We start from the raw sequence: 45757 nt of genomic DNA on the forward strand, positions 1-45757 counted from the left end.
GCCGCCCGAAGCACCCGGCCCTCGCCGTCGGCGGCCGCGACGTCCGAGGGGCCCAACGGCATGTGCACGAGGATGACGAGTCGGTGCCGCGGCGCCGATCGCACAAGGACCCCGTCGGCGCAGGACGCGACGAGCCCATCGACGAGCAGGACCGCACCCGCGGGGACGGTCGCGACGACGTCCTCGAGCGCGGCGAGCGCCGAGCTGTCCGGCCACGGCCAGGGTCCCGGCACCGGGTGCACCCGGAGCTGCCAGCCGGAGGCGCGCAGCCCGCCGAGGACGCGCCGGTCGTAGGTGTTGCCGCCGCTGGGCCGCTCGGGGTCGTCGATCCCGGCCGGGACGACCGCATGGACCTCCCTCAGAGGTCGCACTCGTAGCTCGCCCAGGCGACGTGGGACTCGTGCAGCGTGACCGTCAGCCCGGTCACCGGGCCGGCCGCGCCGCCGAGCCCTCCTGCCCGTATGCGGTCGACGACCCGGTCCGCGACGGTGCGGGCCAGCACCTCGGTCGTGGTGTTGACCCCGAGGAAGGCCGGCTCGTCGTCGAGGTTGCGGTAGCCGAGGGCGCCGACCACCTCCTGCACGTGCCGGGTCGCGAGTCCGATGTCGACGAGGATGTCGTCGTCGTCGAGGTCCGGGCCGCGGAAGGTGACGTCGACGACGAAGGTCGCCCCGTGCAGCCGCTGGGCCGGGCCGAACACCTCGCCACGGAAGCTGTGGGCGATCATCATGTGGTCCCGGACGGTCACGCTGAACATCGGCTCCCGCTTCCTGGTGAGGTCGGTAGGTGGTCAGTAGGTGATGGTGTGGCAGATGGCCGGCAGGGAGCCGTCCGCGAGGCGCGGCAGGACGTCCGGCAGGTCCTCGAACGGCGAGTCCCCCGTGAGCAGGGCGTCGAAGGTGTCGTCGCGCAGCAGGTCAAGAGCAAGGGCCAGCCGTTCGGCGTGCGTGTAGCGAGAGCGTCGTGCCGCCGCAATCGAACCCACCTGGCTGGCCCGGATCCGCAGCCGGGAGGAGTGGAACGAGCCCCCGAGGGAGAGCTCGACGCGTGAGTCGCCGTACCAGCTGAGGTCGAGCACCGTCGCCTCAGGAGCCAGCAGGTCGAGCGAGAGCTGGAGTCCGGCGCCGGTGGCGCTCGTGTGGACGACGAGGTCGTGGTCCCCGCGCGAGGACGCGAGGTCGTCCGGGTGCGCGTACGCCACACCGAGCCGGGCGGCCACCGCGGCCCGTGTCCGGTCCACGTCCACGAGCGTCACCCGGCAGCCGGGGATCCCGGCGAGCAGCCGGGCGACGCAGCAGCCGACCATCCCTGCTCCCACGACGGCGACCTGGTCACCGAGCCGAGGGGCTGCGTCCCAGAGCGCGTTGACCGCCGTCTCGACCGTGCCCGCCAGCACGGCCCGCCGCGCCGGCACGTCGTCGGGCACGACGACGACCGCCGCCACCGGGACGACGAACGCGGTCTGGTGCGGGTGCAGGCAGAAGACAGTCCGCCCCAGCAGCTCCGACGGGCCCTGCTCGACGAGGCCGACCGCGAGGTAGCCGTACTTCACCGGCCCCGGGAAGTCGCCCTCCTGGAACGGAGCCCGCATGGCGGCGTACTGGTCTCGCGGCACCGCTCCGCGGAAGACGATCGTCTCGGTGCCGCGGCTGACGGCCGAGTGCCGGGCGCGCACGAACACCTCGCCGGCCCTGGGCTCGGGCAGCGCGGCCGGTCGGATCTCACCCAGACCGGGCTCGACCACCCAGAACGCCTGTGCATCGGTGGACACGCGCCCAGACTAGGGCGGCTGGTGAACTCCGGGGCGGACGTCGGCGTCCTTGGGGTCAAAGCCATCGGCGACGTGGAGGCGTGGTGCGTCAGAACGTTCCCCCCGGCCCTCTCGTCGGGCTCGCCGGCGTGCTGGCGCTGCTCACCGCGCTGGACGCCGCCGACAGCGCCGGACCGGGCCCGGGCGTCCCTGGCTGGACCGTCGGGCTCGCCTGCGGGACGGTGCTCTGCGTGTCGCTGGCGGCGGGTCTCGCCCGAGCCTCGCGCCGCGCGCTCCTGCCCGCCGACCGAGTGACCCTCGCCCGGGCGGTGCTCGTCTGCGGCGTCGCCGCCCTCGCGGTCGGCACCGTGGCGTCGCCTGCGACGAGCGCGCCCCTCGGGACATCCACGGCGGCCCTGGTGGCGCTGTCGTCGGTCGCGCTCGCTCTCGACGCCGTCGACGGCAAGGTGGCGCGCCGCACCCGGACCGTGCACCCCCTCGGCGCCCGGTTCGACATGGAGACCGACGCCTTCCTCATCCTCGTCCTCAGCGCGTATGCCGCACGTCACCTCGGGTGGTGGGTGCTCGGCATCGGCGCCGCCCGCTACCTCCTGCTCCTCGTCGCGGCGCTCGGCCGGTGGGCGCCGTGGCTGAGGGGGCAGGTGCCGGCTCGACGGTGGCGCAAGGTCGTCGCGGCCTACCAGGGCATCGCCCTGACGGTGGCTGTGGCGGGGGTGCTGCCCGGCCCCGCGGTGTCCGGCGCCGTCGCCCTGGGCCTCGGACTGCTGCTGGTGTCGTTCGGCACCGAGCTCGTGACGCTGCGCCGTCTCGGCCGGGAGCCGGCAGCCGTCGGTGAGCCGGGAGCTGCCCGCGCCCACCTTGCCCTCCCGCGCACCGCCGCCGACGTGGAGGTGCTCTCATGACGTCTGCGGCCGGCGGCTCGCCAGGGCGCCGAGCCATCGGCCACCTCCTCACCGCGCTCGCCGCCCTGCTCGTGTGGGTCGCCCTCGCAGCCCCGACACCCGCCGTCGGCTGGTCGCCGACACCGCTCGACCTGCTCCGCATCCCGATCGAGGGCATCGTGATCGTCGCCGGCCTCCTCGCCCTCCGTGGCCGGGCGGCGTGGTGGTTCGCGGGTGTCGTCGGGGTGGTTCTCGGCCTACTGCTCGTCCTTCGCGTGCTGAACGCGGCGTTCCTCGACACCCTGTACCGCCCCTTCTACCCGGTCACCGACTGGCGCTACGCCGGGTCGTTCAAGGACCTCATCAGTGACTCGACCGGACCGCTGGCCGCCGCGCTGGCCGCCACCGGCGCCGCCGCGCTCCTGCTCGGGCTGCTCGTCCTGACCCCCTTGGCGCTGCACCGGCTCGGACGGCTGGTCGGACGCCATCGCACGGGCGCGTTGCGTGCCGTCGTCGCTGCGACCGTGCTGTGGGTCGTCAGCGCCGCCCTCGGTGTCCACGTCTCGCCCGACCTGCCCGTCGCATCGTCCAGCGCCGCAGCCCTCGGCAGTGACACGGCCACGGCCGTCCGTGACGGCCTGCACGACCGCGACGTCTTCGGTGGCGAGATCCCGGTCGACGCCTTCGGCGGCGCACGGCACGGCAGCCTGCTGTCCGCGCTGTCCGGCAAGGATGTCGTCGTGCTCTTCGTCGAGAGCTACGGCAAGGTCGCCGTCGACCAGAGCCAGGACGTCGCGGGCGCGCTCACCGCGGGCACGAGCCGGTTGCACGACGCCGGCTACTCGACCCGCAGCGGCTGGCTCACCTCGCCGACCTTCGGCGGGGTCAGCTGGCTCGCCCACTCGACCCTGCAGTCCGGGCTCTGGGTGAGCAGCCAGCAGCGCTACGACCAGCTGCTCGACACGGCGGGGTCCGGCTCCCCCCGCCTCACCCTGGCCCGGGCCTTTCACGGCGCCGGGTGGCGCACCGTCGACGTCATCCCGGCCAACCGCCGCGACTGGCCCGAGGGCAAGGCCTTCTACGGCTACGACCAGGTCTACGACGCCCGCACTCTCGGCTATGCCGGTCCCGGCTTCGGCTACGCGCCGATGCCCGACCAGTACACGCTGTCCGCCCTCGACCGTCTCGAGCTGGGCCCCGGCCCGGCGACAGGCCGGCCTCCGGTGCTGGCCGAGGTCGATCTCGTGACCAGCCACGTCCCGTGGGCGCCGCTGCCCCGGCTCGTCGACTGGGCCACGATCGGCGACGGCTCGACCTTCTCGGCCCAGGTGGGGCACGCGACCTCACGGGAGACCGTCTGGAGCAGCCCTGACAGGGTGCGGACGGCATACGGCCAGACGGTCGCCTACTCCCTCGACAGCGTCGTCTCCTTCCTCACCTCCACTCACGACGACGACCTCGTGGTCCTCGTGCTCGGCGACCACCAACCGGTCAGCGTCGTCTCCGGCGACCACGCGAGCCACGACGTTCCCGTCAGCATCGTCGCGCGCGACCCGGCGGTGCTCCGCCAGGTCGCCGGGTGGGGCTGGCAGGACGGTCTGCGCCCCGACCACGCCGCGCCGGTCTGGCGGATGGACCAGTTCCGCGACCGCTTCCTCACCGCCTTCAGCCCCTCCGGCGGCGGGTGAACGTGGCGCCCCCACGGATCGTCTTGGAGGAGAGGACGTCCAACACCGCGCCGTCGACCGGACGCCGCGGCGCGACCCAGTCAAGAAGGAGAGTTCCCATGAGACTTCGAGCCGTGGGTGCGGCGGCGTTGCTCGTCTCCGCCGGCGTGCACCTCTACCTGTGGTTCGACGGGGTGCGGAAGCAGAGCGTGGGGCCGATGTTCCTCGTCAACGTCGTGGCCGGGATCGTCATCGCGATCCTGCTGCTGCGCTGGGAGCACTGGGTGCCCGCGTTCCTGACCGCCGGGTTCGGGGCGGCGACGCTGGGGGCGTTCGTCATCGCCTCCACCGTCGGGCTGCTGGGCGTGCACACCGAGTGGGCCGGCGGATCGGTCTGGCTCGCAGCGGCGTCCGAGGTCGTGTGCATCGCCGTCGGTGTCGCCCTCCTGCTCCCGAGGTTGGCGGCGACGCCGGCAGCGGCGCGTGCGCACGGGGGGCACGCCTCATGACGCCGGCAACGGCCCGTCCTCGATGACGCCGAGCCGGCGCAGCAGGAAGATGACCGCCACGGCGAAGTCGTTGTCGGCCGTCTCCGCCTCGACCCGGGCCCAGTCGACCTGCTCACGCAGCGCCCGCACGACCGGAAGCACCTTGCCCAGGTCGCACGAGTGCTCCTCCAGGGCGTTGAGCTTGTAGACGACCAGCTCGGTGGCGTCGAGCACGGGCATCTGCACCGACAGGACCTCCATCATCGAGGCCCGCTCGACGTCGGCCCGGCTGACGGGACCGCCGACGGGGCTGTGGATGACATCGACCATGGCCCCGTCGGCGAAGACCTTGAAGAGCCAGTCCTCGGGAGGCTGCACGACGTCGTGGTCCTGCTCGGCGAGGTACTCCGCCACGCGGTCGGCGTCCTCGTGGGCGACCAGGAAGTCGACGTCGTGGTCCGGTTCAGGACCGCCGCGCGCCCACGCGGCGTAGCCGCCCATCAGCGCGAACGGTACGCCGGACTGCTTCAGCGCCACGGCCACCGTCTTGAGGGCCTCGCGCAGGTCGGTCGAGTCGTCAGCTCCCATGACTTCCGCCTACCCCGCCGCGCCTCACCGCTTCACCGCGCGGTGACCTCCGGCGCGGTCGGGGTAGGTGGCACCTCATGAGAGTCGCGACGTTCAACATCCTCAACGGACGCGTGCCGACCGACCAGCACGTCGACCTCGCCGGGTTCCGCGAGGCGGTCAAGCGGCTGGACTGCGACGTGCTCGCCATGCAGGAGGTGGACCGGAACCAGACCCGGTCGGACCATGCGGACCTCACGGCCATCGCGGCTGAGGTGATGGGCGCCCCCGACCACCGATTCGTCGCCGCCCTCTCGGGCAGCCCGGGTGCGACGTGGGTCGCGGCCACCGGTCTCGAGCAGCCCGATGCGGCGGCATACGGCATCGCGCTGCTCTCCCGCTTCCCCGTGCGTGGCTGGCGAGTCGTCCGGCTGGCGCCCGTGCCCGTCAGGGTGCCGATGTTCTTCTCCGGGCGCCGGCCGGAGCTGGTGCGCGATGAGCCGCGGGTGGCCGTGGTCGCCGACCTCGACACCCCCGAGGGCCCGGTCACGGTGGTCAACACCCACCTGTCCTTCATCGAGTGGTGGAACGGCCGGCAGCTGCGCCACCTCGTCTCGAACATCGCCGACGAGGACGGACCGGTGGTGCTGATGGGTGACCTCAACATGACCCCACCCCGCGCGACCCGGATCACCGGTATGCAACCGGCCGTCTCGGAGGTCACCTTCCCGACGAGCGCGCCCCGGCAGCAGATCGACCACGTGCTGCTGCGCGGGGCCGTGACGGGCGGGCCGGGCGAGGCGCTCAGCCTGCCCGTCTCCGACCACCTGGCCCTGCGCGTGGAACTGTCCCTGGGCTCACCGGCACACGGCACCGCCTGAGCCGACTGCGCCCGCCTCACCCGCGACGGGCGATGCGGTCCCGACCGTGGGGAGGGACAGTCGACGAGCGGCCGCACGGCCGCCGACGCCGCAGACCGGACGGAGACGCCATGTCACCGCGATTGCGCTCGACCCTGGCAGCCGTGCTGCTCGTCCTTGGGGTGGTGCTGGTGCCCCTGGCCGTCACGGCGACCTGGCTGCGGACCACGGTCACCGACACGGACTCCTACGTGGCGACGGTGACCCCGCTCGCGACCGACCCGGCCGTGACCGCGCTCGTCGTGAACCGCGCCACCGATCGCACCATGGCGGCGATCACCGACCAGAAGCTCGCTCAGCGCGCGATCGAGGGGCTCGAGGCCAACGGCCTCCCGCCGGCCGCCGGCCGGGCCCTGGGACTGCTCGTCGCGCCGCTCACCGACCAGGTGGAGCAGGTCGTGCGCCGCGCCGTGACCAAGGTGGTCACCAGCGACCGGTTCCCCACCGCCTGGGCCACGGCCAACCGCGTCGCCCACACCCAGCTCATCAACCTGCTCTCCGGATCCTCGACGGGCGCGCTCGTCGACAACGGCACCGACGTCAGCATCGACATCGGCAACCTCGTCACGCCGATCGAGCAGCGGCTCACAGCCGCGGGAGTGCCGCTCGTCGACAAGCTGCCACCCATCACCGCCTCGGTGCCCATCCTCGCGAGCGACGACGTGCGCACGGCACGGACCGCCTACTCGGGGCTCCGCGTGGGCGGGGTGGCCCTGCCGATCCTGGCGCTCGTGCTCCTCGTCGGTGGGCTCGCTCTGGCGCGCAACCGACGACGAGCGTTGGTACGCGTGGGGCTGGGTGTCGCGGTCGGGTGCGTCCTGCTGCTGCTCGGGCTGGCCCTCGCCCGGTCCCGTGTCGCCAGCGGAGTGCCCCCGGACAGCTCCGCCGCAGCCGTGGCCATCACCGACACCGTCATCGCCGACCTGCGCGGGCTCGTGCGCGTTGTGGTGGCGGTCGCCCTTGCCGTCGTGCTGGTGGCCGTCCTGGCCGGACCCTCGCGTGGCGCCCGCCAGGTCCGGTCCCTGGCCGACGGTGGGTGGAGCGGTGCCCGTAGTGGCGTCGACCGCGCCGCGGCCGCGCCCCTGGCCCTACCGGTGGCCGCGGGGGTCGGTGTGGTGTGCATCCTCGTCGTCGTCTTCGCCGGCGACCTCGGTCGGGGGTGGACCGTCACGCTGGTCGCCGTCGGCGTGGTGGCCCTGCTCGTGGCCGTGCTCGCCGGCCGGGGCGTGTCAACGGAAGAGGACGGCGAGGACGTGGACTCGTCGTCCGAAAGGGGGCCGGAAAGCGTGCCGGGGGGCGCCCAGACCGTCGGCACCGCAGTCGGCACCCCACCCAGCAGGCCGGCCGACACCACGGCCGACGGCACGGACACCGCAGAGATCCCCGTCACCCCCGGCGTCGCGGGTGCGGCCGTCGGCCCTGACGTCACACCGCGGGCAGCAGGAACCTGACGCTCGTCCCGCGCCCAAGCTCTGAGTCGACGTCGATGCGCCCGCCGTGCCGGGTTGCGACGCGGTGCGCGATGCTGAGGCCGAGTCCCGTGCCGGGCACCTTCAGGCTCGCGGGGTTGGTGCCGCGGAAGAACTCGGTGAACAGGCCTCCCTGGTCCTCCGGCGAGATGCCCACGCCGTCGTCCACGCACTCCAGGACCACCCGGTCGCGTCGCCTGCCGACCGACACGGCGACGGTCCCGCCTGCCGGGGTGAACTTCACCGCGTTGCTGACGAGGTTCTGCACGACGCGCTCGAGGTCGCCGGCGCTGCCCCGCACGAGGGGCAGGTCCTCCTGCAGGTCGAAGGTGAGACTGACCTGCTGCGTGTCCGCCCGGGGCCGGAACATGTCGACGACCTCCCGCGACACCTCGCCGAGGTCGACATCGACCTCCGGCACCGCCCGGTCGGGGTCGCTGACCCGGGAGAGGGTCAGCAGGTCGTCCACGAGGTCCTGCAGCCGCTGGGTGTTGCGCTCGATGACGCCGAGCGACCAGTCGCGGTTGTCCTCGGGCTCCTGACGCAGCAGCTCGACGTGACCGACGATCGAGGCGAGGGGGTTCTTCAGCTCGTGCGAGACCGTGGAGAAGAGCTGCGTCTTGCCGCGGTCGGCCTCGCGCAGCTCGGATGCGACCCGTCGCTCGACGGCATACAGGCGGGCGTTGCGGATGGCCCGCCCGAGGTCACGGCCCATCTCGAGCGCGGCCTGGGCCTCGGCGTCGGTCCACTCGGGGTCGGCCGGGCCGCGCGTGCACGCGATGTACCCGAAGCACGTCGTCCCGCTGCCCATGGGGGCGAGCAGGAGGGAGCGTGCCCCGGCGTCGTGCAGGAAGGACTCCACCTGGGCGACGTCCTCGGCGGCACCCATCGCAGCCGGCGTCGCGCGCCCGTCCCCGAGGACGGCGACAACACCATCGCGCCAACAGCTGGTGGCCAGGCGCCGGGCGATCGCCACGAGGGTGACGGGCGTGTGCACCGGAGCGCCGCTGCGGGCCGAGACGCTCTCCCGCTCGTCGTCGTCCTCACCCGCGAACGCGCGCAGCCACAGGCCTGCCGCAGCGAGCCCCGACGTGATCGGCACCGCGGCCACGTCGACGACCCTGGCCGGGTCGAGGTCCTCCTGGGCGATGCGGGCGACGGCCTGCACCGCTCACCCAACCGGACCTGCTCCGACAGGGCATGGCGATGCCGGGCGGCGGAGATCGCGATCCCGGTCTGGTTGGCGAACAGCTCGAGGACGGCCCGTTGGGTGACGTCCGGGCGCCTCCCGCTGAGCGGCAGGTCGACCGACAGGATGCCGAGCAGGCCGCCGACCACGTCGAAGAAGGGCGCGATGAGGGTGTCCTCCGGGCTCCAGGCGTCGGGGTCGCCGACCGGTGTCGGCGCCGTCCAGTCCGCGGAGACCCACCCGTCCGCGGAGCCGTCAGGCAGCTGCCCGGCGGGCACGAAGCGCAGGCTGCCCCAGTGCTCGGCGACCGCGAACTCGGCCTCGAGGTTCTCGCGCGGCGTCCGGCGGCCGAGCAGCTCTGCCCGGGCGTCGTCGTCGCCGGCGACGGCGACCACCTCCACATCACCCGAGGGCACGACAAGGCTGATGGCCGCGACCTTGAAGCCCACCACGTCCGCGGCGCCGTCCACGACCATGTCGAAGAGCGTCGAGAGGTCGTCCTGAGCGCTGACCCGGTTCATCAGCTCGGTGAGCCGGCGGAGCGCCAGCACCTCCCACATCACGCCGTCGCGCACCCTGTCCCCTATCCTGCGCCGACCCCGGAACGCGGCGACCGCCACTAGGAATCGTCCTGATGGTCACGATATGTCCGACTCGCCATGGCCGGGGCCGCTCGGGCAGATCCCGAGACGGGCAGGCACACGGTGAACGTCGCCCCCTCTTCGGGGACCGACCGGACCGACACCGAGCCTCCGTGACCCTCGGCGATGGCCCGGACGATCGACAGTCCGAGGCCGGGGCCCTGGATGGCGCGCTCGTTGGCCGCGTCGGAGCGGAAGAAGCGGTCGAAGACCCGGTCGTGGTCGCGCTCGGGGATGCCGATGCCCGAGTCGCTCACGACGAGGCGCACCATGTCGGTCCGGAGTTCGTCGACGTGCACGTCCAGCCGGACCCGTCCGCCGTCAGGGGTGAACTTCACGGCGTTGGAAAGCAGGTTGGTGAGCATCCGCTCGAGCGCGGCGGGGTCGCCCTCGACCCAGAGCGGTCGTGGGCAGATCTCCAGCTCACGGGTCAGGTCACGCTGGCACGTCACGGCCCCGACCCTCTCCCAGGCGGCGACGACGACGTCGGCCAGGTCGCAGCGGCGCAGGTGCAGCTCGAGGCGACCTGCCTCGATGCGCGAGTGGGTCAGGAGGTCCTCGATGAGCGAGAGGAGGCGGCGACCGTTGCGGTCGACCCGCGCGACGAGCTCGAGCTGGCCGGTGGTGAGTGCCCCGGCCGCGCCGTCCTCGAGCATCTCGGTGTAGCCGAGCACGCTGGCGAGCGGGGTGCGCAGCTCGTGGCTGATGGTGGAGACGAAGTCGGACTTCGTCCGGTCGAGCCGGGTCAGCTCCTCGACGGCCTGGCGCTCGCGGTCGAGCGCCACCTGGAGGGCGGCCTCCGCCTGCCTGCGCTGCGTCACGTCGTCGGCCACCGCGAGATAGCCGCTGAGCCGCTCGGCCTCGTCACGGATGCCGCTGATCGTCAGGGACACCGTGCGGCGAGCGCCGTCCTCGCGCACGTAGGTCCAGTCGCGGGTCTCCGTAGACGCTCCCGCCCGGACCCCGTGCACGAGGACGTCGAACCCGGGCTGACCGGGCTCCTCGATGCCCAGCTCCACGGCGCGCCGGCCGATCTCCTCGGGCTCGTGCACCAGGGACGCGTACGACCGGCCCACCGCCTCTGCCGCGTGCCAGCCCAGCAGGTTCTCGGCGCCACGGTTGAAGAGGGTGATGCCTCCGTCGAGGTCGGTGCCGACGATGGCCGTCGCGGTGGCGGCCTCGAGCACCGCCTCGACGAAGGTACGCGCCGCCCGCTCCTCGGTGACGTCGACGCCGGTCTTGACCAGGTGCGTGCGCTCCCCGTCGTCGTCGGTGAGGTAGGCGTTCGACCACACGATCCGGCGCAGGCCCAAGCCGGGCACTCGCCAGTCGTGCTCCTCGCGGAGGGGCACCTCACCAGCCGCGATCCCCGCCAGTCGCCGCGCCACGGCCTCGCGGTCGTCGACCGGGTAGACGTCTGCCGCCGCGCGCCCGACCAGCTCGTGCTCCGGCGCCCCGAGCAGCCGCACGGCCGTCGCGTTGAGCCGCACGATGACGCCGGCCCGGTCGATGACGAGGATGGCGCTGGCTGCCGTGTCGAGCACGGCCCCGCTCAGCTCGACCTCGCTGCGCAGGTCCATCAGGGCGGTCCGGCGCTGGGTGACCGCGACGGCGAGCGACAGCGTCGTGACGGCTGCGGTGGCCATGAAGGCCTGGGTGAGCGCGCCGACGGTCTCGGGACGGATGCCACCTGTCCGGGCGGCGGCGGCGAAGGGCCCGGCGTTCAGACTGGTCAGCGTCACGACGAGGACGGCGACGAGCAAGAGCTGCACGGCGACGCTGCGCAGTCCCAGGCGCAGCGCGCCCCAGACGAGGAACGGGATCACGAGGAAGGCCAGTGGCAGGATCTGGTCGCCGTGGAAGACCCATGCGGTGAGGCCGACGACGGCCACCCACTGGACGAGGTCCTCGAGCCCGGGGCGGCGGGTCCGGCGCGTGCCCGCGGCGATGCCGAGCGGCGCGACCACGAGCACGGCTGCCGCATGCGACGCGGTGACCGCGGACGCGGTGGCGACGAACGGCGCGTCCAGGCCGATGCCGACGGTGAGGCCGGCCAGCACTCCGAAGACGACGGCCCCGGCCAGCGTCGCGGCAAGCAGTCGCCAGAGGTCCTCGATGGAGGCGAGGGTGGGTCGCCGACCTCGCCGGGTCAGCAGCCCGTAGACGACCGCGACCTCGGCGGCGTTGGCGATGCCCAGGCAGGCCGCGACGACCGGTGGCCGGCCACCGTAGGCGTTGGCGGCGCCGCTCGAGACCAGGACGCCCACGACGAAGAGCCAAGCCCGTGGACGTCCGGCTGCCGTCGTCGCGAGCAGGAAGGCCACGGCCAGGCCGGTCGCCGGCCACCAGACGGCCACGCTGGACCCGGGTGGGGCGAAGCGGACTGCCGTGGCCCCGAGCACGAAGACGCCGACGAGGGCCAGGACCGCAGCGAACCACCACCGCGCGGGTCCGAGGAAGGCAGGTCTCACCCTGCGGCTCCGGGGGCCGGGCAGCGCCGAGGCGTCGCTCGTCGACGCGTGGCTGCTCCAGCCGCCTGCCCGGATCTCATCCACTCATGATGTCGCAGGAGCACCCGCCCGCGGGCAAAAAGGACATTCCCCTCGTGTCGCCGCCGGGGTCACCAGCCGGACTGCATCGCCGTCCGTGCGGGCGCGGCGACCCGGGTGAGCTGGAGGTACCCGCCCGCCATGTCCTGCTTCTCGAGCGCGCGACGGGCCAGCCCGCGCGCCGCCGCCAGTGCGACGCTCTTGTCGACGAACGTCGGCTCCGTGCAGGTGAAGTCGCGCCCCCTCCACCGGATGGTGCACCCCTGGGCCGCGCGGACGTTGCGCACCCAGTCGGTCCGCCGGCCCCACGGCAGCGCGATGACGAAGGTCGTCGGGGTCGGGATGACGGCGACCGGGGTCGCGTAGTCCTTGCCGCTCGACCGCCCACGATGGCGCAGGACCGCCCACATGGGGAAGAGGCGGTGCCCGGCGAGCCGGACGGCAACCTTGTTGAACTTCTTCACGGCTGCGGGTGGTCCTGCCATGCCCTCAGCATCCTCCCGGGCCGCAGGTGCAGCGCCCGTTTCCCGATGGCGTATGCCGTGAGCCCCGGCCCGCGCATCGTGTCACCGGTAGCTGACCACCGTCTTCTGCGTCAGGTCACGCACCGGCGCAGCGACGGTCAGCGTCCGCGTGGCCTTGTCGTACGACCACGAGTCCGCCGACAGCTTGTGCCCGTCGACCTGGACGACCGACGGGGCGCTGGCCCCGAGGAAGGTTGCGGTCCACGTGCGCCTCGTCGGCTGGCTGGCATACGTGCCCTCGGTCCGGCCGATCCTGAGCCGGTGGTTCGGCCCGTTCTCGGCATAGTCGATGACGGTCGTCGCGCTGTGGGTGAGGTCGGCAGACTCGCCGCTGTCCTCGTAGAGCGACATCCGACCCTGCGCGCCGGTGGCGACCGTCACGGTGACGGCGTCGAGCGGTTTCGCGGAGTCGTTGGCGACGTCGCCCGTGCGGGTCGTGACGATGCCACCCGACCGGACGAAGACCGGCATCGTCGACAGGTCCGTCGTGATCTTCGCCGTCGTGCCGCCCTGGTAGGTCTTGCCCGTGAACCAGTCGGTCCACGTGCTCCCGGTCGGGAACCACACGGTCGTCGTCGCGGTGTCGCCGGGCGAGCTCACGGGGGCGACGAGGACGTCGGGCCCGTAGAGGTACTCGCTGCCGGCGAGGGCGTAGGCCTCCTGCTCGGCGGGGTACTGCAGGTAGAGCGGTCGGACGATGGGCGTGCCCGTCGCCGTCGCCTCACGCGCCAGTGTGTAGGTGTAGGGCACGAGCCGCTCACGCAGGTTGAGGAACTTGGTCGCCGACTCCCCCGCGGCGGCTGGGTACTGCCAGGGCAGCCGGTCGCTGTGGTTGGAGTGCAGCCGCTGGAACGGCTGGAACGTGCCGAGCTGGACCCAGCGCGCGTAGAGCGGCCCGGAGAGCTGGGTCGAGCCGGGCTCGGCCCCCGGCAGTCGCTCGCCGCCGGTGTGCCCACCGATGTCGTGCGTCACCGAGGCGTTGCCCGTCGCGACGGACTCCCCTGGGGTGTAACCGATCTCGTAGTGCAGCGTCTGCCAGTCGGAGATCGTGTCGCCGGTGAAGTGCATCGTGGTGCGCTTGTCGGCCCAGGGCCCGGTCGGCACCGGGGTCGGGTTGCCGTAGCCGCCGGCCTGGAGCGAGCCGTAGGCCCGCGAGAAGGCGAAGCCGCGCTCGGTGCTCGGGGCCGTCTTGGTGGCGTACTGGTAGTTGATCCACGCGTCCGGCGTCACGCCCGGAAGGCTGCTCGCCGACGAGCTGTCGCAGCACCAGTCGAGCCACCAGAAGTCGAGGTCGGCGTCGAGCGGCTGGTGCAGGTCCAGGTAGGACTTCAGCTGCTTCGGGTCACCCCAGTCGAAGACGTGGCAGTCCTGGGCTCCGCCGCCGCAGTAGCCGGGCTGGAGGGCACCACCGGCGGTCTGCTGCGCCGCCGCATACCGCGGGTCGTTGCCGCTGATGCTCGGGTGGATGTTGAAGGAGGTGTGCACCCCTTGGCCGTGGAGGGCGTCGATGAAACCGCCGACATCGGGGAACTTCGTCTTGTCGACCACCCACCCGTTCCACGGGTTGACGTCCTTCCAGTCCGTGTCGACGATCATGACGTCGAGCGGCATGTCCTCCTTGCGGGCCCGTTCGAGGATGGAGAGGAACTCGCTCTGGGTGCGGTCGAAGTACTCGGAGTACCACACGCCGTAGGTCCAGCGCGGCATGAGCTTCGTCGAGCCGGTGAGCGTCGAAAGGTCTTGTAGCGCCGTGGTGTAGCGCTGCCCGTAGCCGAAGACGTAACCGTCCTGGTAGCCCTCGACGCCGTGCGCGGGACGCTGGGTCACCTTCTCGGTCTTCGGGTCCCACAGGGCGGACGCGGTGTCGTCGAGGAGCGACCAGCCGTCCTGGTAGAGCAGGCCGGGCGCGGTCCGCGTCTCGCCGTCGACGTTGTCGAGCCCGCGCCGGTAGCCGCCGAGTGCAGCGTGCGGGGCGAGGAGCGGGGCCGAGGCCGAGGTCACCGCGACGGTGTCGAGGTTGACGTTGCAGCTCGACGCCGTCGGGCAGCCGAGCGCGATGGTGTTGTCGCCGGGGGCGAGCGTGACCTTCGTGCCCACCGTGCGCCAGTTGCGCCAGCTGCTCGTCGGCGGGAGGTCGACCGTGGTCGTCGTGGCCCCGTTGGGGGTGACCGACATCGAGCGGGTCTGCAGGGGCGCACTCCCGGCGAGGTAGTTCGCGTAGCGCAGCTGGATCGAGTAGGTCCCGGCCGCGGGCACACCCTTGACCGTCAGGGTGTCGGACGAGCCGACGCGTTCGAGCCCGGCGACGAACCCGTCGCCGGAGTAGCCGTCGTGATCGGTCGCCTTGCGGGCGCCGCCGGCAAGAGTGCCTGTGTCGGCCTCGCACAGCCGGCCGAAGGTGCAGGCCGCCGGGGTGGGCGCCGGGGTCGCGGCGGGATAGGCGGCACCGCCGGTCAGCACGGCGACGTTGTCGACGTTGACGTTGCCCGAGTTCGACGCCTCGCGGCTGATGCTCAGCGCGTGCCGGCCGGCCGTGAGGTGGACGGGGACGCGAGCGAGCGCCCACGTGTCCCACGACGACGTCGGGGCGAGCGCGAGGGTCTGCCCGGTGCCGCCGTCGACGGTGGCGGTGAGGGTGCGGGTCACGAGCTGGCCGTCACCGCCCCGGTTGTTGGCATAGCGCAGCGCCACGTCGTAGTCGCCCTCCGCAGGGGCGACGACGGTGAGGTCGAGGGAGTCGCCCGTGCCGGAGAAGCCGGCGACGAAACCGGTGCCGGAGTAGCCGGTGTGGTCGGTGGCGAGGCCGGGGCCGTCGAGGCGCTGGTCCTCGGCCTCGCACCGCACCCCCACCTCGCAGAGCACCTCGGCCGGCCACGGTGCGGCGGTGACCGCCTGCGGGCCTGCGTCGAGGGCGATGTCGAGGTTCTTGTCGTTGAAGGGCCCGGAGTCGAGGCGGTAGCGCAGCGTCACCGTGGACGTCGTGATGGTCAGCCAGCCGTCCTTCTGGCTCGACGTGAAGTCCGTCGGAGTGAAGGCGTCGCGACCCACGACGTTGAACGTGCCGGCGTCCTCGAAGTGGCCGTTCCCGGCATACTCCGTGCGGATGAGGGTCGGCGAGAGGACCTCGAAGCGAGCCTTGCCGGCCACGATCGTCGAGCTCCCCAGGCCCTGCGCCTGCGGCACGTCGCCGGTCGTCTCCGCACCCACCGCGACACCGGCACCGCCGGTCACCGTGGCCGCGACCATGGCGACGGCGCTCAGCGCCACCCCCAGCCCGGTCGCGCGCACTGCCGCTCCGGGACGGTGTCTCGTTCCGAACATCGTCGTCCTCTCGTTCGTGCGACGTGCACCTGCGCATGTCGAACGAGCGTCATCGCAACACGAGCCGGAGAGCTCGGCCACGTCAGATCCGTTTGTGTCCGGTTGTCCTGTCCGGTGGCCACCGGGCAGCAGACCTCCGCCGGTCGCGTATGCCGCTGCGCCGGGTCGCCGTCGCGTCAGCCCAGGTGCCCGCGCACCGACGCGTGTCTCTTCAGCAGGTTGCGCGCGATTGTCCGGCGCTGGATCTCGTCAGTGCCCTCGTAGATGCGCAGCAGGCGCAGCTCGCGGTACCACCGCTCGACCGGCAGCTCGCGGGTGTAACCCATGCCGCCGTGCATCTGGAGAACCCGGTCGACGATCTCGTTGGCCTTGACGCCGCCGTAGAGCTTGGCCATCGACTGCGACTGGCGCGAGTCGAGGCCGCGGTCGACCTGCCAGGCGGCGGTGAGCACGAGCCAGCGCAGGGCCTCGATCTCGACGGCGGAGTCGGCGACCATCCACTGGATCGCCTGGCGCTCGGCGATCGGCTGCCCGAAGGTGACGCGGTTGCGCGACCACTCCATGCCCATCTCGACGAGCCGCTCGCACGACCCGAGGGCGCGGGCAGGCAGCATGTAGCGGCCCTTGCCGATCCAGCGCATCGCGAGGTCGAAGCCCCTGCCCTCCTCGCCCAGGATCGCCGAGTGCGGTACGCGGACGTCCTCGAAGACGAGCGCGGCCGGCCCCCACTCGCCCATCGTGTCGATGGGCGTGCTCGTCCACCCGCGGTCGCGGTCGACGAGGAAGCAGGTGACCCCGCCGTCCGCGCCCAACTCCCTGTCCGTCACCGCGAAGACCATGACGAAGTCGGCCTCGTTGCCGCCGGTGATGAACGTCTTCTCCCCGTTGATGACCCACTCGTCACCCTCACGCCGCGCGCTGGTGCGGATGGCGCGGGCGTCGGAGCCGGCGCCGGGCTCGGTGATGGCGAAGCACGACCTGCGGTTGCCCTCGATCGTCGGGCGGAGGTAGGTCTCCTGCTGCTCCTCGGTGGCCGAGAAGAGGATGTTGTCGGCCTCGCCCGCGAAGCGGAACGGCACGAAGGACCGGCCGAGCTCGATCTCGATGAGCGCCGCGACGACGGCGCCCTGCCCCATGCCGCCGTGGCTCTCGGGGGTCTGGATGCCGAAGAACCCGGACGAGCGCGCTTTGTCCTGAAGGGCTTCGAGCTCGTCGGCCGTCAGGCCCCGCTCGTTTCGGCGCTCGCGCTCGAGCACCTGCGACTCGAGCGGCAGGATCTCCTTGCGCACGAAGGTCCGCACCCAGTCGCGGATCTCGCGCTCCTCGGCGCTGAGGTCGAAGTCCATCGTCGGTCCCTTCGTCGTACGGTCGGTGGAACAGCGGGGCGTATGCCGTCCGCCGGCGGTCAGCGGGCGGCATACCTCCGCAGCTCGGCCTTGGCGAGGGCGTTCTTGTGCACCTCGTCGGGTCCGTCGGCGAAGCGGAGGGTGCGGATGCCCGCGAACGCCGCCGCGAGCTCGGTGTCCTGGCTGAGCCCGGCGGCGCCATGGGTCTGGATCGCCTTGTCGAGGACCCACTCGACGGTCTTCGGGGTCGCGATCTTGATCGCCTGGATCTCGGTGTGCGCACCCTTGTTGCCGACGGTGTCCATCAGCCAGGCGGTCTTGAGGACGAGCAGACGGAGCTGCTCGATGCGGACGCGGGACTCGGCGATCCAGTCGCGCACGACACCCTGGTCGGCGATCGGCCGACCGAAGGCGACACGCTCGGACGCCCGGCGGCACATGGCCTCGATGGCGACCTCGGCGAGGCCGATCGACCGCATGCAGTGGTGGATCCGGCCGGGGCCGAGGCGGGCTTGCGCGATGGCGAAGCCGCTGCCCTCCTCGCCGATGAGGTTGGTGGCCGGCACGCGGACGTCGGTGAAGCGCAGCTCGGCGTGGCCGCCGTGGTCGTGGTCGTCGTAGCCGAAGACCTCCATGCCGCGGACCACCTCGACGCCCGGGGTGTCGCGCGGGACGAGGACCATCGACTGCTGGCGGTGCCGGTCGGCGTTCGGGTCGGTCTTGCCCATGACGATGAGGACCTCGCACTCGGGGTTCATCGCCCCGGTGATCCACCACTTGCGGCCGTTGAGGACGTAGTCGTCGCCGTCGCGCCGGATGCTTGTCTCGATGTTCGTGGCGTCGCTGCTCGCGACGTCGGGCTCGGTCATCGCGAACGCCGAGCGGATCTCGCCGCGCTGCAAGGGTTCCAGCCAGCGCTCCTGCTGTTCGGCGTTGCCGAACTGCGCCAGGACCTCCATGTTGCCGGTGTCGGGCGCCGCACAGTTGAGGACCGCCGGTGCGAGACGGATGCAGCGGCCGGTGATCTCGGCGAGCGGCGCGTACTGCAGGTTGGTCAGCCCGGCGCCGAGGTCCCCGGGGAGGAAGACGTTCCACAGCCCGAGGTCGCGGGCCTCCCGGCGCAGGTCCTGCAGGACGGGGGCGGTGCTCCACGCCCACCGGTCCGGCATCGCCGAGACCTGCTCGTCGAAGACCGGCTGCGACGGCACGATGCGCTCGTCCAGAAACCTGAGCAGCGCCTGGCGCAGCTCCTCGGTGCGGGCGTCGAATGCGAAGTCCATGTCAGCTCTCCTTGACGGCGGCCAGACCAGCGGTGACGAGCGGGACGGTGGCATCGCCGATGGTGGCAAAGCCGCTGCCGACCGTCTGGCCCTGGGTGTAGCGGTAGTGGATGCCCTCGAGGATCACGGCGAGCTTGAAGTAGGCGAGCCCGAGGTGGAACGAGAGGTGCCCGAGGTCGCGACCGCTCTCGGCGGCATACCGCTGGCGCAGCTCGGGCGCGCTGATCCAGCCCGGGGTCCGCGACACGTCGGAGACGGCGACGCTGTCCATGATGAGCGGGAGCGTCTGGTAGGCCTCGAGCAGCGCCACGTCGGTGAGCGGGTCACCGATCGTCGCCATCTCCCAGTCGAGCACGGCCGTGACCTCGTCGTCGGTGCTGACGAGGACGTTGTCGAGGCGGAAGTCGCCGTGCACGATCGTCGGATCACCCTGTGCTGGAATGGATTCCGTGAGCCGAGCGTGGAGCTGGTCGATGCCCGGGAGGTCGCGGCTGCGCGAGGCGTCGAGCTGCTTCTTCCAGCGACGCACCTGCCGCTCGAGGAAGCCGTCGGGCCTGCCGAAGTCGCCCAGTCCGACCGAGGCGGGGTCGACGGCGTGCAGGGCGACGAGCGTGTCGACCAGGCGCTCGCTGATCGCCCGCGCCCGCTCCGCCCCGAGAGGGCGCAGCTGCGCCTCGAAGCGGTAGGGGGTGCCGTCCACGCGCTCCATGACGTAGAACGGCGCTCCGATGACATCGGGGTCCTCGCAGAGGGCATACGTCATCGGCACCGGGACGGCGGTGTCGCGCAGGGCGGTGATGACGCGGTGCTCGCGAGCCATGTCGTGGGCGGTCGCGAGCACATGCCCCAAGGGTGGCCGGCGGACGATGACGCTGCTCGTCAGGTCGCCCACCTCGTAGGTGAGGTTGGACTTGCCGCCCGCGAGGACCCGTGCCGTCAGCGGTCCGTCGAGCAGCCCCGGGACCTCCCGGTCGAGGAAGGCCCGGAGCCGGTCGAGCGGCAGGCCCGGCGGGTCGCTGGTGGCGTCAGGGGTGTCGCGGGCGTCCGCCACGTCAGTCCTTCGGCCCGCCGGCGACGTAGATGACCTGGCCGGAGACGAACCCGGCCTCGTCGCGCACGAGGAAGGAGGCGGTCGCGGCGATGTCCTCGGGCTGGCCGACGCGGCCGACCGGGATCTCCTTGGCCGCACCCTCGAGGAACTGCTCGAAGGTGATGCCCATGCGCTCGGCGGTCTGGCGCGTCATGTCGGTGGCGATGAAGCCGGGGGCGATGGCGTTCGCGGTGACGCCGAACTTGCCGAGCTCGATGGCGAGGGTCTTCGTGAAGCCCTGCAGGCCGGCCTTGGCGGCGGAGTAGTTGGCCTGGCCGCGGTTGCCGAGGGCCGAGGTGGAGCTGAGGTTGACGATGCGGCCGAACTTCGCGTCGATCATGTGCTTCTGGGTCGCGCGGGTCATCAGGAACGAGCCGCGGAGGTGGACGTTCATGACGGCATCCCAGTCGTCGGCGCTCATCTTGAAGAGCATGTTGTCGCGGATGATGCCGGCGTTGTTGACGAGCACGGTGGGGGCGCCGAGCTCGGACGCGACCCGGTCGACCGCGGCCTGCACGCCCGCCTCGTCGGACACGTCGACGCCCAAAGCCAGACCCTTGCCGCCCGCAGCCTCGATTTCGGAAACGACCGTGGCACAAGCCGACTCGTCGAGATCGAGGACGGCAACGGCATACCCGTCGTTGGCAAGTCGCTTCGCCACGGCGGCGCCGATGCCGCGCGCGGCCCCGGTCACGATGGCCGTGCGCTGGGCGTCGGTGGGGGTCGACTGGTCGGTCATGCGTTCTCCTGCGTCGTGGTGGTGGGGGGCTGCTGGGCCTGGATCTGCTGGTCGAGCTTCTGCTGGAGCCGGTTCATTCCGGCGAGCCAGGCATCGGGGTGCGCGGCGCGCTGGGCGTAGTACTCGCGCACCTCGGGGTGCGGAAGGACGTAGAAGTCCTCGCCGCCGAGGGCCTGCCAGGCGGCGTCGGCGACGTCGTCGGGGCTGAGCGTCGCGTCGAGGGTGAGCAGGTCGCGCAGCGGACCGGAGCCGTCGAGCATCCGGGTCTGCACGCCCTGCGGGCAGATCGCCTGCACGACGATCCCCCGGTGGCGGTAGGTCGCACTCAGCCACTCGGCGAAGGCGACCGCGCCGTGCTTGCTGACCGAGTAGGGGGCGTCACCGAGCATCGTCAGGAGACCGGCCGCGGAGGCGGTGACGACAAGCCGGCCGCCACCGGCGTCCAGCCAGCGCGGCACGAGCAGGCGCGCGGCGCGCACGTGGGCGAGGACGTTGGTGTCGAGGGTGCGGATCCAGTCGGCGTCCGTCGCCTCAAGGCCGGCGAGCGTGCCGACGCCCGCGTTGGCGAAGAACACGTCGACGTGCCCGAGGTGGTCGTATGCCGTGTCGACGAGGTGACGCACGCCGGCTTCGGTCGACGTGTCGCCGGGGACGGCGAGCGCGCCGAGCTCGGCGGCGACGGTAGCCAGCTCCGTCTCGTCGAGGTCGGCGACGACGACCCGCCAGCCCTCGCGGGCCAGTCGGGACGCGATGGCGCGCCCGATCCCCCGGGCGGCCCCGGTGACGACGGCGGTGTTAGGCATGCTGCTCCTCGCGAGTGGACTAAGCGCTTGCTTACCCTGACGCCCGCCGCGCCCCGCGTCAAGCGACACCGCCCTCCGCCACCGTCGAGAGGCCACAATCTGCGGGTCCCCAACCGTCGAAGGGCCACGCTTCGCGGCCTGCCACCCGTCGAAAGGCCAGAATCTGTGCGCCCGCACCAGGGCGCAGCCCGGTTTGTGGCCTCTCGACGGTGGCGTGTGGTGCGCGTCGGTGGGTCGGGGCAGGATCGGGGCATGCAGCTCTCCGACGTCGTCGCCACCTCGCACATCGTCGCCGCCACGTCCTCGCGCACCGCCAAGATGGAGGCGCTGGCGGCCTGCTTGCGGCGTGCCGCCGAGGACGGTCCCGACGTCGTCGAGGTGGTGACGGCACATCTGTCCGGCGCCTTGCCGCAGCGCAGGATCGGCGTCAGCTGGCGCGGCCTGCAAGGCCTTCCCGAGCCGGCGGCCGAGTCCAGCCTGACCGTAGAGGAGGTCGATGCAGCGGCCACGACGATCGCGGCGATCGGCGGCTCCGGCTCGGGCACCGCCCGCTCCTCGGCCGTCCGTGACCTCTTCTCCCGCGCCACGGCCGACGAGCAGGCGTGGCTGCGCGGCCTCATCACCGGTGAGACCCGCCAGGGGGCCGGTGACGGCGTCATGCTGCAGGCGATCGCAAAGGCGGCCGAGGTGCCCGACGCCGCCGTGCGCCGGGCGGTCATGGTGGCCGGCTTCGCGGGCCCGGTCGCCCGCGCGGCGCTGACCGGCGGCGCCGAGGCCCTTGACTCGCTGGCCCTCGAGGTGGGCCGCCCCCTGCGACCGATGCTCGCCGGCTCGGCCCCCGACGTCCCCGCGGCCCTGGCCACGCTGGGAGGCGAGGTCGTCGTCGAGACCAAGCTCGACGGCATACGCGTGCAGGCGCACGTCGACAACCGCACGACCACGGGCAGCGTGCGCCTCTTCACGCGCACGCTCGACGAGGTCACCGACCGGATGCCGGAAATCACCGAGGCGCTCGCCGGCTTGGACGTCGAGACGCTCGTGCTCGACGGGGAGGTGATCGCCCTCGGCGAAGGTGGGCGGCCGCAGCCTTTCCAGGTCACCGGCGCCCGGACGGCGAGCAGCGCCGATGTCGAGCGGCTCCGCAAGGAGGTGCCGCTGACGCCGTTCTTCTTCGACGTGCTGCACCTCGACGGCGAGGATCTCCTCGACGAGCCGGCCAGAGTGCGCTGGGAGCGCCTCGCACGGACGGTGCCGCCCGCGTGGATGGTGCCACGGGAGGTCACCGACGACCCGGGGCGGGCCCAGGCGTTCTTCGCCGACCTCGTCGAGGCCGGGCACGAGGGTGTCGTCGTCAAGGATCCCGCCCTGCCGTATGCCGCCGGCCGGCGCGGACCGGGGTGGGTGAAGGTCAAGCCGCGGCACACCCTCGACCTCGTCGTCCTGGCCGTCGAGTGGGGCAGCGGGCGGCGCAAGGGGTGGCTCTCCAACATCCACCTCGGCGCGCGCGACAGCGACAGCGGTGAGCTCGTCATGCTCGGCAAGACCTTCAAGGGGATGACCGACGAGATGCTCGCGTGGCAGACGCAGCGCTTCCAGGAGCTCGCGGTCGACCGCGGCGACTGGGTCGTGACGCTCCGCCCCGAGCAGGTGGTCGAGATCGCGTTCGACGGGGTGCAGAGGTCGACCCGCTACCCGGGTGGCATGGCGCTGCGCTTCGCCCGCGTCCTGCGCTACCGCGACGACAAGCCGGTCTCGGAGATCGACACCGTGCAGACGATCAGGTCGCTCGCCGGGTGGTGACGCCCGGGCCCCGGCCGACACGCGGGTGCCGGCAGACGACGCGCCGCTATCTGTTGCCGACGTCACAGGACGTAGGTAAGTTCCGTACGAATGGCAGTATGCGTGAATTCTTCACCTTCCTGGAGGCACCATGTCCATGTCCGAACTCTCACGTCGATCCGTGATCGCGGGCGGCCTCGCCGCAGCGGCGGCCGGTGCAGCCGCGGCCAGCGCCCGCGCCGCCGGCTCTGGGGTGACGCCCCCGGCCGCCGAGAACGGGTGGGTCGCCTCGACGATGGCCCGGATGTCTTTGGAGGAGAAGGTCGGCCAGCTTTTCATCCAGAACGTCTACGGCAAGGACTCCACGACACCCGACGAGCGCAACCTCCCCCTCTACGGCGTCGCCAGCCCGGCGGAGGTCGTGCAGAAGTACCACCTCGGCGGCGTCATCTACTTCGCCTGGACCGACAACGTCCAGGACCCCGACCAGATCGCTGGCCTGTCCAACGGCCTGCAGAAGGCCGCCCTGACGCAGCGCACGAAGACGCACATCCCGCTCCAGGTCGCCATCGACCAGGAGCAGGGCGTCGTGACGCGGATCGGCCCGCCGGCCACCCAGTTCCCGGGCTCCATGGCGCTCGGCGCAGGGCGCAGCGCCGCCGATGCCCGGACGGCCGCGGCCATCACCGGGCGCGAGCTGCTGGCGATGGGGGTCAACACGGACTTCGCGCCGGTCTGCGACGTCAACGTCAACCCGCTCAACCCGATCATCGGCACTCGGTCCTTCTCCTCCAACCCCGGCCTGGCGGCCGAGCTCGTCGCCGCCCAGGTCGCCGGCTACCAGCGTGACGGCAGCGTCTCGTCGTCGGCGAAGCACTTCCCGGGCCACGGTGACACGGCGACCGACAGCCACGTAGCCTTCCCGATCATCACCCACACGCGCGAGCAGTGGGAGTCGATCGACGCGCCGCCCTTCAAGGCTGCGATCCGCGAGCAGATCGACATGATCATGACCGCGCACCTCGCCTTCCCGGCGCTCGACGACTCGGGACACCCCGCCACGCTGAGCCACCCGATCCTCACCGGGCTGCTGCGCCAAGAGCTCGGCTACGACGGCGTCATCGTCACGGACGCGCTGAACATGCAGGGTGTCCGCGACCTCTACGGCGACGCCGAGGTCGCGGTGCGGGCGCTGCTCGCCGGCGCAGACCAGCTGCTCATGACGCCGGCCATGGACGACGCCTTCGCCGCCGTCCTCGACGGGATCCGCAGCGGCCGCATCCCGCAGGACGAGCTGGACGCGAAGGTACGCCGCGTGCTGAGCCTCAAGTACCGCCGCGGCATCGTGGCCCGCCCGTACGCCGACCCCAACGCCGTGCCCTCGGTCGTCGGCACCTCGGCGCACCTCGCCGCGGCCGACTCGGTCAGCAACCGCACGACCACACTGGTCAAGAACGACGCCAAGGCCCTACCCATCGCACCGAGCGGCAAGAAGGTCCTCGTCACCGGCTACGGCGTCTCGACGACCGCCACCCTGGCGGCGGCCATGACCGCCAAGGGTGCCACCGTGCAGACGCTCCAGACCGGCACGTCGCCGACTGACGCCCAGGTGGCGGCCGCCGTCGCGGCCGCCGCCGACAAGGACGTCGTCGTCGTCACCACGATGAAGGCCTGGGACACGAGCGTCACCGACACTCGCGGCGGCCAGCAGAAGCTCGTCAAGCGCCTGCTGGCGACCGGCAAGACGGTGGTCGTCGTGGCCGTTCGCGACCCCTACGACATCGCCTACTTCACCGACGCACCGACCTACGTCGCGACCTACTCCTACAGCCCCGTCGCCATCGAGGCCGCCGCTCGGGTCCTCGTCGGCGACGTGGCGCCCACCGCCTCGCTACCAGTCGACATTCCCGTCGCAGGCCAGCCCGACCGAGTGCTCTACCCGTTCGGCCACGGCCTCACCTTCTGAGGTGAGCACCCTGCACCGGGTGGTCGCGGCGACGGCTCTCGTCGTCGCCGCGGCCACCGCCAGTGCCGTCGTGCCGGCCAACGCCGGGGATCTCGCGCCGGCCGTGCCACCCGTGCACGCCGTCGTTGCGACCTACAACATCCACGCCGGCGCGGGCAGCGACAACGTCTACGACCTCGACCGCACCGCGGCGGCGATACGTGCCCTCCACGCCGACGTCGTCGGGCTGGAGGAGGCCGACGTCCACTGGGGTCAGCGCAGCGCATTCGACGACACCGTCACCGAGCTGGGGCGTCGTCTCGGCATGCGCACCGCGTTCGCGCCGATCTACAGCCTCGACCCGGTGACGCCGGGCACCCCCCGCCGCGAGTTCGGTGTGGCCCTCCTGTCGCGCCACCCGATCGTCTCGGTCGAGAACCATGACCTGACGCGACTCTCGACCCAGGACCCGAACCCTGCGCCGGCCCCCGCTCCGGGCTTCCTCGAGGCGACGGTGCAGATCGGCGGAGCCCGGACCCACGTCTACGTCACCCATCTCGACTACCGCGGGGACCCCACCGTCCGCCGGCTCCAGGTCGCCGACACCGTCGCGGTCCTCGACGACGACCCTGCCGGCGCCGACCAGGTGCTGCTGGGCGACCTCAACGCCGACGCGAGCGCTCCCGAGCTGACCGGGCTCTGGACGCGCCTGCGCGACGCTTGGGCCGTTGCCCCGGCCCGCGACGGCGAGCCCGGTCTCAGCTACCCCGCGATCGACCCCACCAAGCGCATCGACCTCGTCGCCGTCTCCCCCGGCATCGAGGTCGTGGACGCCACCACCACCCACGACCCCGCCCTCGTCGGCGCGAGCGACCACCGTGCTGTCGCCGCGACCGTCCTGCTCGACCAAGGATCGGAGAACTCACGATGACCAACCTCAACCGCAGGCAGCTGCTCACCGCCGGTGCGCTGGGCGCCGCCGCCATCCCCGCCACGGCCGCAAGTTCCGTTGCAGCGCAGGCCAGCCCGACGGCATACGCCAGCAACCTTCCCAATCGGCCCGTCTCGACGGGTGCCGAGAGCGCGGCCGCGGCCAGCTGGTCCGCTCTCTCGGGGCAGAAGGTCGGCATCATCACCAACCCGACCGGCATCCTCACCAACCTGCGCACCATCGTCGACGAGATGCACGAGTCCGGCGCGGTCGACATCGTCGGGGTCTTCGGGCCCGAGCACGGCTTCCGGGGCACCGCCCAGGCGGGTGACTCCGAAGGCAACCACACCGACCCGCGCACCGGGCTCATGGTCTACGACGCCTACGGCGCGAACGCCGACAAGATGACGTCCCTCTTCCGCACCGCCGGAGTCGAGACCGTCGTCTTCGACATCCAGGACGTCGGCGCGCGCTTCTACACCTACATCTGGACGATGTACACCGCGATGCGCGCAGCCGTCGCCGTCGGGGCCCGCTTCGTGGTGCTCGACCGACCGAACCCCATCGGTGGCAAGGCGATCGGCCCGATGATGACGACGCCGTGGACCTCCGGCGTCGGCGCCAAGGAGATCGCCCAGGCGCACGGCATGACCGTCGGCGAGCTCGCCCGCTACTTCGACGGCGAGTTCCTCACCGCAGACGCAGGTGGCCGGCTGAACGAGCTGTCCGTGATCGAGGTGAAGGGCTGGCGACGCGACGTGCCGTATGCCGTCACCGGGCTCCCGTGGGTCATGCCGAGTCCCAACATGCCGACTCCCGACACCGCTCTCGTCTACCCCGGCACGGGCATGTTCGAGGGCACGAACCTGTCCGAGGGGCGCGGCACGACGCGGCCGTTCGAGCTCATCGGCGCGCCGTGGGTCGACTACAAGTGGGCCGAGCGGCTCGCCGGACGCGACCTGCCCGGTGTCGGCTTCCGTGAGGCGTACTTCTCCCCGACCTTCAGCAAGCACACCGGCCTCGTCTGCGGGGGCGTGCAGGTGCACGTCACCGACCCGGCGACGTTCGACCCGATCCGCAGCGCCGTCGAGATGCTCGTGGCCGCCAAGGCGCTCTACCGCGACTTCGCCTGGCGCTACGACTCCTACGACCCCGCTCGGCCCTACTGGATCGACAAGCTGACCGGCTCGCAGCGGCTGCGCACCCAGATCTCCGCCGGCGCGCCCGCCGACGAGGTCGTGGGCGCCTGGCGCGACGAGCTCGCCGCCTTCGACGCGCGCCGCCGTCAGTACCTCATCTACCGCGGCCCGTCGGCCTGAGTGCGACGCACGACACCACCGAGAATGAAGGAGTGACATGCGCCCGCGCACCCTCGTCCCGGCCGCCCTGGGCAGCCTCGCCCTCGCGGGCAGCCTCGTGACCGCCGGACCCGTCGGCCGGGCCGCCGCCGACGACTTCAGCAAGCCGGACCGCGGTTTCGCACCGCCCAGCACCGTCCTGTCCGACGCCAGCCCGGCGTCCGTGGGGCTCGACCCCGCGCCGATCGCCGAGTCGGTCGCACAGATCCACGCGCACGAGCAGGCTCCGACGGGCGGCCACCCGCTCTTCGCCGGGGCCGTCGGCATCATGGGCCACGAGGGCCGGATCGTCGAGCGTGACGCGAGCGGCTGGGCGCTGCGCTACGCCGACGCGACCACCGAGCTCCCCCGCGACCAGTGGGAGCCGATGCGCACCGACACGGTCTTCGACCTCGCATCGATGTCCAAGCTCTTCACCTCCATTGCCGTCGTCCAGCTCGTCGAGGAGGGACGGGTCGCGCTCGAGAGCCCGGTGGCGGCATACCTCCCGGAGTTCGCCGCCAACGGCAAGGAGGCCGTCACGGTGCGTCAGCTGCTGACACACACCTCGGGCTTCACCTCCTGGCTGCCGCTCTGGAGCACGTGGCCCGACAGGGCCTCGCGGGTCAAGGCCGTCATGGACCAGCCCCTGACGAACCCGCCCGCCACGACCTACCTCTACAGCGACCTCAACCTCATCACCCTCGGGGTCATGGTCGAGAAGCTGCGCGGGGAGCCGCTCGATGCCGTCGTCCGTGACCGGATCACTGCACCGCTTCACATGAAGGACACCGGCTACAACCCGACCGACAAGGGCCGCACCGCCGCCACCGAATACCAGACCTCGCCGCCACGGGGCATGGTCCGCGGTGAGGTGCACGACGAGAACGCCTGGTCCCTCGGGGGCGTCGCCGGGCACGCCGGCGTCTTCTCGACGGTCGACGACCTCTCGGTCCTCTCGCAGGCCCTGCTCAACGGCGGCTCCTACCGCGGTGAGCGCATCCTCAGCCGCAAGAGCGTCGAGGCGCTCATCACCAACTTCAACGGCGCCTTCCCCGGCGACGACCACGGCCTCGGCTTCGAGCTCAACCAGCGGTGGTACATGGACGCCCTGTCCGGCCCCCGCACCGCCGGCCACACGGGCTACACCGGCACCTCGATCGTCATCGACTTCACCTCCCGCTCGTTCGCCGTCCTGCTGACCAACCGGGTCCACCCGTCGCGCGACTGGGGTTCGATCAACATCGCTCGCCGCGAGTGGGCGCACGGGCTCGCTGCCTCGATGGCCATCCGGCCGCGCCACGGCGACACCGCCTGGGTCACGGGCTCCCAGAACGCCACGACGACCAGCCTCACGACCCGCGAGCTGCCGGTGGGCGCCGGTGGCGCCCGTCTCGGCTTCGACCTCTTCCTCGACACGGAGGAGACCGACCTGCTCCACCTCGAGCGATCGACCGACGGCGGTACGACCTGGACGGCGCTCCCCTTCCGGGTGGTCGACCGCGGCCAGACAGAGACGGCCGACGGGGTCATCTCCGGCTCGGGCACGCGGCGCTGGGTGCAGGTGAGGGCCGACCTGCCGGTCGGACAGCAGCAGCTGCGGTGGCGGCACACGACCGACGGCGGCTACCTCGGCCGTGGCGTGGCGGTCGACGACGTCCTGGTCCAGGGACCCGGTGGCGTCCTGCTCGACGGCGAGAAGACACCCGAGGCCTTCTCCGCGGATGGGTGGCGGCTGACCGGCCGCGACGCCGTAGCGTAAGGCCCATGCCAAGGACCGAGGACGGGGTCTCGTCCCCCGCAGGCGCGGCCAGCGCATCGCTGCTCATCCGCCTGCGGGGGATCAAGCCCTCGCTGTCCCCGGCCGAGGACCGGGTCGCCGACATCGTCCTCGCCGACGCACGGCGTGCCGCAGGCCTCACCATCAGCGAGCTCGCGACCGCGGCTCGCACCTCGGAGACGACGGTGCTGCGCTTCTGCCGCCGGCTCGGGCTGCCGGGCTACCCGCAGCTGCGCCTGGCGCTGGCGGAGGAGTCGGCCCACCCGCGCACGGTGATCACGAGCGGCACCGACATCAGCGCCAAGGACACCATCGACGACATCATCGCCAAGGTGGCCTTCACCGACGCGAGCGCCGTCGAGGAGACCGCCCAGCAGCTCGACCGCGAGGCGCTGGCCGCGGCCGCCGGCGCCATCGCGCGGGCCGGCCGGGTCGACATCTACGGCATCGGCGCGAGCGCCATCGTGGGCACCGACCTCCAGCAGAAGCTGCATCGCATCGGCATCGTGGCGTTCGCCTGGAACGACCCCCACATCGCCCTCACGAGCGCCACGCTGCTCGGCCCCGGCGACGTCGCCGTCGGCATCTCGCACTCCGGCACCACCACCGAGACCATCGAGGCACTGGCCGCAGCACGATCGACGGGTGCCCGCACCATCGCGATCACGAACTTCCCGCTGTCGCGGCTCGCGTCCGGGGTCGACCACCTGCTCACCACGGCCGCGCGCGAGACGAGCCTGCGCTCGGGCGCCACGGCGAGCCGCATCGCGGCCCTGACCGTGATCGACTGCCTCTACATCGCCGTCGCGCAGCGCAACCTGCGCCGGGCCCGCAAGGCCGTCGTCGACACCCGCGAGGCGGTTGCCGGCCACCACGTGAGCGACTGACTGCCGTGTCGTGACCCGAATGTTACTGATTTACAGCATTGACGCTGAGTGCGTAGGAAACTAACCTCGCACGGGTGAGCAGCGAGGTGACCGTGGACGCCCCCACCGAGGAGCGCCATCCGGGGACGACGTCCATCGACACGCACTCCTCGCTCGACATCCTCCGGACGCTCAACGCCGAGGACGCCACTGTCGCAGGCGCGGTCGGCGTCGTCCTACCCGACCTGGCCCGCCTCGTCGACCGCGCCGTCGAGTCGCTGCACGCCGGTGGCACCGTCCACTACTTCGGCGCCGGCACGTCCGGCCGGCTCGCCGTCCTGGACGCCGCCGAGCTGCGCCCCACCTTCAACGCCCCGGCCGGGCTCTTCGTGGCCCACCACGCCGGCGGCCCGCAGGCGCTGGTGCAGGCCGTCGAGAACGTCGAGGACGACGCCGACCTCGGCCGCGCCGAGGCCGACGCGCTCCGCCCCGGTGACATCGCCATCGGGCTCACCGCCTCCGGGCGCACACCGTTCGTGGCCGGCGCGCTCGCGCGGGCTCGCGAGATCGGTGCCTTCACGGCGCTCGTCACCGCCAACCCGCACGCCGAGCTCGCCGAGCACGCCGACCTCCTGCTCGCCGTGCGCACCGGGCCCGAGGCCCTCACCGGCTCGACCCGCCTCAAGGCCGGCACGGCCCAGAAGCTGGTCCTCAACTCCTTCTCCACCGCCGTGATGATCCGACTCGGCCGCACGTGGAGCAACTTCATGGTCGACGTCGTCGCGACCAACGCCAAGCTGCGCGGCCGCGTGGTGCGCATCCTGCAGGAGGCCACCGGCGCAGACGCCGAGCAGGCCCGGGTCGCCCTCGACGACGCCGACGGCGAGCTCAAGCCCGCACTGCTGGCGATGCTCGCCGGGATCGGCACCGCTGCGGCCCGCACGGCGATCGCCGCGCACGACGGCTCGGTGGCCCTGGCCCTGAGCTCGCTCGGAGGGCCCGTCTCGGCCGCCGAGAGCCCCGAACACTGAACCCGAACCACCCTCCCCACCCACATGTGCCGCCCCCGGCACCAGCAGCACCTGACAGGAGCACCACCATGACGTTCGCCTCCCGCCTCCCCGGCTCGTCGCGGCGCGCACGCCGCACGGTCCTGACGATCGCCACCCTCTCGGGCGCGCTCCTCGTGACCGCCTGCTCACCCTCCTCGTCGGGCTCCTCCGGCTCCACCGGGGCCGGGGGTGACGGAGGCGTCACGCTGTCGGTCTGGTCCTGGCGCGTGGAGGACGAGGCGGCATACAAGAAGATCTTCGACGCCTACGAGAAGTCCCACCCCGGCGTCACCGTCGACTTCAAGGCGTTCAAGGCCACCGAGTACAACAAGATCCTCGCCACCGGCCTCGCCGGCTCCAGCGGGCCCGACGTGCCGCAGGTGCGCTCCTACGGCCAGCTCCAGGGCACCGTCGCCAGCAAGTCGCTGCTGCCCCTCGACGGCAAGGTCGACCTCTCCGGCTGGGACGAGAACGTCGTCGCGAGCGCCAAGGGTAAGGAGGACGGCAAGACCTACTCCGTCCCGCTCGCCCGCCAGACCGTGCAGATGTTCTACAACCAGGGCCTGTTCGACAAGTTCGGCATCAAGGCCCCGACCACCTGGGCCGAGTTCATCGCGGCCAACGACAAGCTCACGGCAGCCGGCGTGACCCCGATCGCCGTCGGCGCCAAGGACGACTGGACGCTACCGATCGTCCACGAGGTCCTGGCCGGCCCACGCTTCGGCGGCAAGGCCTTCCGCGAAGAGGTGCTCTCGGGCAAGAAGTCCTTCACCGACGCCGACTGGGTCGGCTCGGTCCAGGTCGTCGGCGACCTCGCGAAGTACATGCCCAAGAACGTCACCGGTGTGGCCCAGACGGACGCCCAGACGCTCTTCTCGGCCGAGAAGGCGGCGATGATCCCCGGCGGCAGCTTCGACCTGTCCGTCTTCCAGAAGGCCAACCCGGCCATGAAGATCGGCATCTTCCAGGTCCCGCCGGCCCCGGGCTCGCCGAGCGGATCCACCGCGACGACGGCAGGATGGGCGGATGGCAACTTCGCCGTCTCCGCCAAGTCGAAGCACCCCAACGAGGCCACGGAGCTCGTCAAGTGGATGACCTCCAAGGAGTTCGGCCAGATGGTCAGCGACGACGTCAAGCAGATCTCCGCCGTGCCCGGCGTCGAGCCGTCCGACCCGCTGCTCAAGCAGATGAGCGACAACTACAACAACTCCGGCTCGCCCTACCTGCTGCTCACCGACTTCCGCTACGGCGCGCCCTCGGGCACCGACGTGCTCGGCAAGGGCCTGCAGGAGATGCTGCTCGGCTCCAAGGACGCCACCGCGGTGAGCCAGGACCTCGAGACCGGCGTCAAGACGTGGTTCAAGCCCTCCGCGTGACGGTTCCCGCAGGAGACGCGGCATGAGGCGCCGTACCGGCCTGGTCTTCGTCGCACCCGCGCTCGCGCTCTTCGCGGTGTTCGTGCTCTACCCGATGGTGACGGCGTTCTCCTACGCCTTCTTCTCGTGGCAGGGCACGACCCGCGGGGCGTTCGCGGGCGTCGAGAACTTCGTGACGCTCTTCACCAAGGCCCCGTTCACGACCGACCTGCCGCGGGCGCTGCTGCACAACGTCCTCTTCTTCCTCGGCACCATGCTCATCCAGAACACGTTCGGGCTGACCATCGCCTACCTGCTCTACAGCCGCCCGCGCAGCCGCCGGGTGCTGCAGACGCTGTACGCGATGCCCTATCTCGTCAGTCCGATCGTCATCGGCTACCTCTGGACGCTGCTGCTGTCGCCGACGTTCGGTCCGGTCAACACCCTGCTGACCAACCTCGGGCTCGAGTCGTGGGCGCTGCCGTGGCTCGGCGACCCCAAGACCGCGATCTGGGTCGTCATCCTCGTCAGCGTGTGGCAGTGGATCGGCTTCCCCGTCCTCCTCTACGGCGCGGCCCTCGGCGGCGTCCCCGAGGAGCTGACGGAGGCGGCACGCGTCGACGGCGCGACGAACCGCCAGGCGTTCTTCCGGATCACGCTGCCGCTGCTCGTGCCGGCCATCGGCACGGTGTCGGTGCTCACCTTCATCTTCGCGATGGAGGCCTTCGCCCTGCCGTACGCGTTCGGCGGATCGACCGGAAACCCCGCTGGCGCAACGGACTTCGTGTCGCTGCTCTTCTACCGCACGGCGTTCGACTCCGGTGCCACCGATGCCATCGGCAGCTCGTCGGCGCTCGCGACGCTGCTCTTCCTGATCATCTTCGGCGGGGCGTATGCCGCCACGTCCGTGCTGCGCCGTCACGAGCGGAGGATCACCGCATGACCACCGCCGTGGTGACCACCGAGCTGCCACAGGAGCAGGAAGCCCCTCGCCTCGCGCCGCCCCGTGGCCGGCGCCCTCCGCGGGTGGGCCGACCCGTCGGCGGCGCAGGTGCCAGCGTGCTCCTGTGGGGGTATGCCGCCCTGGCGCTCGTGCCGCTGCTGCTCATGGTCAGCAACAGCTTCCGCTCGAACGCCGACCTCATCACCGACCCCCTCGGCCTGCCCACCCCTCCGACGACGGCCAGCTACGTCGAGGCGTGGACGACCGGCAACTTCGCGACGTACTTCGGCAACTCGCTCGCGGTCACCGTCGGCGCCGTCGCGATCTCCACGGCCGTGGCGACCATGGCGGCATACGCCCTCGCCCGCGGTCGCTCACGGATCTTCCGGTGGCTCGAGTCGCTGTTCCTGTCCGGTCTGATGCTGCCGATCCACCTCGCGATCCTGCCGATCTTCTACCTCTTCGACGGCCTCGGACTCATCGACTCCCGGTTCGGCCTGATGCTGATGTATGCCGCGTCGGGCATCCCGTTCTCGGTCTTCGTCCTGACGACCTTCTTCCGGCAGCTGCCCGAGGAGCTCGAGGAGGCCGCGGCCCTCGACGGTGCGAGCAGCTGGCAGACGTTCTGGCGGATCATGGTGCCGCTCGTGCGCCCCGCCCTGGCGACCGTCGCGGTCTTCCGCTTCGTGCCCATCTGGAACGACTTCCTCTTCCCCCTCGTCCTGCTGCGCCGCGAGGAGAAGTACACCCTGCCGGTGGGGCTCACCAACTTCTTCGGTGAGAACGCCACGAACTACTCGGCCGTCTTCGCCGGTCTCGTCATCACGACGATCCCGCTCATCCTGCTCTTCCTCGTGGCCACGAAGCAGATCGTCGCGGGCCTGACCGCCGGCATGGCCAAGTGACAGAGGGGTCCACCGGCGGCACGGTCGTCGCCGTGGACGTCGGCGGGTCGGGCCTTCGCCTGCAGACGTATGCCGTCGCCCCCGGTCCGGTGCTCACCGCCCCCGGCGCCCGGGTCGGAACCGGCGGCATCGACCTGACGTCGCTCGTTCGCGATGCCGGCACCCTGCTGGCCGTTGCCGGCGGCGGGCCGGTCGCCGAGCCGCTGCGGCCAGAGGTCGTCGTGTGGTCGATGCGCGGGCTGCTGTTCCTCGCCGACCGGGCCGAGGTGCTGCGCACCGTGGTCGAGGGCCTCGGTGCCCGGCGCACGGTGGTGGTCAGTGACGCCGTCGCCAACCTCGTCGGTGCGACCGGGCGGATCGGTCCCGGCGCGGTCGTTGCGGCCGGCACGGGCGCGGTCGCCTTCGGCACCGACTTCGGGGCGCTCTGGCGCCGCGTGGACGGTTGGGGCCACGTGCTGGGCGACGCCGGGTCCGCCGCCGCCCTCGGCATGGGCGGGCTCCGCGCAGCCCTGCGCGCCCACGACGGCCTGCCGGGCGGCTCCCCGACCCTGCTGCGTGCGGCGACCACACTGCTGGGGCCCGTCGAGTGCTGGCCGAGACTGGTCATGGCGGCCCCCGACGCACCGGAACGCCTGGCGTCCGTGGCGCCCCTCGTCACCGAGGCGGCCTCGGTCGACGCCGAAGCGCACCAGCTCTGCCAGCAGGCCGGCACCCACCTTGCAGACTCGCTCCTGCGCGCCGCGGCCGGCCTCGAGAGCCCGGCGCTCGCCGCCACCGGTGGCATGCTCGGCGCCCGGCCGGTCGCCAAGGCGCTCGAGCGGCGTCTGGCCGCCGCGGGAGCCTGCCTCTCTCCTGCCCGTGGTGGCGCGCTCGACGGGGCACTCCACCTGGCCCGGCAGCTGCGCGACCACGGGCACGTGCCCGAGCACCCGGCATACCTCCTCGTCGCCTGAGCCCTGGCCATGATGCGGATGTGACGGTAGGGGCCCAAGAGGCCTGCGATCGATGTACCGTCGACGCCGGGTGACGTTTTGCGCGTTTTGTGTCGGGGGACGTGGGTCCGGCTGGCGCACCCAACCAGGCACTGCACTGAGTTCGAGAGGTTCACAATGTCCCGTTCATGGCGCCGCACGACGGTTCTGGTCGGCGCCGTGGCGCTGACACTCAGCGGTGGAGGGACGGCCACGGCGGGGCCGGGCGTCGGGTCCCCGACCCCCGGTTCGGCCCCCACGGTCCAGCAGACGGCGACACCGGCCGCACCCAAGCCTCCGTCCCGGTCGCCCAAGGCGCGCGCCGTGGACTACCGGGGTGTCCAGGTCACGGTGCCCTCCGACTGGTCGGTCGTCGACCTCGACGCAGACCCCACCCGCTGCCTGCGTCTGGACGTCAAGGCCGTCTACCTCGGGCGCCCGGGCAGCCAGCAGGACTGTCCCGCCCACAAGGTGGGGCGCGCGGAGACACTCTGGCTGCACCCGGCTTCCGATGGCAGCGCGACCGCGATGACGTCGAGCACGACAGAGCTGGGTTCCCTCAAGGCGCACACCGGGAAGAACCCGTCCGCGCGCACCAAGGCCGCCCGCTTCACAGCCAAGGACGTCCAGGTCGACGCCTCCTGGGGTGCGAGCGAGGCACAGGTCGACGAGATCCTCGCGACGGCGACGACGGGTCCCAGCTCGAGCGGCCCGTCGAGCGCGCCCAGCACGTCGGGCACGACCGGCACGACCGGCACGACCGGCACGACCGGCACGGCGAGCTTCCCGAGCGCGCCGAACGACACGAACGCCACCCCAGTCGTGAGCTCGGCAGCGATGACGACCAGCACCGCCTCCGGCCCGCGCACCTTCACCGGCATGGGCTTCGACGCCTGCGCCGCGCCGAGCGTGGCGACGATGAAGTCGTGGATGGCGTCTCCCTACCGCGCTGCCGGCGTCTACATCGGCGGGTCCATGCGGGCCTGCCCCGACGGCAACCTCTCCGCGAGCTGGGTCAGCCAGGTGAGCTCGATGGGGTGGGGTCTCATCCCGATCTACGTGGGCGCGCAGGCGCCCTGCGTGAACCAGACCGGGCTGGCCACGATCGACCCGAAGCAGGCGGCCGCGCAGGGCAAGGCTGCCGCTGTCGACGCGGCAGGTCGCGCGACGTTCTTCGGACTAGGGGCCGGCACGCCGATCTACTACGACATGGAGGCGTACAACTCGAACGCCACCGGTTGCACGGCAACGGTCCTGACGTTCCTGACGGCCTGGACGCAGGAGCTGCACGCCCGGGGCTACACCTCAGGGGCCTACGGCAGCACCGCGTCACTCATGGTCGACATGTCCAGGGCCATCGGCACGACCGGCTTCACCGCACCGGACAACGTGTGGTTCGCCAACTGGAACGGCCTGCAGACCGTCTCGGACTCCGCGAGGTACCCGCAGTTCCGCGACACCTACTGGGCCAACGGGCAGCGGCTGCACCAGTACAGCACCGGCAGCGAGACCTGGGGCGGGGTCACCATCAGCATCGACGCCAACTGGGTGGGCGGTCGCGTCACTGGCAACCCGGTTCCGATCAGCTACGGCGCAGGGATCGTCGGCCCCGGCGGTCCGTCGTTCCTCTTCACCGGCAACATGTACTACTGGAAGCCCAACCAGGGCCAGGGCCTGCAAGGCCGCGCGTACTACACGTACACCACCTACTCCGCGGACGGCAGCGTCGAGGAGAACGGCGCCACCTGGTCCCCCAGCCTCTCGACGGGCCTGTATGCCGTGAGCGCCTACGTCCCCGCGACGGGGGCGACGGCCAAGGTGACCTACGCCGTCGCCGACGCGAGGGGCACGACGACCAGCACGCTGGACCAGTCGAGCCTCGCCGGCTGGACACCCCTGGGCGCCGGCACCTACCTGGCCCGCAACGGGACGTCGGTGCGTGTCCACGCCCGTGACAGCAGCACGAGCTCGACCACGACGAAGGTCGGGGTCGACGCCATGCGGTTCTCGCTGGTCGCGACGGCTCCGTCCGCCCCGACGTCGGTGTCGGCGGTTCCCGACAACGGCCGCGCAAGGGTGAGCTGGACCGCAGCCACCGCCAACGGCAGCCCGGTGACGAGCTACACCGTGACGTCCTCGCCCGCGGGGGCCAGCGCGACGGTGTCCGGGTCCGCCACGTCGGCCACCCTCACGGGGCTGCGCAACGACACGGGATACACCTTCACGGTCAGGGCGACGAACGCCGTGGGGCCTGGTCCCGCATCGACGCCGTCGGCAGCGGTCCGGCCGTCGTCGTTCTCGCACCTCGTGCCGGTCGCGCCGGTGCGCCTCGCCGACACGCGGGTCGGCACCACGACCACCCCCACCCGCACGGCCCTGGCGGCCGGAGCCTCGCTCACCATCAAGGTCGCCGGCGTCGCGGGTTCCCCGGTCCCCGCCGGAGCCACCGCTGCGGCCATCAACCTCACCGCCACAGCACCCCAGCGGCCCGGCTACCTGAGCGTCGACTCCAGCTCTACGAGCGGGTCCTCCACCGCCAACTTCGCCGCCGGGCAGACCGTCGCCAACCTCCTCGTCAGCCGTCTCTCGAGCACCGGCACCATCACCGTCGTCAACCACTCCACGGGCACCGTCCATGTCGTGGCCGACGTGACCGGCTACCTCACCACCAACGCGACCACCAACCGGTGGGCCACCACCACCCCCGACCGGCTGCTCGACACCCGGGTGGGCACCGCCACGAACCCGACCCGCGTCGCCCTCAAGGCTGGAGCCGCGCTGACCATCAAGGTCGCCGGCATCACCGGCTCCCCCGTGCCCGCCGGAGCCACCGCCGCCGCCATCAACCTCACCGCCGTCGCGCCGCAGCGACCCGGCTACCTCAGCGCCGACTCCACCGCCACCAGTGGGTCCTCGACCGCCAACTTCGCCGCCGGGCAGACCGTCGCTAACCTCCTCGTCAGCCGCCTCTCCAGCACCGGCACGGTCACGGTCGTCAACCACTCCGCCGGCACCGTCCACCTCGTCGCTGATGTCACCGGCTACCTCACTGCCAGCTCCACGCGCAACCAGTGGGCCACCACCACCCCGACCCGACTGCTCGACACCCGGGCGGGCACCACCGCGAACCCCACCCGCACCGCGCTGAAAGCAGGAGCGGCTCTGAGCATCAAGGTCGCCGGCATCACCGGCTCCCCCGTCCCAGCCGGCGCCACCGCCGCCGCCATCAACCTCACGGCCACGGCACCCCAGCGAGTCGGCTACCTCAGCGCCGACTCCACCGCCACCACCAGGTCCTCCACCGCCAACTTCGCCGCCGGCCAGACCGTCGCCAACCTCGTCGTCAGCCGCCTCTCCGGCACCGGCACCATCACCGTCGTCAACCACTCCCGGGGCACCGTCCACGTCGTCGCGGACGTCACCGGCTACCTGCGCTGAGGGCGCGCGGCACGGGGACGTTGTCGCAGGCGCGAACGACCGCTCGGCCCCATCGGGTACGACGACGACCGGTGGTCCCCTCCAGCCCGCCGCGACGTCTGGGCTGTCACCACTGCGAGCTGGAGTCCGCATATCCGAGAACGACGCCCCCAGACCCGGACTCGGCTCGATGCCGCACCAGGACGGCACCGCCTTCCGGGTATGGGCACCGAACGCCGACGCCGTCGCGGTGACGGGGTCGTTCACGGACTGGGCCGACGACGGCCACGCCATGGTCGCCGAGGACCACAGGCACTGGTACGCCGACGTGCCGGAGGCTGCTCCCGGCGACGAGTACCAGTTCGTCATCACCAACGGCGAGCAGCGGCTCCTGCGCATCGACCCGCGCGCCCGCCTGGTCACGAACTCCTCGGGCAACGCCGTCGTCTACGACCGTGACGCCTTCGACTGGGAGGGTGACACCTTCGGCTGCCCGTCGCACGACGAGCTCGTCATCTCCGAGACCCACATCGGCTCCTTCGTCGCGTCAGAGGACGACGCCGGCGACCTGAACGGCCTGGCCGGCAAGCTCGGCTACCTGCACGAACCAGGGCGGCGCACGGGAGCGGTCCGCGCACCACAGATGATGTGTCGCGCGGGCCGTACCCGCCAGGCGAGGTCAGCGCAGCGGATTGAACGGCGTGAGCTGCTCCGGCGCCCGCCCGGTGACCATCTGCTCGGCGAGCAGACGACCGGTGACCGGGCCCAGGGTGATGCCCCACATGCCGTGACCGCCGGCGACGAAGACCTTGGGGTTGCGCGAGGCGCCGATGAGCGGCAGACCGTCGACCGTGCAGGGCCGCGAGCCGACCCACTCGTCCTGACGGTGGTCGAGGTCGGCGCCCTTGAGCAGCGGGCGCGCCGACTCGACGATGGCCTGGATGCGGCGCGGGTCGAGGGCAGCCTCGGGCCGGCGGAACTCCATCATGCCGGCCACGCGCAGCCGGTCACCGACGGGCGTGCACGCGACGCGGGCGGCCGGGAAGTAGACGGGACCGTTGGGCAGGTCGTCGACGGCGACGCTGAAGGAGTAGCCGCGACCGGCCTGTACGACCCGCTTGACGCCGAAGTCCCGGGCCAGCTTGCCGAGCCACGCGCCGGTGGCGACGACGACCGCGTCGTAGTGCTCCGCCTGGCCGAGGTCGGTGGTGACGAGCACGCCGGTCGGGGTGTCGGTGATGCGCTCTACCGCGCTGCCGGTGAGGATCTTGCCGCCGCGGGCGATGACCGAGTCGGCGAGCGCAGCGACGTAGGCGCCGGGGTTGACGAAGCGCTGCCCGTGGAGCACGATCGCGGCGCCGATCTCGTCGGACAGGGCCGGCTCGATCGCGCGGGCCTCGTCGCCACTTAGGACGTCGAAGGTGATGTCGCCGCCCGAGCCGTGGATGTGCTCGATCTCCTCGAGCAGGGTCTGGCGCTCCTCGGCGGTGCGGTAGGCGGCCGTGAACGACTTCGCCTCGTACGTGTCCGCGTCGACGCCGCCGGCCTTCAGCAGGTCGAAGCTCTGCAGCGACAGGTCGTTGACGGGCACGAGCGCCCCCATGGCCTTCTTCCAGGCCGTCATGGTGCTGTGCCGGGCGAAGCCGGTGACGAAGCGCAGGAAGTCCGGGCGCGCGCTCGGCGGGACGTAGACGGGCGAGCTGGGGCTGAGCACCGCGCGCAGGCCGTACTTCAGCACGGCCGGCTCGGGCAGCGGGGTCGCGATGCCGGGCGTCAGCCAGCCGGCGTTGCCCCAGGACGCGCCGGCAGCCACGCCGTCGCGGTCGATGACGGTGACCTCGACGCCGCGCTCCTGGAGGAACCACGCGGTCGCGAGGCCGACCATGCCGGCGCCGACGACGGCGACACGCTGGGGGACGGGGGTACCGGCGGGGCTCACGGCGGGCATGTGATCGACTCCTGGGTCTTGAAGTGGCCTGCCTCCATGGTCGGGCCGGCCAAGCACTCCACCGTGGTGCCGCGATGACAGACTCTGCAGTCTCTGTTGTGCCGAGAGCACAACACGGAGCAAGATGGAGTATGCCGCCCGCCTCCTCGCGCGCCCCCCGCACCTCCCGCGCGGCCGCCACCCGCACCTCGTCGACGACTCCCGTCGGCCTGCCGATCGCGCAGCTCGTCGGGACCCTGGGCGGAGGTCTGCTGACGGTGGTCGTCGACGCCGGGGCTCAGACCGTCGATGACGTCACCCTGGCGGAGCCGGCATCCGGAGTCTTCGGCCAGGCCGGCGACCTGCTGCTCGGCGTCGGTGTCGAACGGCCTGCCGAGGCGGTTGCGCTCCTCGAGGGTGCGGCGGCGGTCGGCAGCGGCGCCGTCGTCCTGCGTCGAGCCGCCGCCCGCTCCCAGCAGGTCCGGTCCGCGGCCTCGCGCTTGCGAGTGAGCCTCGTCCAGCTGGCCGACCACGCGTCGTGGGCGCACGTCGTGTGGCTGCTGCGCGGGGTGCTCGACCGGGCGGCGAGCGGTCCGGCGCTGCGGGCCGAGGGACCAGTGCTCGACGAGCTGTTCGCCCTGGCCGACGCGTGCGCGGCCCTGGTCGCGGGGCCGATCACCATCGAGGACACCCAGTCGCGCGTGCTGGCCTACTCCTCCACCCAGGACGTCGCCGACCCGGCACGCGTCTCGACGATCGTGGGCCGACGGGTGCCGGACGAGGTCATCGCCAACCTGCGCGGTCGCGGGGTCTTCCGTCGGCTGGCCCGCTCGGACGAGCCCTTCTTCGTGCCGGCTGGCCGCGGGCTCGGCGCGCGTGTCGTCGTCCCCGTCAGGGCCGGCACCGAGTGGCTGGGCTCGATCTGGGCGGTCGTCGACCAGGAGCCGCCGGCCACCGTGATGGGCTCGCTGGCCCAGACGGCGTCGGTCGTGGCCCTGCACCTGCTGCGCCTGCGCTCGCAGGCGGACCTCGCCCGCCGCGTCTCCGCCGACCGGCTCCGGGCCGTGCTCAGCGGCGACACCCTGGAGGCCGAGGGCTGGCTCCCGGCCCCACCCTGGCGCGTCGTGGTGCTCGCGGGCGCCCACCGCACCCCCGGTCCGGCTGGCGATTCAGACCGGGTGGACACGGCTGCCACGGCACCGGACCCGCAGCGCGAGATCGACGTGTGGGAGTCGGCGGCACGGCGCCGTTCGTGGCGACAGCCGCTGCTCGCCATCTTCGACGGGGTCGCGCTCACGCTCGTGCGGGACGTGCCAGGAGACACGACCCCCGGCACCTGGGACTGGCTGCTCGGGGTCGTCGAGGAGGTCGCCAGCGTGGCCCCGGAGGCCACGGCGAGCGCCGGCGGCCGGGTCTCGCGCACCGCGGACCTCGACCGGTCTCGCCGGGAGGCCACCGAGGTGCAGCGCCTCCGCGACGTCGGACGCGTCAGCGGCCCCACGAGCACGGTCGAGGACGCGTGGGCCGCCGTCACCAACGCCCGGGCGCTCGGTGGCATCTGGACCGAGGAGCTGCTCGGCCCCGTCGCAACGCTGCGCGAGCAGGACGAGACCCACGACACGGCATACCTCGAGACGGTCGCGGCCTGGCTCGACCACCCCGGCGACCCGCGGGCAGCGGCGGCGCGCATCCACGTGCACCCCAACACGCTCCGCTACCGCCTGCAGCGCCTGTCGGAGGTCGTCGACCTCGATTTGCACGACCCGGAGACGCGCCTGGCCCTCCGCCTCCAGCTGCGCGCGCTCGGCCACTGAGGCGAGGCCGCGACCGCTGGCGTGGGCCCGTGGGCGACCCTGACGTAGCGGACGCGGACGGCCAGGAACGTCTCGAGCCGGAGCCGTTCGAGCGGATCTACGGTCCACAACGCCCCTGGACTCCCGCCGAGGCTCGCGGCCTGCTGGCCGGCCTCGACGTCCCGTGGTGGGTGGCCGGCGGCTGGGCGATCGAGGCGTTCACCGGTGTGACTCGACCGCACGAGGACATCGACCTCTCGGTGCTCCGCTGCGACGTCGGTGCAGTCCGTGGCCACCTCGAGGTGGACTGGCACCTGTGGGCGGCGAGCGACCAGGGCCTGCTGCACCTGCCGCCTGGGACAGCAGTCCCGGCACATGCCGAACAGCTGTGGGTCCGCGAGCACGCCTTGGCGCCCTGGCACGGGGAGATCCTGCTCAACCCGGTCCGGGACGGCCGCTGGGTCTTCAAGCGCGACCCGGCGCTCGTGCTGCCGCTCGACGAGGCGACGTGGGAGCGCGACGGCGTGCGCTACCTGCGACCCGAGCTGGTGCTCGCCCACAAGGCGACGTCAGGCCGGGCCAAGGACGATGCTGATCTCCAAGCTGCGCTGCCCCTGCTCGACGACGCTCAGATCGCCCTCCTGCGGCGCGTCGTCGCAGGTCAGCCGGCCCATCATCCCTGGCGGGCGCGCCTGGCCCGGCCCCGCTAAACCTGCCGTGCTAGCCCAGACCCAGGTGGACGGTGCCGTCGGGGTCCACCCGAAAGTTCGGGTTGTGCACGAAGTCCCACCGGAAGCCGTCCGGGTCGGCCACGCACGCGCTGACGCCGCCCCACTCGCGTTCGGTCGGGGCAGCGACCGACGTGGCGCCAGCAGCCAACGCGGCGGCATACAGCTCCTGGACGTCCTGGGCGGCTGCGACGTTGTGGCCCAGGGACAGCGGGGGCCCGGACGGCCCGTGGGCCACGTCGCCGTACTCGCTGGGCAGCTGCCTGATGTCCCACAGGGCCAGGAGCTGGCCGGGCGCGCACTGGACGAAGCTGATCTCTCCGGGCACGTCGAGCACCGAACGGAAGCCCAGTCCGTCCACGTAGAAGCTCCGGGACCGCTCGACGTCTCGCACGCCGAGGGTGATGGCGGTGATCTCCGGCCGCGTGGTCATGGGCGCCACTCTAGAGCGCCCCTACCGACAGGCCGACGCCACGACGGCCGCGTCATCGCGGCGTCGTGGATCACGTCCTGTGCACCGTCGACCGTGTCTTCACACGGTCGCGCCCGAGCACGGACCCTCGGCGGTCAGCGAGGGAGGGACACCGCGCGGAGCCCCTCCCCCTGTGGTCTGACCGCCTACCCCCGACTGTCGGTCGAGCTCAGTGCCCGCCACCCAAAAGGTCGCGGACCTCTGACTCGCGATACCTCCGGTGCCCGCCAAGGGTCCGGATGGACGTCAACTTGCCTGCCTTGGCCCAACGGGTAACCGTCTTGGGGTCCACTCGGAACAGGGCCGCCACCTCGGCAGGAGTCAGCAGCTTCTCGGTCTCGTGTCGATCCTGAGTCGTCATTGTCATTTCCCCACCACCCTGTCGCTAGGTGCAGCGACACGCATGCGCCCCAATCGGGGCTCAGTAAAGCAAGGGTAAAGTCTCGGCCAGCCCAATGGCAGTTAAACACTGAAAAGAGTCAAATCGTCCCGCTTTGACTCCTCCTGGCGTATAAGTCACCCAAGGCTGCTGTGCGCCCAGCCGGCCGGACTGCCCGGCGAGCCAGGGCGTGGGGCGGGCGCGCGATTTGCCTCACTCATGTAGCGTTAGCCCCACGAGAACACACACATTCCCGGGGCCGCTACGCGGACATCGAAGAGCCCTCCAGCTCTCCGAGGAGCGATGCCGTCCCGGCACGACGCACGAGGGGGTCACGCCATGGGGCGCGGCCGAGCCAAAGCCAAGCAGACCAAGGTCGCACGGCAGCTCAAGTACTACACACCAGAGACGGACTTGAGCGCGCTGGAGCGTGAGCTGCACGGACCGTCGCAACGCGACGTCTCCAACCAGCCACGATCCGTCGACGACGACGAGTACGACGAATACGGGAAGTGGGCCTCGGGCGAGCGCTGAGCTCGCCCTCCTCTTCTGTCTGCACCTCGTGCGTCGGGTTCACCGCCCGGCGTGCGATCGGTGCTGCCTACAGCCCGACGTCCCGGCCGGCCCGAGCGGCAGGCTGGCGTCGGGGTGACGCATCGATGCCCGCACACCCTCCGGGGTGAGCGGGCTTCGTCATGCCCGGCGTAGGCCTCCCGGCGCGGTATGCCGCGAAGCGCCGGTAGGCCGTGTGCCGCCTCCCGGCGCGGGCGCCGGTCAGGCCGTGGGGTGCTGCCCGACGACCTGCACGGCGCCCCCGTCCACGCCCTTGGCGCCGTGCACGATCTCGGCGTCGTCCGCGATGAGCCCGTCGGCCTCCGCACGCTCCCGCGTCGCGACCTCTCCGAGCCGCCAGGCCTTGATGCCGCGCGCCTCGCTCAGCTCGATCGCACGGTCCGCGTCGGCCTCGGGGAGAACGACCACGAAGCCGATGCCCTGGTTCAGGGTGCGCTCGATGTCCGCCTGCGGCACCCGGCCCAGGTCCTGCACCGTGCGGAAGACCGCCGGCGGCCTCCAGGTCGAGCGGTCGACGCGGGCGAAGGTGCCGGTCGGTAGCACCCGCGCGAGGTTGGCGGCGAGCCCACCACCGGTGACGTGGCTCAGGGCGTGCACGTCGACACCGTCGGCGGCGATCAGCTCGAGCAGTGGCCCGGTATAGATGCGGGTCGGCTCGAGCAGCTCCTCGCCGAGCGTGCGGCCGAAGTCGTCGACGTGGCGGCCCAGCTCCCAGCCGGCGCTCGCGAAGACGCGCCGGACGAGGCTGTAGCCGTTGCTGTGCAGGCCGCTGCTGCCCAGGGCCATCACGACGTCACCGTCGGCGACGCGCTGCGGACCCAGCACGGCGGCATGCTCCACGACGCCGGTGGCGGCGCCTGCGACGTCGTACTCGTCAGGGTCGAGCAGGCCCGGGTGCTCCGCGGTCTCGCCGCCGACCAGCGCCACGCCCGCCTCCTCGCACGCGCGGGCGATGCCGCCGACGATGGCGGCGATGCGCTCGGGCACCACCTTGCCGGTCGCGATGTAGTCGGTCATGAAGAGCGGCTCGGCGCCGCACACGACGATGTCGTCGACGACCATGCCGACGAGGTCGAAACCGATCGTGTCGTGCTTGTCGAGGGCCTGCGCGATGGCGACCTTGGTGCCGACGCCGTCGGTGCTCGTGGCAAGGATCGGGCGCGTCATCCGGGCGAGCGCGCTCGCGTCGAACATGCCGGCGAAGCCGCCGAGGCCGCCCACGACCTCAGGCCGGGTGGCGCGCCGCACCGAGGCCTTCATCAGCTCGACGGCCCGGTCACCCGCCTCGACGTCGACTCCGGCCGAGGCATACGTGATGGGGGCATCGCTCACGGGCCCACCCTACCGGCGCCCCGCCGC

At 72.0% G+C, this 45757-nt stretch carries 38 protein-coding genes and 1 pseudogene (1 of these 39 cut by a window edge); 22 read left to right on the forward strand and 17 right to left on the reverse strand.

The features are described from left to right. The 3 genes in view from AC3WRT_RS03225 to AC3WRT_RS03235 are tightly spaced (at most 33 nt apart) and all read right to left on the reverse strand, a layout consistent with a single transcriptional unit that may run on beyond the window. Nucleotides 1-371 carry the 5' portion of a glycosyltransferase family 4 protein gene (locus tag AC3WRT_RS03225; protein WP_492719042.1) on the reverse strand. 691 nt of this gene lie to the left of the window's left edge, so 371 of the gene's 1062 nt are visible here — the first part of the coding sequence; the start codon lies at nt 369-371; the stop codon falls past the left edge of the window. Beyond that, the gene (locus tag AC3WRT_RS03230) at nt 359-757 is read right to left on the reverse strand and encodes a 6-pyruvoyl trahydropterin synthase family protein (RefSeq protein ID WP_492719044.1); all 399 of its coding nucleotides are present in this window, start codon (nt 755-757) and stop codon (nt 359-361) included. Before AC3WRT_RS03230 ends, AC3WRT_RS03225 begins: the two co-directional genes overlap by 13 nt. Before the next feature lie 33 nt (nt 758-790). Beyond that, complete coding sequence (locus AC3WRT_RS03235; protein ID WP_492719046.1) at nt 791-1771, reverse strand: zinc-dependent alcohol dehydrogenase; 981 nt, start codon at nt 1769-1771, stop codon at nt 791-793. Nucleotides 1772-1854: 83 nt separating this feature from the next. Here AC3WRT_RS03235 and AC3WRT_RS03240 point away from each other — a divergent pair, with 83 nt between their 5' ends. The 3 genes from AC3WRT_RS03240 (at nt 1855) to AC3WRT_RS03250 (ending at nt 4828) form a co-directional block, all read left to right on the forward strand. Next, on the forward strand, nt 1855-2673 hold the full coding sequence (locus AC3WRT_RS03240; protein WP_492719048.1) for a CDP-alcohol phosphatidyltransferase family protein: 819 nt from the start codon (nt 1855-1857) through the stop codon (nt 2671-2673). Continuing rightward, a complete protein-coding gene (locus AC3WRT_RS03245; protein ID WP_492719050.1) occupies nt 2670-4340 on the forward strand; it encodes an alkaline phosphatase family protein in 1671 nt (556 codons plus the stop codon). Before AC3WRT_RS03240 ends, AC3WRT_RS03245 begins: the two co-directional genes overlap by 4 nt. Before the next feature lie 98 nt (nt 4341-4438). Next, on the forward strand, nt 4439-4828 hold the full coding sequence (locus AC3WRT_RS03250; RefSeq protein ID WP_492719052.1) for a hypothetical protein: 390 nt from the start codon (nt 4439-4441) through the stop codon (nt 4826-4828). On the opposite strand, the gene AC3WRT_RS03255 is transcribed toward AC3WRT_RS03250, so the two are convergent. Then, nucleotides 4823-5395, reverse strand: coding sequence for a nucleotidyltransferase family protein (locus AC3WRT_RS03255; RefSeq protein WP_492719054.1), 573 nt, complete (start codon nt 5393-5395; stop codon nt 4823-4825). The genes AC3WRT_RS03250 and AC3WRT_RS03255 overlap by 6 nt on opposite strands. 77 nt (nt 5396-5472) lie before the next feature. Here AC3WRT_RS03255 and AC3WRT_RS03260 point away from each other — a divergent pair, with 77 nt between their 5' ends. Next, nucleotides 5473-6255, forward strand: coding sequence for an endonuclease/exonuclease/phosphatase family protein (locus AC3WRT_RS03260; RefSeq protein WP_492719056.1), 783 nt, complete (start codon nt 5473-5475; stop codon nt 6253-6255). A gap of 110 nt (nt 6256-6365) precedes the next feature. Next, nucleotides 6366-7745 carry a hypothetical protein gene (locus AC3WRT_RS03265; protein ID WP_492719058.1) on the forward strand — a complete coding sequence of 460 codons (1380 nt, stop codon included), beginning with the start codon at nt 6366-6368 and terminating at the stop codon, nt 7743-7745. Here AC3WRT_RS03265 and AC3WRT_RS03270 read toward each other — a convergent pair. Beyond that, complete coding sequence (locus AC3WRT_RS03270; RefSeq protein WP_492719060.1) at nt 7720-8931, reverse strand: sensor histidine kinase; 1212 nt, start codon at nt 8929-8931, stop codon at nt 7720-7722. The two genes, AC3WRT_RS03265 and AC3WRT_RS03270, sit on opposite strands and share 26 nt — an antisense overlap. Before the next feature lie 317 nt (nt 8932-9248). Between AC3WRT_RS03270 and AC3WRT_RS03275 the strand changes: the two genes are divergently transcribed. Next, on the forward strand, nt 9249-9575 hold the full coding sequence (locus AC3WRT_RS03275) for a hypothetical protein (protein WP_492719062.1): 327 nt from the start codon (nt 9249-9251) through the stop codon (nt 9573-9575). Here AC3WRT_RS03275 and AC3WRT_RS03280 read toward each other — a convergent pair. From AC3WRT_RS03280 to AC3WRT_RS03315, 8 genes are all read right to left on the reverse strand, one after another. After that, a complete protein-coding gene (locus AC3WRT_RS03280) occupies nt 9572-12064 on the reverse strand; it encodes a sensor histidine kinase (RefSeq protein ID WP_492719064.1) in 2493 nt (830 codons plus the stop codon). The genes AC3WRT_RS03275 and AC3WRT_RS03280 overlap by 4 nt on opposite strands. A 149-nt stretch (nt 12065-12213) precedes the next feature. Continuing rightward, nucleotides 12214-12627, reverse strand: a complete 414-nt coding sequence (locus tag AC3WRT_RS03285) for a nitroreductase family deazaflavin-dependent oxidoreductase (RefSeq protein ID WP_492719066.1) — start codon at nt 12625-12627, stop codon at nt 12214-12216. An 81-nt stretch (nt 12628-12708) separates the two neighbouring features. Further along, nucleotides 12709-15987, reverse strand: a complete 3279-nt coding sequence (locus AC3WRT_RS03290; RefSeq protein WP_492719068.1) for a TIM-barrel domain-containing protein — start codon at nt 15985-15987, stop codon at nt 12709-12711. Nucleotides 15988-16163: 176 nt separating this feature from the next. Further along, nucleotides 16164-17333, reverse strand: coding sequence for an acyl-CoA dehydrogenase family protein (locus AC3WRT_RS03295; protein WP_492719070.1), 1170 nt, complete (start codon nt 17331-17333; stop codon nt 16164-16166). 59 nt (nt 17334-17392) lie between these two features. Beyond that, nucleotides 17393-18613, reverse strand: coding sequence for an acyl-CoA dehydrogenase family protein (locus AC3WRT_RS03300; protein ID WP_492719073.1), 1221 nt, complete (start codon nt 18611-18613; stop codon nt 17393-17395). Between the two features lies 1 nt (nt 18614). Further along, complete coding sequence (locus AC3WRT_RS03305; protein WP_492719075.1) at nt 18615-19664, reverse strand: phosphotransferase family protein; 1050 nt, start codon at nt 19662-19664, stop codon at nt 18615-18617. Nucleotide 19665: 1 nt separating this feature from the next. Next, complete coding sequence (gene fabG / locus AC3WRT_RS03310; protein ID WP_492719077.1) at nt 19666-20442, reverse strand: 3-oxoacyl-ACP reductase FabG; 777 nt, start codon at nt 20440-20442, stop codon at nt 19666-19668. Next, complete coding sequence (locus tag AC3WRT_RS03315; RefSeq protein ID WP_492719080.1) at nt 20439-21245, reverse strand: SDR family oxidoreductase; 807 nt, start codon at nt 21243-21245, stop codon at nt 20439-20441. Before AC3WRT_RS03315 ends, fabG begins: the two co-directional genes overlap by 4 nt. 252 nt (nt 21246-21497) lie before the next feature. On the opposite strand from AC3WRT_RS03315, the gene AC3WRT_RS03320 reads away from it, so the two are divergent. The 13 genes and pseudogenes from AC3WRT_RS03320 to AC3WRT_RS03380 all read left to right on the forward strand — a co-directional run. Then, entirely contained in the window at nt 21498-23045 is a 1548-nt protein-coding gene (locus AC3WRT_RS03320) for an ATP-dependent DNA ligase (protein WP_492719082.1), read from the forward strand. Nucleotides 23046-23181: 136 nt separating this feature from the next. Continuing rightward, on the forward strand, nt 23182-24990 hold the full coding sequence (locus AC3WRT_RS03325) for a glycoside hydrolase family 3 protein (protein WP_492719084.1): 1809 nt from the start codon (nt 23182-23184) through the stop codon (nt 24988-24990). Between the two features lies 1 nt (nt 24991). After that, nucleotides 24992-25900 (forward strand): endonuclease/exonuclease/phosphatase family protein, encoded by a 909-nt coding sequence (locus AC3WRT_RS03330; protein WP_492719086.1) that lies wholly within the window; start codon nt 24992-24994, stop codon nt 25898-25900. After that, nucleotides 25897-27219 carry an exo-beta-N-acetylmuramidase NamZ family protein gene (locus AC3WRT_RS03335; RefSeq protein WP_492719088.1) on the forward strand — a complete coding sequence of 441 codons (1323 nt, stop codon included), beginning with the start codon at nt 25897-25899 and terminating at the stop codon, nt 27217-27219. Before AC3WRT_RS03330 ends, AC3WRT_RS03335 begins: the two co-directional genes overlap by 4 nt. A 37-nt stretch (nt 27220-27256) precedes the next feature. Next, nucleotides 27257-28999, forward strand: a complete 1743-nt coding sequence (locus AC3WRT_RS03340; RefSeq protein ID WP_492719090.1) for a serine hydrolase domain-containing protein — start codon at nt 27257-27259, stop codon at nt 28997-28999. Nucleotides 29000-29004: 5 nt separating this feature from the next. Then, nucleotides 29005-29904: a MurR/RpiR family transcriptional regulator gene (locus AC3WRT_RS03345; RefSeq protein WP_492719092.1), complete on the forward strand. Its 900-nt coding sequence runs from the start codon at nt 29005-29007 to the stop codon at nt 29902-29904. A gap of 74 nt (nt 29905-29978) precedes the next feature. Next, on the forward strand, nt 29979-30914 hold the full coding sequence (locus AC3WRT_RS03350) for an N-acetylmuramic acid 6-phosphate etherase (RefSeq protein ID WP_492719094.1): 936 nt from the start codon (nt 29979-29981) through the stop codon (nt 30912-30914). 68 nt (nt 30915-30982) lie between these two features. Continuing rightward, nucleotides 30983-32311: an extracellular solute-binding protein gene (locus tag AC3WRT_RS03355; protein WP_492719095.1), complete on the forward strand. Its 1329-nt coding sequence runs from the start codon at nt 30983-30985 to the stop codon at nt 32309-32311. A gap of 22 nt (nt 32312-32333) precedes the next feature. Next, nucleotides 32334-33233, forward strand: a complete 900-nt coding sequence (locus AC3WRT_RS03360) for a carbohydrate ABC transporter permease (protein ID WP_492719097.1) — start codon at nt 32334-32336, stop codon at nt 33231-33233. After that, on the forward strand, nt 33230-34138 hold the full coding sequence (locus tag AC3WRT_RS03365; protein ID WP_492719099.1) for a carbohydrate ABC transporter permease: 909 nt from the start codon (nt 33230-33232) through the stop codon (nt 34136-34138). The genes AC3WRT_RS03360 and AC3WRT_RS03365 overlap by 4 nt, the downstream gene beginning before the upstream one ends. Continuing rightward, a complete protein-coding gene (locus AC3WRT_RS03370) occupies nt 34135-35091 on the forward strand; it encodes an N-acetylglucosamine kinase (RefSeq protein ID WP_492719101.1) in 957 nt (318 codons plus the stop codon). The genes AC3WRT_RS03365 and AC3WRT_RS03370 overlap by 4 nt, the downstream gene beginning before the upstream one ends. A 342-nt stretch (nt 35092-35433) precedes the next feature. Beyond that, the gene (locus AC3WRT_RS03375) at nt 35434-38547 is read left to right on the forward strand and encodes a glycoside hydrolase domain-containing protein (RefSeq protein ID WP_492719103.1); all 3114 of its coding nucleotides are present in this window, start codon (nt 35434-35436) and stop codon (nt 38545-38547) included. A gap of 169 nt (nt 38548-38716) precedes the next feature. Continuing rightward, a pseudogene (locus AC3WRT_RS03380) lies at nt 38717-38920 on the forward strand (early set domain-containing protein); the annotation flags it as partial. A gap of 285 nt (nt 38921-39205) precedes the next feature. On the opposite strand, the gene AC3WRT_RS03385 reads toward AC3WRT_RS03380, so the two are convergent. Continuing rightward, nucleotides 39206-40474 (reverse strand): NAD(P)/FAD-dependent oxidoreductase, encoded by a 1269-nt coding sequence (locus tag AC3WRT_RS03385; protein WP_492719105.1) that lies wholly within the window; start codon nt 40472-40474, stop codon nt 39206-39208. Between the two features lie 131 nt (nt 40475-40605). Between AC3WRT_RS03385 and AC3WRT_RS03390 the strand changes: the two genes are divergently transcribed. Continuing rightward, nucleotides 40606-42267 (forward strand): PucR family transcriptional regulator, encoded by a 1662-nt coding sequence (locus tag AC3WRT_RS03390; protein ID WP_492719108.1) that lies wholly within the window; start codon nt 40606-40608, stop codon nt 42265-42267. A gap of 29 nt (nt 42268-42296) precedes the next feature. Continuing rightward, nucleotides 42297-42956, forward strand: a complete 660-nt coding sequence (locus AC3WRT_RS03395; RefSeq protein WP_492719109.1) for a nucleotidyltransferase domain-containing protein — start codon at nt 42297-42299, stop codon at nt 42954-42956. A 10-nt stretch (nt 42957-42966) separates the two neighbouring features. On the opposite strand, the gene AC3WRT_RS03400 is transcribed toward AC3WRT_RS03395, so the two are convergent. Next, complete coding sequence (locus tag AC3WRT_RS03400) at nt 42967-43407, reverse strand: VOC family protein (RefSeq protein WP_492719111.1); 441 nt, start codon at nt 43405-43407, stop codon at nt 42967-42969. Nucleotides 43408-43615: 208 nt separating this feature from the next. Beyond that, nucleotides 43616-43807 carry a BldC family transcriptional regulator gene (locus AC3WRT_RS03405; RefSeq protein ID WP_045191048.1) on the reverse strand — a complete coding sequence of 64 codons (192 nt, stop codon included), beginning with the start codon at nt 43805-43807 and terminating at the stop codon, nt 43616-43618. 357 nt (nt 43808-44164) lie between these two features. Here AC3WRT_RS03405 and AC3WRT_RS03410 point away from each other — a divergent pair, with 357 nt between their 5' ends. Further along, nucleotides 44165-44359, forward strand: a complete 195-nt coding sequence (locus tag AC3WRT_RS03410) for a DUF3073 domain-containing protein (RefSeq protein WP_492719114.1) — start codon at nt 44165-44167, stop codon at nt 44357-44359. 240 nt (nt 44360-44599) lie between these two features. On the opposite strand, the gene purM is transcribed toward AC3WRT_RS03410, so the two are convergent. Then, complete coding sequence (gene purM, locus AC3WRT_RS03415; protein WP_492719117.1) at nt 44600-45730, reverse strand: phosphoribosylformylglycinamidine cyclo-ligase; 1131 nt, start codon at nt 45728-45730, stop codon at nt 44600-44602. Between the last annotated feature and the right edge of the window lie 27 nt (nt 45731-45757).

This window comes from Terrabacter sp. FW104-15G4B, from assembly GCF_058790095.1.

Bases quoted from the DNA above. Each gene is read 5' to 3' on its own strand.
- AC3WRT_RS03300 (WP_492719073.1), bottom strand. From the start codon at position 18,613: ATGGACTTCGCATTCGACGCCCGCACCGAGGAGCTGCGCCAGGCGCTG.
- AC3WRT_RS03360 (WP_492719097.1), top strand. From the start codon at position 32,334: ATGAGGCGCCGTACCGGCCTGGTCTTCGTCGCACCCGCGCTCGCGCTC.
- AC3WRT_RS03290 (WP_492719068.1), bottom strand. From the start codon at position 15,987: ATGTTCGGAACGAGACACCGTCCCGGAGCGGCAGTGCGCGCGACCGGG.
- AC3WRT_RS03355 (WP_492719095.1), top strand. From the start codon at position 30,983: ATGACGTTCGCCTCCCGCCTCCCCGGCTCGTCGCGGCGCGCACGCCGC.
- AC3WRT_RS03390 (WP_492719108.1), top strand. From the start codon at position 40,606: ATGCCGCCCGCCTCCTCGCGCGCCCCCCGCACCTCCCGCGCGGCCGCC.
- AC3WRT_RS03245 (WP_492719050.1), top strand. From the start codon at position 2,670: ATGACGTCTGCGGCCGGCGGCTCGCCAGGGCGCCGAGCCATCGGCCAC.
- AC3WRT_RS03230 (WP_492719044.1), bottom strand. From the start codon at position 757: ATGTTCAGCGTGACCGTCCGGGACCACATGATGATCGCCCACAGCTTC.
- AC3WRT_RS03410 (WP_492719114.1), top strand. From the start codon at position 44,165: ATGGGGCGCGGCCGAGCCAAAGCCAAGCAGACCAAGGTCGCACGGCAG.
- AC3WRT_RS03365 (WP_492719099.1), top strand. From the start codon at position 33,230: ATGACCACCGCCGTGGTGACCACCGAGCTGCCACAGGAGCAGGAAGCC.
- AC3WRT_RS03405 (WP_045191048.1), bottom strand. From the start codon at position 43,807: ATGACGACTCAGGATCGACACGAGACCGAGAAGCTGCTGACTCCTGCC.
- AC3WRT_RS03295 (WP_492719070.1), bottom strand. From the start codon at position 17,333: ATGGACTTCGACCTCAGCGCCGAGGAGCGCGAGATCCGCGACTGGGTG.
- AC3WRT_RS03250 (WP_492719052.1), top strand. From the start codon at position 4,439: ATGAGACTTCGAGCCGTGGGTGCGGCGGCGTTGCTCGTCTCCGCCGGC.
- AC3WRT_RS03315 (WP_492719080.1), bottom strand. From the start codon at position 21,245: ATGCCTAACACCGCCGTCGTCACCGGGGCCGCCCGGGGGATCGGGCGC.
- AC3WRT_RS03255 (WP_492719054.1), bottom strand. From the start codon at position 5,395: ATGGGAGCTGACGACTCGACCGACCTGCGCGAGGCCCTCAAGACGGTG.
- AC3WRT_RS03265 (WP_492719058.1), top strand. From the start codon at position 6,366: ATGTCACCGCGATTGCGCTCGACCCTGGCAGCCGTGCTGCTCGTCCTT.
- AC3WRT_RS03385 (WP_492719105.1), bottom strand. From the start codon at position 40,474: ATGCCCGCCGTGAGCCCCGCCGGTACCCCCGTCCCCCAGCGTGTCGCC.
- AC3WRT_RS03335 (WP_492719088.1), top strand. From the start codon at position 25,897: ATGACCAACCTCAACCGCAGGCAGCTGCTCACCGCCGGTGCGCTGGGC.
- AC3WRT_RS03320 (WP_492719082.1), top strand. From the start codon at position 21,498: ATGCAGCTCTCCGACGTCGTCGCCACCTCGCACATCGTCGCCGCCACG.
- AC3WRT_RS03340 (WP_492719090.1), top strand. From the start codon at position 27,257: ATGCGCCCGCGCACCCTCGTCCCGGCCGCCCTGGGCAGCCTCGCCCTC.
- AC3WRT_RS03260 (WP_492719056.1), top strand. From the start codon at position 5,473: ATGAGAGTCGCGACGTTCAACATCCTCAACGGACGCGTGCCGACCGAC.
- fabG (WP_492719077.1), bottom strand. From the start codon at position 20,442: ATGACCGACCAGTCGACCCCCACCGACGCCCAGCGCACGGCCATCGTG.
- AC3WRT_RS03345 (WP_492719092.1), top strand. From the start codon at position 29,005: ATGCCAAGGACCGAGGACGGGGTCTCGTCCCCCGCAGGCGCGGCCAGC.
- AC3WRT_RS03325 (WP_492719084.1), top strand. From the start codon at position 23,182: ATGTCCGAACTCTCACGTCGATCCGTGATCGCGGGCGGCCTCGCCGCA.
- AC3WRT_RS03400 (WP_492719111.1), bottom strand. From the start codon at position 43,407: ATGACCACGCGGCCGGAGATCACCGCCATCACCCTCGGCGTGCGAGAC.
- AC3WRT_RS03285 (WP_492719066.1), bottom strand. From the start codon at position 12,627: ATGGCAGGACCACCCGCAGCCGTGAAGAAGTTCAACAAGGTTGCCGTC.